Here is a 46,703-nt window from a genome sequence, read left to right on the forward strand (position 1 = left end):
TGTATTTAAAACGAGCGACACCACAGAATATTGTTATTGCTGGGATAGCCGGAGCAATGCCACCGTTATTAGGTTGGACGGCAATCACGGGTGAATTACACGCGAACGCTTGGTTACTAGTGATGATTATCTTCATATGGACACCGCCACATTTTTGGGCTTTGGCGATACATAGAAAAGACGATTACGCTCGTGCGGATATCCCTATGTTACCTGTCACTCATGGCGTTGAGTACACCAAAACGTCGATTCTGCTTTATACCGTGTTGCTCGCGCTTGTTTGTATGTTGCCCGTGTTAGTGGGAATGAGTGGCGTCATTTATCTCACCGTTTCATTAGCGTTAAGTGCTGGTTTCATTCAATCGGCATGGAAACTGAAATTCACGGATAACAGCGGGCAAGCGATGCAGACGTTTAAGTTTTCTATCTACCATCTGATGGTTTTGTTTGCAGCGCTGCTGCTCGATCATTACCTCGTCTAGCTTTTAGTCAATGATGAGCAAGCAATGAGTAAGTAATGAATTGGGTGTAAATAAAAATATACACCAAAGTTAAAGTGTAAATATATAGGTAATATTGCCTTTTGTTTAAATTAATGATTGAACTTTTCCTGCTTAGTCGATAAGTTACAAGCAACAGGAAATGATTCACCGAGTCCCTGTATTGTATTTGGTACCGATAAACTCGGAAGTTAGACAAATAGGAAGTAGTACGCAATGTTTCAGACTGATGATGTAAGAATTAACAAAGTAAAAGAACTATTACCACCCGTTGCTGTTTTAGAGAAATTTCCAGCAACTGAAACAGCCTCTTCGACTACGTTCCAATCTCGTGAAGCGATTTCAAATATCCTACAAGATAAAGATGACCGTTTATTAGTGATCGTTGGCCCTTGCTCAATTCATGACACAGAAGCGGCGATTGAATACGGTAAGCGATTAAAAGTACTGCGTGACGAATTAGGTGACCGCCTAGAAGTCGTGATGCGTGTTTACTTTGAAAAACCACGTACAACCGTTGGTTGGAAAGGCTTAATCAACGACCCATACTTGAATGACACATTCAAGATCAACGATGGGTTACGTACAGCGCGTAAACTGTTGCTAGACCTGACTGATATGGGCATGCCGACAGCGAGTGAGTTTCTCGATATGATCTCGCCACAATATGTGGGTGACCTAATTAGTTGGGGAGCCATCGGCGCTCGCACCACAGAATCTCAAGTCCACCGTGAGCTGTCTTCTGGTCTCTCTTGTCCAGTCGGTTTTAAAAATGGTACCGATGGTAATATCAAAATAGCGACGGATGCGATTCGTTCCGCAAGTGCCTCTCACCATTTCTTATCGGTGACTAAATTTGGGCACTCTGCAATCATTGAAACCAGTGGTAACCCAGATTGTCATATCATTCTACGTGGTGGTAAAGAGCCGAACTTTAGTGCTGACCATGTTGGTATTATTAAACAAGAGTTGTCTGCTTCTGGCCTACCAGAGAAAGTGATGATCGACTTTAGTCACGCGAATAGCTCTAAACAGTACCAGCGTCAAATGGTGGTTTCTGACGACGTAGCGAACCAAATTGCGGGTGGCGAAAACGCTATCTTCGGTGTGATGATTGAATCTCACCTTGTCGAAGGCCGTCAAGATTTAGTCGAAGGTCAACCGCTGGCTTATGGTCAATCGATCACAGACGCATGTATTGGTTGGGATGACACAGAAAAAGTATTACGCCAACTGGCTGATGCAGTCGAAGCTCGTCGTAACGCTTAGACTGAGTCAACAAAATGAGTAAATGGCTTTCATCTGAAAGCCATTTTTTTTTGTGTATCACAATTGATTAATTGATTAATTGATTAATTGATTAATTTGAGTTAATCGCAATGCCGACATCTAACGCATCTAACCAGTCAAGAAATCGCTTCACATCATCCCCTTGGAAAATCCCGCCGTGCTGCGGGCACATCATATCGATATCCAATTTACTGACTCTTTCAATCCAATCTCGTTTGGCACGGTTTGAAGGCATCCATCGCTTGTGAAAGTACTCCATTTTTGGAATGTGGTCGTTAAAGTCCTCAACAAAAAATGGCGCGTCAGGTTGATCCATTGCGGCACCAATATCACCAGACATGAGTATCTTTGCTTCCGGATCGTAGACTGAAAAATTACCGGATGAATGCATATAGTGAGCCGGTATGAATTGAATTTCCTGTCCGGAAAGAAGCACTTTCCCCCCATTATCGGCAATGCCTGAAAAGGTAATAGACTCCATACCAAAATGCCGAATAAAAGATTCCCACAGCCAAGGAGTATGCAAGGTGGCCGAGGGTAAAGCTTTATCCCATAAACCGAGAGAAGAAATAATATCGGGATCTTGATGGGAGGCAAACAAATGCACGATGTGTTCAATGGGCACTTCTTTGACTACGCAACCCAGCATGGCTGAAAATAGCTCAATACCGCCAGGATCAAGTAATATCGCCTGATCACGGTTAACGATCATGTACTGGTTCGTATCAACAATTTTATCTGGTTTATCTGGATCTCGAGCAAAAACAACCCATCGATGTTGTCCTTTTTCATACAGTACTTTTGATTGCATAGTTCACCCTGGCAAAAAGAGAAAAGAGTCTAAGGGATTGTAAAACATGCTTTTGAATTGCTTCAGCAAGTTCAGTCACGCTCTCGGCGATAGTATTGAGTTGAGCTTGGTATTTTTCATCAGCCTGAGAAGCCTCAACACTCAACATGGTGGAAATTATTTGTGCGATCCGCAATTCGTCATACAGTGTTTGCAGCATGTCATGAAGGCTTTTGGCTTCAGAATAAAAACGATGACTGATCTCTGAATATTCCGAGAGGTTGTTGTCTCTCGCGATATCCAATGTGCGGAGGTATTGTGCGTCGGGATTTTTTAAATACACCCATTCAAACCGATCAACGGCCGATGAGGCACGGGTGCCCGCAGTGGCCATTTTGCTTAGATTTTGCGCTTTGACATTGATGGTTTGAGAAGTTTCAAGGGTGACTTTAACCAAGTCATCTATGGAATCCGTAATTGGGCGAAACCCAGCGGCGCTTTCTCCAGCCCTTAATGCTAAGGCTCTGGCATTGCTGGCGACTAATAGCAATCGTTTTGCGATCAGCATGCCTCGATTCAGCTCAGCGGCAACTTCCGCTGCAATTACAAATACAGGTTTACTAGCCATAGATATTGTCAATATTCATTAACTTATAATGATTAACTATAGACCACATATTTAAAGTGCAAGAGCTCATCGCTAGATAATAGCGTCGATTAGGCCAACGTAATCTGAATCCGAAGGGTGCTTGCCAATGCAAGTACCCCTCTATTACTGTCATTTCCATCTTATCTAAAGCTTTTGAGTACGCTACGCTCTAAAGCACTCGAAGCCTTAATGTTTGGAAAGCGCGAATACGTTAATGACCCACAAACGCGACCACCACTTTATCGCTCTCTAATTGACGAGAGAACACATACGCGTTGTCTTGTTGAATTTCCATGTGTGTTCCTGCGCCTATCGCTGGGTGGCGTTGGCGAAATTGCCCAAGCGTCTGCCAATGCGTTAGCAATGATTGTCTTTTAGCATCCAACGTCCAAACCATGTCTGATCGGGTTCCTTGGTGGAAATCATCCGCATAGGGCCCAATGTTCCTGGCGACTTCATCCCCGTAGTAAACTTGGACTGCACCAGGGCTTAACAGTAATGCGTTGGCGGCATTGCGTTGGATATCAAACGACTTAAAGCGACTAAAAAACAGTTCGGTATCGTGAGACGACATATAACTCACAGGAAGAAAATCGTCCGATTGTTGCATTTTCTCTGTGTAGTCTTGGTAAGTCTCTGCCATTTGGCTGAAGCACACGGCGCCTTTATCTAGCTTCTTCTGCATATCAAAGTTGATGAGTGCGTCAAAGCCATCATCAAAATAGGGCGTTCGATAGGCTGAATGGCCCCACACTTCGCCCATCATCCAAAATGGCTGACCCTTAGTATTGTTTTCACTTCTCCAACGTTCCAAGTTTTCACTCGCTTGGTGCTTGAGCCGTTTCCATTCATCACTTTCAACATGTTTTACGGTATCTACCCGAAAACCATCGATGCCGAATCGTTTCACCCAGTCCGTCTGCCATTCAATTAAGTAGTCACTGACCGTGTATTGGTCTCGGTGCTCGACGCGAGTTCCAGGGTTTTTCATTAACCAAGAGGGTGGAGTGACAAACTCATCGGATTCAGTCAGAAAGTCGGGTAACCCGGCTAACGTCATCGTGATATCACTAGAGCCGGGCTTTGGGTAATTGGGAAGGCCTGCTCTGACCCAATCTCCGCCCCACCAATGGCTCCACTGATCGCTCTTATAATCAATGCCCTGATGAAAATCATGCCAATTTTGGTTCGGTTGTGGTGTCCACTGGCTAACGGGGGTTGGTATGATGTTGGGATCGATGACGTCGATGTCATCGAATTGCAGGTCGGCTAAAGTCGCGTAACCTGAGTGATTGATGACCGCATCAAGAAGCACTTTCATTCCGCGCTGGTGTGCACCATCGACTAAGGCTTTTAAGTCCTCATCTTGGCCAAAGTTCTCATCAATTTTTGTGAAATCTCGAGTCCAATAGCCATGGTAGGCATAGAAAGGGAAACTACCACTGTCGCCACCACCGACAAAACCGTGCACTTGTTCAACGATAGGAGAGAGCCAAATGGCATCGGTTCCTAGGCTCTGAATGTAATCTAGCTTATTGATGACACCTTTAAGGTCTCCTCCATGAAAAGTCCCAACTTCGTCGCGTCCATCTTTTCTTCGGCCGTAGCTTTGATCGTTGTCACGGTCACCATTGTTAAAGCGGTCAACCATAACAAAGTAAATATTGGCGTTTTTGTAGGTAAAGGGCTGTTGTTTGATTTCAAGATCTTGAATTTCAGGAGTATAGGGTTCGAGCAACATTAAACCGCCGCTTTTAGGTGAAACGGTTAAGGTCACTTGCTGATCTTGAACGGTGACCTGCTGCTGGCTAAACACCTCTCTCAGCAGGGTTCCTTCAGGGAAAGTGTCGGCCAACTGAATGGTATGGTGAGTAACGGTGTTTTGTTCACATTGAAGCTTGGGCAGAGGGCGCTTAAACGCGGGTTGGCTACTGGCTTTGGCTTGGCGATTGAAAAGTAGTGTGTGCTTGTCGGCATCGAAGTGAAACGCATAATCGCCAGTAAAACGAATTTTTAGGGGAAGAATAAGCGGCTCAGAGCAGGATAGTTGAATAGGATGGCTGAACTTCACTTTTTGTTGCTGATTAGCCTGGCAATCCCCTTCAATTCCGGAAATTTTTAGGGTGTAGCTATCTTTGGCAAGGGAAACCACTAAAGGCGTGTCACTGTTTAATGGGAAATCACGGCTCGTTGTCGTTGTTGTTATGGTTAAGTTCGGGCTGGCCATGCTTGTCGATGCTATAAGAGACAAAAGCAACCCTATAGAGATCTTTTTCACGTTCAATCCTTAAATATGTGATGAGATAGGTGATGGAAAATTAATCATAAGTCGCATGGGGTAGAGTGACATCATTCTTGTCTTCTACGCCCTAAAGTCTGCTTCGTTTCACAAAAATGCCTTTGGGGGGCGCAGAGATTTGGAGTCAAATAGGTGGATTTGAGTCGCGAACTTGTGTGCTATTTTATCGATAACTGTTCTCACGCACATTAGGTGATTTGGCCCACAAATGAGTCGTAGATTATTAAATCGAATATTGGTTGTGGTATGCCTGGTTATGGCTCCAAGCTATGCTAGCGCGGAGGCATCAACGTTTCTGCGTCCTTTTTTGTCTCAGGAAGCCCCTTTGTCGCTGAGTCAGTTAAGGGAGAATACTGATCTGTATGACTGTGGGTTAGAACAAGACGATCAAGAATTTTGCAGCGATGAGATTAGATACTATAAAACTCGCGTCGTTGTGACGTTGCTGGTTGGTTCCGATACGCGTGTAACGAAGGTAAAACTTAGCGCTGATTTCAGCCCGATTCATTATACGGATTTGCAATTGAATTTGCGTAAAGATGGCTTTCACATAGTGGAAGTGCGTAAATCAGGTCGCCATTTTTTGGTGGCAGAAGAAATACGCCTTGCTGATCGTCAAGCCGCGGATAAGGCGCTGATTGAGTTTATGAATCAAGGAGCGATTGACGATTCCATTGAAGTGCGTTGGCAGTTAGCACATAAAACGCACACAAAAAATAAAGAGGTTGAAGCGGTATTTCGAAGCCATAACGAGGGCATAGAGATCACTTTCTACGTTTCAAAAGATTCTGACGCGGCTGAAACTCAAGAATGAAAGCGTCTTAGTTGTCGTTAAGTCAGCCGTTTCCTCAGTGCTTATTGATAACATCTGCTGAGAAACGTTTACAACTTTAATGGATAAACGTGCCATACGGCTCAAAACGAGTACCTTTTAAAGAAATAGATTTCATAGAGATTGAGCTAACGCATATTCGCGCATACTCTGATCTCAGTTAATTATAGGAGAACTGTTCATGGTGGCTAACGTAAACACGCCCGCTAAAGTAACAATGGCACAGCAAGGCCCAGAGCTTTCAGAGCTAGTACAAGGCTATTGGCGTATGGCTGAATGGGGGATGACTCCACAAGAAAGACTGACATTTTTGAAGCAGCATATAGAACTTGGTGTGACTACCGTGGACCATGCTGATATCTACGGTGGCTATGAATGTGAGATACTGTTTGGTCAAGGTTTAGCTCTTGATCAATCGGTGAGAGATGAGATTCAAATCGTCACTAAGTGCGATATCAACTTATGCACTTCTCATCACCCAGATCGCAAAATTAACCACTACGACACCAGTGCGACTCATATTCATCAGTCAGTAAATAACTCACTGACACGTTTAGGTGTTGAAAATGTGGATGTGTTACTGATCCACCGCCCAGACGTATTAATGGACGCAGACGAAGTCGCTGAAGCGTTTACCGAGCTTCATAAAGTGGGCAAAGTAAAACACTTTGGTGTGTCTAACTTCTCACCGGCTCAGTTTGAACTGTTGCAGTCGAGATTGGGTAAATCACTCGTTACGAATCAAGTGGAAATTAACCCTCTGAATTTTGAAGTGGCACACGACGGTACACTTGATCACCTACAAATGAAGCGTATTCGACCAATGGCATGGTCTTGTCTTGCTGGTGGAAGCTTATTCAACGGTACGACAGAGCAAGAAAAAAGAGTGATCAAAGAGCTTGAGGCATTACGCCTTGAAATCGGTGCAGAGAGCATTGATCAGGTCATTTATGCCTGGGTTCGTCGTTTACCATCGAATCCAATCGCTATTATTGGTTCGGGTAAGATCGAACGCGTGAAAGCGGCAGTATCGTCACTTGAGCTTGAGTTAACACGTGAGCAGTGGTATCGAGTTTGGGTTGCATCAAAAGGGCACGGTGTGCCATAGGCTCGTTAACCCTGACCTTTAGACTTTAACGTTAACAATCAGCGTTAACCATTATGAGAACCAGCCATTGTGCTGGTTTTTTTTATCAGTGAGATTCCACTTATCTCTACCATTTACCATTCGCGCTGATAATCCCCCATTCGTCGCAAAGCACGGCACGCTAACCAGGATCGATTTAATCTTTCACCATCAACGAGTGAAAGGGAAAACCGACATGAACATCAAAACTATCAGTAAACTATCAGCCATCGCACTTCTCATTGGCAGCCACTCAATCTTTGCAACCAATGCAATGGCAGCACCGAGCGAGGCACTGATATCTGAGTACAATATGGCTGCAGAAGGCGATGAGGACAAAGTAGAGATTGTCTATGAGCAGCTTAACCAACAGATCCAATCACAGGGTGCAGACGCTCTTAGCATGGTTTATTTGGGAAGTACTCAAACCTTAATGGGACGAGATGCTTTCATGCCTTGGAACAAAATGAAATATACAGAGCAGGGCTTGTCGACCATATCTAAAGGACTCGCTTTGCTCGATAGCCTACCTGTCGATGCTCAAGAGTATCGTCAAGGTTTACCAGAAGCGTTATTGGCCAAGGCGATAGCGGCCTCAACATTCACTTCTCTTCCAGACATGTTTAACCATTTTGATCGTGGTTATGACCTTTACCTTGAATTAATGGGGGATGATGACTTTGCCCATCAGAATTATGAAGCGACGTCTTGGATTTATATTTATGCCATTAAAGCTTCATTAAGAGCCGGTGATGTCAATCAAGCTACCGAGTGGTTATCCGATATGCAGAAACAAAATGCGGAGCACCCGATGACATTGCAAGCAGAAGCGCTTGTCAATAAAGCGGCCTAGGAGGCTACCGTGTTGAAATTTAACCAGATAAGTAAGCGGTATCGTTTAGGTCAGCAAAGTGTTCCAGCACTCGTCGAAGCCAGTGGTTTGATTGCTAAAGCGGAAATGGTGGCACTGTGTGGGCCGTCGGGGTCAGGCAAGAGTACATTGCTTAACATTCTTGGCATGTTAGATATGGATTACCAAGGCGAAGTGACGTTAGCCGGTGTCCCTTATCCAAAAGATCCTATGGCTGCGGCCAAGATACGCAGAAGCCAGCTAGGGTTTGTGTTCCAAAAATTTAATCTCGTCCCTGTGATGACGGCATGGGAAAATGTGGCTTATCCATTGATGCTAAATGGATTCTCTATCGCTGAACAAAAACAGCAAGCCATAGAAATGTTAGGTAAAGTGGGATTAGAGGAATTCGCTCTTCATCGCCCTGATAATTTGTCTGGTGGGCAACAGCAGCGAGTGGCTATCGCTCGTGCGCTGGTGCACAAGCCTGAAATCGTCATTGCAGATGAGCCGACGGCAAGCTTAGATAGCCATACCGCAAGCTTAGTCATCGATATTATGAAATCACTGGGTCAAGAAATGAGCACTACATTTATTGTGGCCACTCACGATCCAAGAATGGCATCACATTGTGACCGAACTATCGAGTTACTTGATGGTTGCATTAATCAGGAGGTGATCAAATGGGCAAGCTAATTCCTCATTCACTGCGTATTGCTTATCTTAATTTGCAACGTAATGGCCGCCGAAGCTTGTTGTCGGTCTTGATTGTTGCCATTGCTGTTTTTGCTTTGACAAGCGCAGGTGGGTTTGGCCTTTATACCTATGACTCGTTACAGGAATCAACCGCCAGAGACACTGGGCACTTAACTCTGAGTCAACCTGGCTTTTTTGAACAAGATGAGGAAATGCCTCTTGCTAATGGGTTGGCGAACACCGAGAGCATTGTGAAGCAATTACTGGCCAACCAAAACGTTCGAGGGGTGCAACCTAGGATTGAATTTACCGGACTGGTTTCTAATGGCACGAAATCAACAATCTTTGTCGGGACTGGTGTGAATGACCGTGAGTTTGATATGAAAGGGCCATTTTTAGACGTCAGGAAAGGCAAAACGTTATCAAACACGCAATCACCACGCTATGACGCGACTGAACCAGAAGTGATGCTGGCTGTTGATCTTGCTAAAAATTTGAATGTCACGACGAATGACTGGGTGACACTGCTCGCCACAACCAGTGATGGTGCTCTCAATGCGTTTGATTTTAAAGTCCGAGGCATCTACTCAACGGGGGTTCCTGAACTTGATAAAAGGCAGCTTTATCTGCATATCGAATCGGTTCAGAGTCTACTGGCCAGTCACAAAATCAGCACATTGTCGGTCTTTTTATACGGAACAGAACAAACAGCGCAAACTCAAGGTTGGGTTGAAGATCAGCTCAATGGTATGAATCTAGAACAAGCGGTCGAAGTGACGCCGTGGGAAAAAAGAGCGTTCTATTATAAGCGAGTGAAAGATCTTTATGATCGTATTTTTGGCATCATGGGAGCGGTAATGGCGTTGGTCGTTTTTGTTGCTCTGTTTAATACCATGACGATGTCAGTGACAGAACGCACCCGTGAGATTGGCACTTTATCCGCGTTGGGTACTTACCCAAATGAGATCGTTTCCGGATTTGTGCGAGAAGCGGGTTTACTCGCTATTCTGGGCGCATTAATGGGGGGAGCAATGACGTTAGCAACCAGTCTGATATTACTCGTCGCCGAAGTGCAGATGCCACCACCACCGGGACAAACCGATGGCTATCCATTGAACATCTATTTCTCTGCTGAGTTACTGGCGTATTGCGCAGCGGGCGTTGTGATCATTTGTGTGGGTGCAGCTTGGATATCAGCGCGTAAAGGCGTGAATAAACCGATTACAGAGGCTCTGGTGTATGTTTAATCTCAATAGAAATGTCCCATCATCATGGGCGAGGTTCAGCTCTTTTCCGAAAGCCGTTTTGCTACTAGCGCTGTCGAGCGTATCAGTGATGGCGCAAGAAACGAATACGGTTCAAGGTGAAAGTAAGATGGATGTTGAGGCGATGATCAAAGCGGCTGATGGATACCGAATGGGTGAAAGCTCAGCAAAAGCGGTTTCTCTAGTGTCATTGTATGAAAATCAAGTCCTTGATCAAACGCGTGAATACCATGTTTATAGCCGGCCAAACCGAGAGTCATTAGTGGTCTTTAAGTCTCAAGTAGAAGCGGGACAAAAAATGCTCATGCTGGGGGATAATTACTGGTTATTGATGCCCAAAAGTCGTCGCCCAATACGCATTACGCCGATGCAAAAGCTATTAGGTGAAGCCTCGGTTGGAGACATCTCGACCTTAACATGGAGTGAAGACTATCAAGGCCAATGGGTCAGCAACGAATCGATTTCCCAAGACTCTGGCGAGACGATTAAAACTAACCGATTATCATTAACGGCCACAACCACAGGTGCAAGTTACCAGAAAATTGATCTGTGGTTAGATGAGGGCAATCACTTTCCAATCAAAGCCGATTTGTATTTACGTTCAGGAAAGTTAGCAAAGCAAGCTTGGTTTGAATCCGGTCAGAGAGACGGACACCTACGAGTGATCTCGATGACGCTGCTCGACAGAATTCAACCCGCTAAAAAAACGGTTATTGAGTATAAAACCATTGAAGCGATGGAACTCGATGAAAAGTATTACAACCCCGCTTATCTGACTCGTAACAAGTCGGTTGATCTATAACGGTGATGGACATGATGACACAGGGAACGTCGCGGTGGTCTTACAAGCTAATGGTGCCACTCAGTTGGTTATTGTGCAGTGTTGCGATAATGGTGAGCACCCATGCGGGGAGTTCGGATCTTAGCCTAGACTGGGACTGGCAGCTAAGTCTTAACCAAACGGCGCATCGAGAAACCGTATTGCTGGGGCAACCCAAACGTTCAGACACGGGAACACTTGATGCACTCATCGATGTTCAGGCGAGCTGGAAAGAACTTACGGGTTTATTTGCATTAAAAGGCAATGCGCTATGGAGTAACGACGATACGCGTTCTCTTGATACAGATGTCATCGTACAAGAATTGTTTTGGCAGGGGAGTACTGAAGCATGGGAACAATCGGTTGATTTAACGTTGGGTAAAGTGAGATTAGACTGGGGAGTGGGTTATGGTTACCGACCTTTAGATATATTCAAACCTTATCGTAGAAACCCTATCGGTATCCAAGTTGAGGAAGGGGCTGGAACTGCGATGGCCTCATATTTTGATATGAGTGGAGAATGGAGCCTAGTGTATACCGATTCTTCGTGGACGCAGCAGCAAGGCTCAGAATTAGAAAAACAGTCCCAACAGCAGGGTTTTGGCCTTCGTCGATACGCATTACTGGGTGACAGTGAATGGCAAGGTATCGCTTACTATGACGATGTTCGACACGGCTTGGTTGGCGGTTCATTTGTTACGGTTGTGGATCCGGCCTGGGCGCTTCACGTTTCTGCTGTCTATCAACGTCAGTACCTGGCTTATCAGCAAGGGGAGCCATTCCAAGCCGTGAGTCTGTCTACACAACATCATGGTTATCAGTCACTCATTGGCATGAACTGGGCAAGCAGTACTGGGCACAATATCATCATGGAGTATTGGTTTGATAGCCGAAGTTGGAGCCGCGATGAATGGCATCAAGCTTTTGAACGAGAGACGGATCTTGCTTCAAATCCACACACGTTGCCATTGGCGTCCTCCTACGCTCAGGGATTCAATCATGCCAATCTTGTGCAGCACAATATGATGTTTCATTGGTCGTTGAATTCAGCGAGTTGGAGCCATTGGGAATGGAGCAACAATTGGTTGTGGCTGAATGACTTTGAGCCGACATTTGATGTCATTGTCTCACCGCAAGATGGCGGGTTGATCGCGACTCAGTGGCTGAACTACCAAATGTATGATTCAGGCTATACGTCATTCAATGTTGAGCTGGCCGCTCGATTTTTAGGGGGCAGTAGCGATTCGGTGTATGCAAACTTACCTGATAAGCATATGATTCTATTAAACCTGAAAGGAAAATTCTGAACATGAAACGATGTGCCTCATTAGTAAAAAACACAGAGAAAAGAATAGAAAATAGTGCGTTCAAGAGTCTGTTTCTTACCAGCCTTTTTTGCCTAGCGATTGCCATTCTTACGTTCTTTATTTGGTCGGGTCCGTTCATTGAGCATCTATTGATCAGTTTTGGCTATGGCTATAGCGCGGTATTCAGTGCGCTTATCATTTCTTATTTTCGTCCAGATCTTGGTATCCAATGGGTCAATGCGTTTTCGCTGACTCTGTCGATGATTCTGGGTACTTGCAATGCGGCATTTTTGCTAGAAGGGTATAGCAATTTTGACAGCCTGCCTGAACTCAAACCAGTCATTCTTCTTGGTTTTATCTTTACGGTGATATGCTTTTTCTATTTTTATATCTACGAACAAAAACTACTGACCCAGAAAGAGCTTGAAACGACCAAACGCAAACAAGCTGAACAAGAAAAAGCACTGGTCATGAGTCAGTTAAAACAACTTCAAAGCCAAATTGAACCACATTTTTTATTCAACACATTAGCCAATATTAATGCCTTGATTGACTCTCAGCCGAAAGATGCACGACGGATGCTTGAAAAGCTCACGGATTTGTTGCGAGGCACGCTAAAAAGTAACCGCCAGTCGAACACATCACTGGTTGGTGAACTTGAACTCGTGGATGCCTATTTAAGCATTCAGAAGATTCGGTTAGGTGATCGACTGACTTATCATATCGATAACCAGCTAACTAACGATGTTGTTTTTCCACCGTTACTCATTCAACCTTTGGTCGAGAATGCGATCCAGCATGGTATAGAGCCGAAAGCTGCTGGTGGTTCAGTGACGGTTTTAGTGGTAAAAGAACAGAGTATGGTGAGTATATCGGTCATCGACAATGGTATTGGATTGATGTTGGAATCTAAGAACGCGGGACATGGTATAGGCCTAGAAAACATTCGACAACGTATGAAAGTCCTTTTTTCTGATGAGGCGAATTTTGCAATTGTTGAAAATAAGCAAGGTGGCGTCACCGCCAAGCTTCAGATTAAATTGACAGACTTGGAATTATTACAGAGGTAACAAGATGACGCGCAGTATGCCAGTAACCGCCATTATCGCGGATGATGAACCGTTACTGAGGCACCATTTTAGTAAAGCGTTGGCAGAGCATTGGCCGGAGTTAGATATCGTTGCATTGGCTGAAAATGGCGAACAAGCCTTAGAGCAGATCGAGAAACACCAACCTGATATTGTCTTTTTAGATATAAATATGCCGCTTCAAGATGGTATGAGCGTAGCTAAAACTCTTGCGACTCGGCAAAGTAAAACCAAAGTGGTCTTTATTACGGCTTACGATGAGTTTGCCGTACAGGCCTTTGAGACGAGTGCTGTGGATTATCTGCTTAAACCTGTGTCGGATATGCGACTAGCGCAATGTGTTGATAAGTTAAAAATACAGATGCAAGTTCAAGATTCGCCTGAAGTGTCAGATGTTTCATCGCTCATCGACCAAATCCAAAAGATGACACTTAAAGCCAAGCCAACCTATTTGACTTGGATAAAAGCCGCCAAAGGCGATGACATCCATTTAATATCGCTGAAAGATGTCTTGTATTTTAAAGCGGAAGATAAATACATTTCATTGTATAAGAAAGATGATAAAGGGTGTGTTGAGTACCTACTGCGCACATCCCTTAAGGAGCTTTTGCATCAACTCGACCCAGATATGTTTTGGCAAATCCATCGTTCGAGTGTCGTGAACGTATCCGCCATAGAAAAGGTAAAAAAAGACTTTTCTGGCAGAATGTTCGTGCATATTGGTGAGGCAAAACTCCCAGTGAGTCGAGCAATGCAACCGCAATTTACGAATTTGTGGTAACTCGTTTTTTTTGCCAACGAAACGGTTTACCAACGAACGTTATGCCAAAGCACTTTTGTTAACAACCCTCGGGTTAAATTAACTTAAATTTGATGAATTCCTTAGGTTTCATAGGAGCGGAAAAGTAGTACCCCTGTATGTATCGGATACCGAGTTCACTCAGTTGCTCTATCTGCTCTCGGGTTTCTACGCCTTCCGCGATGACTTTCATATTGAGTTCATCACCCAGATTGATCATCGATATCAATACTGGTGTGATCGCCGTCTCTGACCGTAATCCATTCACAAATACTTTGTCGATTTTTAGTGCGTTAAATGGGTGCTGGCGAATGAAATTCAACCCTGAATATCCGGTCCCAAAATCATCAACGGCGACTTTGAATCCCAAATCGCTGAGTATACTGAGTGAGAAAGTCGCGTGATCCAATTCTCGGTTGGTGTAATCATTATTTTCGGTGATCTCAAGAAGTAGAATCGGAACAATATCTGGATGTCGTTTCGAATACTCGATTAAATAGTCAATGAAATCGGAATCAATAATCAGCTGACGACTAATGTTGAGGCTGATGTACTGCCCTTTGAGTTCTTTTTGGTGCGTATAGATGAAAGAAGTCACGGACTTGATGATTAACTTGGTGATTTGATCGATCACACCCATACGTTCGGCCAATGGAATAAACATATCCGGTGGAATAATTCCTTGTGACCGATGATGCCAGCGTATTAGAGCTTCGCTTCCAGCGATTCGTTTCTCTACGATGTCCACAATCGGCTGAAGGTAGAGTTTTAGGTCGCCATCGTCAATGGCTTGCAACAAAGAATACTCTAGAGATTGCCTCGTTATTCTATAGTTACGTATAGCCAAATAAACCAGTGAAAGCATGGCTGCGATAAGCAGTGTCTGCCAGAAATGTTGACCGAAGTGGTAAAGGTAAGAAGCGTGATTGAGATGCAGAGTGATTGATAAAGGGTACAAGTGGGATGAAAAACTGAACAATCTAACGGCAGAATCAACGGACCCTTCACCACTTTGAATCGTCTGACTTAGTACCGTGATCGTATAACCAAATTCCTGTTCAGAGAGATCAGGGGAAACAAGACCTAAGAATTGATTAGGAGCTAATAACGCATTTGCGCCAGCACCACTGTCATTTTCGTCATGGGCAAAAATAAAGAAAGTTTGCAGTCGACTCTTAGAGATGGTCAAAGAAATGGTGATGTTGTTAGACGAGTCTTCTAATCGTTGTAGTATGGAAGAAGACAGGCGAATATTGGCTGCTCCTTCGTTACTGGTACAAAAAACCACCCCATCTTTATACAGGCCTATTTCTTTGAGCATGGTTGAATGGAAGACATGCCCTCGTATCGCCAGCACATCGTCACGCTCACAAGCAGAGGACACTTGATTTTTTAGTGACATTAGATTTTTTGCTGTTTCACCGATGTACTGTTCTAACAGATGAATCGATTGCTTTCCTTGTGTTTTTGCGTGGTTGTTGGTGGTATAGAAATTAACAATAGCGGAAACGGTGAACACACTGACGAATATGATACCAATAGGGATGGTAGCACGTATGTTCTTTCTAGCTAGGTGTAACAGCGAAGAGGGTGAGGCTTCAGTCTGCTTGTTATATTTCATGATAAGTAATGGCCAACATTTTGTTCTTATTTAACGGTATGTACTGATTTAACTATATGCACATTTGTTAAAAAGAGAATCCCATTTTACGTTATCTATAAAAATTAATACCTAACTCATTATTTTTAGAACTTTAGTTGATGGTTTTGTTTGTTATCTATACCGAATTTGATAATGATACCGAATTTGATAAAAAGCACCTTCGTTCATGTTCAGGCTAAAATGAAGGTGCTTTGTTTATCAATTAATTCATGCTCGACTCGAATAGAGAACTATTGCTTATCCTATGATCACTTGACCCAATACATAACCAAGACAACAGGCACTGATGACTCCGATTAAGCCGACTGACATAAATGAGTGGTTAAAGTACCATTTACCAATCTTAGTGGTACCAGAGCTGTCAAAATTGACGGTAGCGATATCAGAAGGATAATTTGGGATAAAGAAATAGCCATATACCGCTGGCATCAATCCTATCAGGAGTGCAGGATCTAAGCCGAGCCCTAACCCGACGGGTAACATCATTCGCGCGGTTGCCGCTTGAGAGTTAACCACCACAGACACTATGAACAGAGCTAATGCAAAGGTCCAAGGGTAGGCGGTCACCATATCTACGATGCCAGAACGAAATTGTGGCATCGCGTACTGGAAGTAAGTATCAGACATCCATGCAATACCAAAAATGGCAATCGCTGCCACCATCCCTGATTTAAATACCACGCCATTAGGCACATCTCTTGGATCCGTTTTTGTTGCGAGCAGAATGACACCACCAAAACAAAGCATCATCATTTGAATGATAACGGCCATGCTTATTGGTTTGCTTCCTGCCTCAATGGTTCTAATTTCAGGGATCATAGCAATGAGAACAATCAGCACAATCGAGCTGAGAAAGATTAAAACCGCGTTGCGAGATGATGAAGGCAGTTTCACATCCAGCGAGGTTGCGGTTGTGTTGAGAATACGTTCGCGCCACTCTGGATCTTTCATGCGAGCCTGATAATCAGGGTCATCTTGAAGCTCTTTACCGCGCTTAAGGCTATACAAGGACATCAAAAGCGTACCAAATAGAGTCGCAGGAACCGTCACCATAAGAATCGACAGCAGCGTTATCTCTTGCTGAATCTCAACCAACTGGGCCAGATAATACACAACAGCGGCTGAAATTGGTGAGGCAGTAATTGCAATTTGTGAGGCGACGGATGCAGCAGCCATCGGCCGTTCTGGTCGTATTCCATTTTTTAAGGCCACATCACCGATGATTGGCATAATAGAATATACCGCATGGCCAGTACCCAATAAGAAGGTCATTGAGTAGGTAACGAAAGGCGCGATCAGCGTGACACGTTTAGGGTTCTTTCTTAGCAGGCGCTCCGCGACTTGAAGCATATACTTTAAACCGCCTGCGGCTTCTAATATGGAAGCACAAGTAACAACGGCTAAAATAATCAGCATTACGGTGACTGGTGGGGAGCTCGGCGGCATCTTAAAAACAAAGACCTCGACGACAAGGCCAATACCCGATACGACCCCAAGCCCAATCCCGCCGAAGCGAGAGCCTACATAGAGCACCAGTAACAAGAACAAGAATTCTAAATACAGCATATCAGTTACCCATTATTAGTTGTGGTTATGAGTATTGTGAGGGCTATTCAGAGAGAAATATGGTGAGTAGTTCACACAACACCTATTGCTAAATATGGAAAGCTAAATGTTTGATTTAAATCGCGATATCTTTATGGCTAAGTAACAGCATTGCTGTTTTTCTGTAACGTAAGCGTTACGTAAGTGGACGTTTTGGTTAATGAATAAATAAGAGAGGTTGTTTACTTTGAATCAGTGCCTGATTGATCTTGCTGAGGTGAGGTGGAACGAAAAAATCTCAGCTCAATATGGTCAGCTTTTCGGTTTCGCTTTACTACTTATCTTCATGGCTTAGCTTCAATGTTTAAACAACAAAAAAGCATAAGTCTGGGTTTACACCTAGACGCTTATTTGATCCTCGACTAACGTTTATGAGGAAGCGTTTAAAATTAGAGGCGATGATGAACAACCCTTATAGATTTTTGTCGACATCCCTGTTATCACTTTTGCTGACTTCGACAGTTCAAGCCCACAGCCAAAGCGACAACGTTGGCCGGGCTTTGTACTTGACCGAAGAGTACCCGCCTGCAAACTTTATCCTTGATGGACAGTTAACGGGTTCTTCTGTTGACGTCTTGCATGCTGCCGCTAAAGCGGTCGGGGAGGAAATAGGCAGTAATCGCATTGTGTTGCAAGCATGGTCTGATGCTTATCGAACGGCGCTGACGACACCAAACACGGCTGTTTTCTCTACGACGCGAACCGAACATCGAGAAGACTTGTTTCTGTGGGTAGGCCCAATCTCTAAAGTTAAAGTCGTGGTAATGGCAAAACGGGGTAGGGGCATAGAGGTTGATAGCCCATTAGACATGGCGAAATATAGGATTGGCGTGGTTGAAGATGATATTGGTGAGCAATTGCTGCTTGACCTCGGGATTCCGAGAGCCGCTATGATCGAAGTTAAAGACGTGGGTATTCTGGCTGAGCTGTTAACAAAAAATCGGGTTGATCTTATCGCGTATTCAGAGAAAACAGCCTTATGGATGGCTTCTCAGTCAGGGATCAAAAGCAGCACCTTTCAAAGTGTTTACACACTCCAGGAAGGTTATACTTATTACGCATTTAATAAAGACAGCGATCCGGCCTTAATAGAAAAACTGCAGCAGGGGATCGATATCATCAAAGCAAATACCGATGAAAATGGCGTTAATCAGTATCAAGAGATCCTGAAAAAGTATCAATAGATAATCAGGTGGTCTAGCGCCTTGATATCACGGTTGAATGGTTAGGTTTTTTTTCACATAAAATGGGTTGTTGTATTTATTTTCCTTCCCAAATTCTGAGTTAACCAGTCTATTCCACAACGCTTTATCAAACATACCTTTAGGCAAAGAGGGGTAGAGCGTATCCGCTTCTTCGAAAGCCAAATTCATGAACTCTTTTAGCTTAATTTGATTGTATTTTTTCGCGATACGATTATGGTTTCTAATCCATTCTTTTTTGAAATCTACCAATGCGGGCTCTGCTTGCTCCAGAGGCATGCTCGATAGAAAAATACGCTGATAGGCGACTTTTCTATCTATCATCGAACGCATGGCTGTTTGAATGTATTTGTTGTGATGAGTAATCGAAATATGATCAACGTTGAACAGGTTTACGTGCCAGCCTTTTGGAGACATCTTATGAGTACGGAATTGCGCATTTCGAATCTGAAGTGCCTCATGCAAAACTAAATCTGATGTTCCTCTTAACGTTCTTTGCCATTTCCCAATTCTGATTTGAATTGAATGTGGTAGGCGGTAGATATTCGTGAATTTATCTTCAATCATTATAAGTCATACTCGAAGTGGTTTCGGTGTTTGATCCTGTAATTGCTGGATCATAGTTGGTTGAAGTCATGTCTAGAGCCGCGCTATTGTCTGCTGCTTCTTGGTACTCTACATTGATTTAAGTCGTTATTAGTAATTTTAACAATATAAATTAGCTATTTGAATAGAGTAATCTGAATTGAGCGACGTCAAAGTCGTGATTTAGATGTAAACGGAAGAACTGAAAACAGTCACTTGTTCAAATTGTGTATTAAATGACTGTATATCAGTTAATTGAGTAGCAGAATAGCACCGAGCTAGAAATGTATTTTATGCGCTTTGGAAACCGTGATGCCTAGACGTTTGGCCAATCGAGTTAAATTGGCTCGGTCTGTTTTGAGCAAACGACTTGCTTTGGCCCAATTGAAGTCCGAGGTTTCCAACGCAGAAGTGATGAGTTTACGCTGATACTCATCAGTGGCATCGCGCAGGCTCATTGTTTTATTTCCTGAGGTACTTGGCGCCTGTGATTGTCGTCTTTGTTGCTCGTGATTAAGTGCGCTGTCTAATTCAAGAGGGCTGTTTAACTCAAGAGATCGATTGATATCAAGAGCGTTCTCGATATTAATAGAGCGATCCAGTTCTCCAATATCCTCATGGGTAACGGAAATTACTTTGCGGTGTTGATTTCTTGCTCTGGCTTTCAGTGCGGCGCGGTTAATCACATGTTCTAGTTCTCGTACATTCCCGGGCCAATCATAAAGCGAGATATAGTGAAGCGCTTCTTGCCCCATTTTTAGTTGTACTATCCCCAGTTTTCTTCGCGCCTGTTCTAGAAAGAAACCGGAAAGTAATGCGATATCACCTTCGCGCTTCCTAAGCGGGGGAACCTCGATTGGGTAGACAGTGAGTCGGTGGTATAGATCGGCCCGGAATCGTCCTTGGGCCACTTCTTCCTTTAGATCTCGGTTTGTCGCTGCCAATACTCTAACATTGATATTGTGAACCCTATCTTGGCCGACAGGCTGAATCTCATTGTTTTGTAAAGCGCGTAAGATCTTACTTTGAGCAGCTAAAGGCAGTTCACCAATTTCATCCAAAAATAGAGTGCCCCCATCAGCCAGAGCAAATTTACCTAATCGAGTTTTATCTGCCCCCGTAAATGCGCCTTTTACATGACCAAACAGTTCACTTTCAACTAAACTTTCGGGTATCGCTGCGCAGTTTACATAGATTAACGGTTGAAGTTTCCTTGAAGATTGGTGGTGAAGAGTTCGTGCTACCAGCTCTTTACCAACGCCCGTTTCACCATGAATCAGAATGTTAAAATCAGACGGAGCGACAATATCGATGTCGTTTTTTAGGTTGAGCATGGCTTGGCTTGAACCAATGATTTCGCCACCTTCTCGTTTCCATGCTTCATCGTTCAACTCTTGTAAACGTCGTTGGCTTTGTTTTGCTTGTTGCTCCAGCTGAGAGAAGGTCATCGCCATTTTTAAGGTAGAAGCAGCTATCGCTGATAGGACCTCTAAACTTCGATCTGGGATTGTTTCGAACAAGTTTGGGGTTAAGCTATCTAAGGCCAGTATACCGAGTAACTTGTCACCAAAGAGCAAAGGAAGTCCCATACAGGAGTGCATGGGCAGATCACCATCGTGATCCAGTAACAAGCCATCAAATGGGTCAGGGAGTGGGCATGTGGTGTCGAACCTAATGGGTGTTTTAGATCGACATATTTCACCAAACCGTGGGTGTTCATTAATATCAAAACGACGGCCTAGTGTATCACGCGTCAGGCCTTGCATAGCAAGTGGGGTTAATGTGTCCGCATGAATTGAAAGCAGTACGACACTGTCACATTGAATGGTTTTGCGAATCGCATCCAATAACTTGTTAAAACGGTCTTCATTATTCAGGCCACTGGCAAGACCAATGGTCATTTCAACTAGGGTGGAAACAGAGATGTCTTGCATACAATACATTTTAAGTGAGACTTTTAGTTAGTATAGTGTCAAATAGACTCGGTGTATACCGTGTCAATTGGACATATATCTGAAGTGGTTATTTAATAAACCCAAGTAAATAAAGCGTTTAATCTGTTGGCATATTCTGTGCTTTAGTGAGTGTAGAAGAGTGAGTTTATGAGAGTAAGTTTTAGCTTACCGGGACAGAGACTCAGTCAATACCGATTAACCCAGATGGGAAGAAGATATAATATGCTCAACGAAAAACACATTGCGACAATAAAAAGTACGATTCCATTACTCGAGAATGCGGGGCCGGCACTTACTCAGCATTTTTATCAAAGAATGTTCACTCATCATCCTGAGCTAAAAGACATTTTTAATATGGCGCACCAGAAAACAGGACGTCAGAGTGTGGCTTTGTTTGAAGCGATAGCGGCTTATGCGAAAAATATTGAAAATCTCGCAGCGCTAACGTCAGCTGTCGAGAGAATCGCTCAAAAACACACGAGCTTTAACATTCAGGCAGAGCATTACCAAATCGTCGGTCACCATTTGATTGAAACGTTACGAGAGCTTGCTGGAGAGGCATTTAGCCCTGATGTTGAAGAAGCTTGGACCGCTGCTTACTTATTTTTGGCGCAAGTCTTTATTGATAGAGAAGGTGAGCTGTATCTACAAAGAAAACAAGCGGTTGGCGGTTGGGAGAACAGCCGTCCTTTTGTCGTCACGGCAAAGATAAAAGAATCAGAGCTGGTCACCAGTTTTGTATTAACTCCAGAAGATAACCAAGCCGTATTGGACTATCGACCTGGTCAATATATTGGTGTCGAAGTGAAGCCAACGCTTGGGCAGTATCGTGAGATTCGTCAGTATTCATTGTCTCAGCAATCGAATGGTAAGAGTTACCGTATCTCGGTAAAACGAGAGAGCCAAGGAACAGACAAACAGGGCTTAGTTTCTAATTATCTGCACCAAGATATTTCAGTCGGTGATGGTATTCATGTCTTTGCACCTGCGGGCGATTTTTTCTATCAAGAAAAGCAAAAGCCAGTGGTACTTATTTCTGCTGGCGTTGGGGCGACACCGATTCAAGCAATGTTACAAACATTAAATGGATCTGGTAAGCAAGACGTGACGTATTTGCACGCTTGTCATAATCAAGAACAACACTCATTTCTTGATGAGACCAGTACGCTGATTTCGGTAAATAATTGGCAGCAATTTGTGTGGTATTTTGAGGGGAAATCCGATCTTGATGGGCATGAGCGCTATGGGACAATGGAGCTTAATGCTGTGGTGTCAGATTTACCACTTGCTGACGGTGACTTTTATATATGTGGACCGATAGGGTTTATGGAAAGTGTTGTGCTTCAGCTAGAAAGCTTGAAGGTTTCACGAGACCGCATTCACTATGAGGTGTTTGGCCCACACAGTAATCTGTAACGACGCATAGAAACCTAGCATCGAGAGGAGCCTATGTTCCTCTCTTCGTTTTCTTGTATTCCTTCCTTTATTTCCTTCAATGCAGCGTATTGCTTTAACTTTCACCTTTGACTCTTAGCAATGAGGCGATACAACCACTGCCTAAAACCGGTTACCGGTGGTTTAGCACGTCTCTCTTTGCCTTTGTAATAGCTTTCCAAGTACTGAGTTCTTAATTCGTGGATATCTTGTTGGGTTATTGAACTGACTTGAGTCGTGGTGCTCAGCGCGTGGTCATTCGCTAAGCTAAAGTCCATGTTGAGACTCCCTTGAACGTACAACCAGGCGTGCGTGATGAGCTGCAGAGAAATGAGGTCCTGTTGCTGAAATGAATCGCTGTACTTATGGCCAACCGATCCTTCAATCGCATCTAGCATAGCAATGATGGCTTGGCGATTATCGGCAAGCGTTGAACAGTGTTCAATATGGCTTTTCGTGAGTAACCCTAGAAGCAACAATATTGGCTCTCGGTCCGGTTTATTGATAAGGACCTGGCTAAATAGAGGTGTTTGCGCATCAAGCCACTGTGTCCATATAGAATCGTATTTGACAACAATCGGTAGGGTGTTGAGTTCTGCTTCAATACAAACGTTTTTAAGGGTGTTCATTGCTTTGTAACTCTTCCCACTCGACTTCACACGAGCCTTTATCGCTATCAATGAAAATGGAATTGCCGGTAATCATCACGGATAAATCCATACCACGCTCGATTAATTTGGTTAGCTCTTCAATATGTTGAGCATTAAAACGAAGAATATCAGCATTCAGCATGCCAATTTTTCCTTGATTTTGTGTCCACCAAACATTTGATTTCGTGTTGAAGCTATAAACCTTGACCTTGGCTGCTAGGCGTGTGGATTTTTTAATACGTTCTGGATCAGGCTCACCAACATCGATCCAAAGCTCAATTTGGTCATCCAGTGATTTTTGCCATATATCGGGCTCTTCAATCGTCGACAGGCCTTTAGTTAGCTGAAGAGATTCCTTCGCATTTAAGCAGAATGCAAGAATACGTGCCATCATTCGCTGATCGTTTTCTGAAGGATGCTGCGCAACGGTTAGGGCTAGAGTATCGTAATGCTCACGGTTTATATCCGTAAGTGAGATGCGAAATTTGAAAATAGTGGGTTTTAATGCCATGGGTAATACAAGATCTCAGACAAAAAAATAGCCAGCATAATGCTGGCTATTTTTAGAAAAAAGGTACTAAATTAAAGTACTTTGATGTTTTCAGCTTGTGGGCCTTTTTGACCTGTAGTTACTACAAACTCAACTTTTTGACCTTCAACTAGAGTTTTGAAACCGTCGCCTGTGATCGCTGAGAAATGAGCGAATACGTCAGGACCGTTCTCTTGTTGAATGAAGCCGAAGCCTTTAGTTTCGTTGAACCATTTTACTGTACCAGTAACTGTGTTAGACATGATAAATATCCTAATTAAAAATATTGTGCCGAATTTGGCGCGGATAGCGTGGAAAAGTAGACTGCTATTGCGTACCACACGGAAGTTACAAGTAATCCAACGAGACGCATATTTAGACAAAGAACTGCTTTCTAGCTGTTGGTGATTCTAGACCAATCTAGAGCTAAGTCAACGTTTACTCGAGCGAATCCACAGAACTTTTTGGTATTTTCTGCCGTTTTATGCGCAAGGTGCCATTTTTGGCGATAGGCTATTGAGATTAATGTAATTGATATCACGACCGCTCTCTATGATCAAATTGTGTTAGGTCGAATTTTGTACGATAATCGGCGGGTTTTTATTAAATAGGTTTCATTATAAGGCAGTACTTATGAAAGAAAGAAAAATGAGAGAGGAAGAGGTTTTCCTAGAGCCGCTCAGTCATGACGTTGAACTTAGTTATGAGGTTGAAGTCGGTCGAGGCCGCATTCAAGATAATGCATTAAAGGCGATGGTCACGAGTAAGCTCTTTAAAGCTAGAGTTGAAAAGGCGAAAAAAGGAAAAGGAAGTTACAAACGCACGAATAAACATAAGGGCAAAGAGCCCTATTCAAAAGCCGCGTAGAACGCGAGATTTGAATAGGGTTTTTAGTCAGTAAGACCTTTATTGGTTACTGCTTTCAATCAATCATTCATTATTGGTAGCAACTAGCTTGGGCTAGCGTTCGATTTGTGGCGAATAAATCGAGTAGGCGGTAATTTGCCCTGCGACAATGGCTGCAAACATAAACAAGGCAGAAAGGCCAATACTTGGGATCGGCAATATGGACTGCTCAAAAACCGACTGACTCGCACTTATAAGGACTCGGCTACCGGGAACGAGAATAATGATCCCTTGCAGAATATAGATTGCCCCGGTGAGCTCCATCTTTTTCGCTACCCAAGTTCCGTATAAGGTAATCAACATCGTGGTGACCCAAGTTCCCACTACCCAGCCGCTGTCAAAGCCTAGATAGAACGGCCCCCACATTCCCAGTACAGCGACAGGAAGACCCAGTAAAATATCTCTTGCTCGAGCATTAAAAATAATACCGATGGAGATAGAAAGAATGAATACGCCCAAAATGTGCATCCAGTTTGGAACGTCATTCAGGTAAGTTGCAGTCTCACTATGCCCCCAAATTGCTTCGCCAATATTCAGCCCCATGACGATTCCAACAAACAGCTTGATTAAACTCAGCGCACTTTGCCCCAGAAGGCTAGTCCCTGAAACAAGGTCATTAAATGCTAAGCATTCCAAGGCATTGGCTATAGAAAGCCCTGGAACAAATAAAATAATGGCTGCAATGCATAAAGCCCAAACGGGTATGGGTAATCCTGTGCTCGCAATAAACGCCACTAATACACCAGTCACCAGTGCTGAAATAAACTCGACGGCAATGCTGCGACGCCCTTTACACACTAACTGACAAACCCAAACCATAAATCCTAGAAATACAGAGAAAGCAACAGCTTCCATTGTGCTGCCAACAAGCATCAAATACGCGGGCGGAATTCCCATGTTTGCCAGCGCTACGACCCATTTAGGGTATCCCACTGGTTCAGGCAAAGGTTCACTGCTGGGTTGGTTGATGCGTATGATCGTGTTCGCAAGCAAACTCAAGTTTATTGACGCTGGCTTCAACCGTTTCATGACCACCACGTTATTGTCATCAGGAAACTGGTAATTGATGGTCGTCGGAGTCGCTTGAATCATAACGTCGACGTCATGTTTTCTAGCGTAATACTGTGTGTATTTTTCAACTTTATAGGGCGCACAACCACTGCGGTGTAAGGTGTCTCCAATCTCGACGATTTTGGATATTCGATATTGTGAAAGCATGGCTTTGAAATCAACAAGCGAAAGGTGGGCCTAAGGTACCAAAGCGCTCTATTGTTGACGAGAAATATTGCGCTAATTTTCTCAGTCTTGTTAATTTGGCCTCCATCATTGAACAGAGTTGACTTAAATCATGCTTTGATAAAATTTAGAGTTATTTACTTAGGATAACCAATTGTTACATTTTAGATCAATTATTATGCAGCAAAGCCAGTGTGACTGGTATATAAAGGATGTATTCGATTACAAGATGTAAGCCAGTTGTTAACGAAAATAACCACTGTAAATGTGAACGTTTTTTGTTGTTTATTTGCACTTGCAATCGTGATTAAAAAAGCGACAATAGCGCAAAATGAGTTTGCAAAAATGAAAGGAAGCAAATCGTAGGTCACTAAACGAGGCGTGTATTATGAAGTTAATTATTATTGCAATGATATCTATCTTTGCGGGTGTTGCATCAGCGGAACATTTCCATTCTTTCGTTCTCGGTCTGACGATTTCGACGCTTGCTGTCGGCAGCTGTTACTGGTTCGCATTTCGCACAACGCGCTTTCCTGAACTTGTGTTACTGTTACTTTTCTTAGGCATGTTTGCTAAGTTGATGGTGACCGTCGTCGGTATTGTATTGAGCGTATCAGCCGAGTTGATCACTTCCCCTATGATATTTGCGATGTCTTATTTGTTTTTCTCTATGGTGGCGACCTATTTATGGTTCAACTATCGAATGAAAAAAACGCCGCATTGGACGACACTTATTTCTCGCTATGCCAACGCTAACTAAGCGAGCATAATCAAAATTCTTTCAATGACCGATAGCATGCTATCGGTCATTTTGTTTTAATAGGAAGAACTTTGGTGCTTTGTTCGCCACTGTGTAACTAAAATCAAATTTTCGTAAGGATTGGTAAAGCCCTCATTTATCTTCCTTGCTTTTATATATACTCCTAACAACACCTATTTCACTTGGCTAAAATATGATTAATATGGATTTACGATTCGCTGGTGCTTTACTCTCAACCGCTCTTCTCTCACCTTTCACAATAGCGGCACCAACCATCGTGCCTGATGCACCCGTCTTGGGTGCAAACGGGTATGTGTTGATGGATTACCATACTGGCAAAGTACTGGTTGAAAAAAATGCTCATACCAAGTTAAACCCTGCCAGTTTGACTAAATTAATGACCGCGTATGTTGCAGGGCAAGAGATAAAAGCGGGTAACATTGGTAAACACGATCAAGTGGTTATTAGTAAAAATGCCTGGGCAAAAAAGTTTCCTGATTCATCGAAAATGTTCATCGAGGTGGGCAAAACTGTCGACATGATGGATCTATACCGTGGTTTAATCGTGCAATCGGGCAATGATGCGAGTGTCGCGATTGCTGAGCATGTCGCTGGCTCTCAAGATTCTTTTGTAGCACTTATGAATTCATGGGCACAACGTTTAAAGTTAGAGAATACAGCGTTTACTAACCCTCATGGCTTAGACAGTAATGGTCTCTATTCTACCCCTTATGATATTGCGACTTTGGGTCGTGCGATCATTCGAGATCTACCGAATATTTATCCACTGTACAGTGAGCGCTCTTTTAAGTTCAACGGTATCACACAATACAACCGTAACGGCCTGCTGCGTGACCGAAGCATGAATGTCGATGGCATGAAAACAGGCTACACGAGTGGCGCAGGTTATAGCTTAGCCAGCTCTGCCACTAGCGGAGATATGCGCTTAATCTCTGTCGTCATGGGTTCAAAAAGTACCAAGAGTCGCGAAGCTGAAAGTAAACAATTGTTGAGTTATGGGTTCCGTTTCTTTGATACCGTTTCTCCAAACTCTGCAGGCGAAGAAATTGCGAGACCAAGAGTGTGGATGGGGTCAGAAGACAGCGTTTCGGTCGGTGTTGATCAAGATGTGTTTATTACACTGACTAAAGGTGAGATCAGTAAGCTGACCGCAAACATTGAATTAGACGGCGAGTTAACAGCGCCAATTCGCAAGAGTGATGTGCTGGGCAGTGTTTCTTACCTAGTTGATGGAGAGCAGGTTGCTCAATCTTCACTGGTCGCGTTGAATGATGTTGAAGAAGGCAGTTTCTTCAAAAAAGCACTGGACTGGTTTAAACGTTTAATTACTAGCTTCTTTGGCTAAGCATAAACGCAATAACCCAGAAACGTAATAACACCTTTGATTCGAGAGGCCATAGTCACTATGGCCTTTTTTGTGCGTGTGAGGTTTGCCCTAAGTGGATTCAGTGTTAGTTATCCGTGTGTATCAACTAGGCCTATTAACCATGCATAGGCATCGTGTAAGTTAAGGGCGAAACATTGGTCAAAACCTGACGGGTATCTGACATTGTGCACATGGATTACAGCAGAATTCATCCATATTTAGAATGTAAGGGAGCTTCAACGTGCAGTTTAATCAGATAGATAGAGATGCTTTATACAACACTTGGATGTCACAGAAAGCCAAGATGCGCTTGACGCAGATGGAAATGGCCAAAAAAATGGGAATGACACAAGCCGAGTTTTCAGCCATATTGAGGGGGAACGCTCCGATCTCTTTAGAGTTTATCCACCAGTTTTGCACTAAGCTACATATCGAACCTTACCGAGTAGTCCCGTCTTTACAACGTGCGAGCCAATCTGCACAGCAACTGGTGACGTTAAAAAGCACGATGTCTGTCGACGGCGAAATCCAACGTGTGTATGCACAAGGTAATCAAGTCATTGTTGAGTATGTTCATACGGTCGCTTAATGGTGACGTTAATGGGTCGATAGACCTGTTGGAAACCCAATGGGTCAACGGAAGACCGTGACAACCTGAGGCGAAAAATACGGTATGTTGGAGAAAGAAAACCTAGTTAAGCTGGCAAGAACGCCAATGCCATTTGGCAAGTATTCTGGAAGAGCGTTAATCGATCTACCGGAGGAGTATTTGTTGTGGTTCGATAAGAAGGGGTTCCCTAGCGGTGAGCTTGGTGATCTTCTTCAACTTTGTTTGGCATTGAAAATTGAAGGGCTCGACAGCGTTGTTCAGCCGTTAAAACGAATGTGAATGAAGTCGCCACAAAAGAAGGGAGGCAATGAAGAGGAGATAAGGCCATGAATGAGGCTATGTAAAGTCTGAATTTATGGTTTTAGGTGTTTTTAGAGTTTTTTAAACTATCTAAATTAATGAAAGGTTCTAAATAGAGTATCTATTGGTTTATTGACTGATTATACTTGCCCTAGTTTCATTACTCACGGTTATCTTTCTTGCTTAAACGTTACTATCAACTATTCATTCTTATCGCATTGTCGCTATGTTCGCATATCGTGACGGCACAGGAATGCATGGATTTTAGTGGCAACCAATCCGCTGTGTACGTCAATTTGTCAGAAAATTGCGAAGCAGGCGATCAGATGAATCAAGAATCTGATACAGGCAATGCCAACGCTAAAGCTAAGACGGATACCAACGATCCCATTTCATTAGGGGATGACGGTTTTACCTTTAACGATCATAACGAACCATACGCAACGTCGTTTGTTCGTCGTATCATTAGCGCGGATAACTGCGCTAGTAATGGTATTGAGCCAAGCTATTACCTTTTAGTGGCGTTTTTATCCCCTGTATTACTGGATATCGCACGCTCAGATGTTCAACTACCAGACCCTTCAACTCATTGGACAAGCTTCACTTTAGCAAGCTCTCGTCTTTCCGGTTGGAAAGAAACCAATGCTTTGTACACCCACCAGCACTCTCGCACTTAGTGACTCATTTCTCAGGTCGTTACTGACCATTACGCATTGAAATAATATCTGAACTACGACATTTTTAGGCTGAATCTATCGCTTATCTCAGTGAGGTATGCGCCGTTAGCGAGCATGTTGTGGCACCTTTCAATGCACAGTTTTAATCTATTGAGAGATAGAGTTGCAAATGAAAAAGAAAACGCCCCATAAAGTCATCAACCGCTATGCGATCTGGAAATATGTGGTTCTGATCGTCACCATTATCGTGATGACATTCAGCGCGCTACCATCGTGGTATGGCGAAAACGCTTCTTTACATATCAGTTCTCGTGATCAGGCCACGCCCGATGCTACCTTTGTAGCAAATCAACTAAGTCAGGTTGATATTACGCCACTGAGCATTCAGCAAGACGGCAATCGAACGATTGTTGTACTGGATAACGAAGCTCAACAGAGCCTAGCTAGAGATACGCTCAGTGATGTGCTCAATGACGATATCACTATCGCTCTGGCTATGGAGGCCGCAGCACCCGATTGGATGACCTCGATGGGTTTTGCTCCGATTAAACTCGGTCTTGATTTACGCGGTGGTGTTCAGTTCTTACTTGAAGTGGATATGGAGCCGGTTTACCAGGCTCATCGCCAAACCTTGATCGATGATATCACATCAAACATTCGAGCGAGCCGTGGTCGACACAGCGACCATAACGTCTTGTTGACGGTCCGTAATGCCGATGATGTTCAAACCGCACAAAAACTTCTTCGCGAAAACTACCCCAATTGGAATGTTTCTACTGACCAACGTACGTTAACCATTACACAATCTAGTGATGAACGCTCGACATTGCGAACCTTAACTGTCCAACAAAATCTGCAAATTATGCGTAGTCGGTTGGAACAGCTTGGCATTACTGAAGCCTCGGTTCAGCGTCAAGGTGAAAACCGTATTCGTATCGAATTGCCGGGCGTTCAAGATCCTGCATCAGCCAAAGATGTGATTGGTGCGACGGCTTCTTTAGCGTTCCATGCGGTATCGAACAGCGCTGGTGCTGAGTCAATGGTCCTGCTCGATAACGATGGAAATCGTGTCAATGTGAGTCGAAGAGCTGTTCTTGGTGGCGAGCATATTATTGATGCTAGAGCAGGCGTTGGCGAAATGGGTTCGGCTGAAGTTAATATTTCGCTTGATACGATGGGCGGCCGGAAAATGTCTCAATTTTCTCGCGCCAATATTGGTAATCCAATGGCCACGGTTTATAGCGAATATAGCCGAAATGCCAAAGGTGAAAGTGAGCAAGCCAGCAACGTGATCAGTGTTGCAACCATTCAATCTCAGCTCGGCAATCGCTTTAGAATCACTGGTGCGGGTAGCATGCAAGATGCGCAAGAGCTGGCGTTGTTGCTAAGAGCGGGGTCATTAACCGCTCCTGTTACGATTATTGAAGAGAGAACGATAGGGCCAACTTTAGGCGCTGAGAATGTGAGTAATGGTTTCGCTGCTGTCGCGTTAGGTCTTGGATTAACCTTGGCGTTCATTGCCTTGTGGTACCGAAGACTGGGCTGGGTCGCCAATGCGGCCTTGATAGTCAATATGGTGATGTTGCTCGGTCTAATCGCCTTGTTACCCGGGGCGGTATTAACCTTGCCAGGGATTGCTGGTTTGGTGCTGACCGTGGGTATGGCGGTGGATACCAATGTTCTTATCTTTGAACGAATAAGAGACAAAATGAAAGAAGGGCGTAACTTCGCACAATCGATTGATCGCGGCTTCGATAGCGCCTTTGCGTCTATTTTTGATGCGAATTTGACCACCATGATAGTTGCTCTCGCGCTTTACTCAATCGGAAACGGCCCGATACAAGGGTTTGCATTAACGTTAGGCCTTGGCCTTCTTACCAGTATGTTTACCGGGATCTTTGCATCTCGTGCTGTGATTAATTTGATTTGGGGGCGTGATAAACGCCACGATGTGAGGGTATAACCATGATGAAATCGAACGTATTACTGTCTCGAGTACGCTACACGATGTCGGGTATTTCTGTGTTCTTATTTGCCCTGTCTGTTTTGCTGATTGGATTTAAAGGATTCAATTGGGGGCTTGATTTTACAGGTGGTGTGGTTGCTGAAGTCGTTCTGGATAAAGAGCTCACAGGTGAAACATTAGGGCAGCATCTAAACCAAGAGCTCAATCAAGATGTGCAAATTGCACGTTCAAATGATGATGGCCGTTGGGTTATACGATATAGCGACGTTGAACAATTTACTCAACCGATCCAAGAAACACTAACACCGATAAGTCAAAATGTTCATGTATTGAATAGTAGTGTGGTTGGCCCGCAGGTGGGGCAAGACATGGTCGAGCAAGGTGGATTGGCTATTTTGGTCTGCTTTGTTTTGATTATGCTCTACCTGAGTTATCGCTTTGAATGGCGTCTAGCGCTCGGGGCATTAAGCGCTCTTGTCTATGACATCGTGCTGGTCTTGGGTTTATTTTCCTTATGTCAATTTGAATTTAATTTGACGGTATTGGCTGCGATACTTGCCGTTCTGGGTTACTCGCTCAATGATTCGATTATTATTGCTGATCGGGCTCGTGAGTTGCTTAAAGGTAACCCTAACGGTAAAACCGATCATCTGATCAACGATGCAATACGCGCAACGCTTTCAAGAACGTTAGTGACATCGGGAACGACATTGATGACGGTTTCTTGTTTATGGTTACTCGGTGGTTCTGCATTGGAAGGCTTCTCAATTGCACTGCTGGTTGGAATTGCTAGTGGCACTTGGTCATCTATTTCCATAGGTGTGACATTACCGCAGTTGGTGAACCTAAGCCCATTGCACTATCAACCAAAAGTCATGCTAGAGGAGGATCAACTGCCATGAAGCGATTTCTAAAAAGTGAATTTGTACTACTGATTGGTTTTTTAACCGTCGCTATTTTTAAACTTGGCGGCAACGATATTCTCGCAACCGATATTGCGTCTCCAACAGGTATTGCTGCCACGGTGACGTTGTTTATTGTTGTTATGGGGGCAATTTTTGCGGTTGTCAGGCATTCAGATGCATTAGCTATTAAATTAGGTGACCCTTATGGCACCTTGATTTTGACGTTAGCGGTGATTTCATTGGAAGTCGTTATGATCTCGTCGGTCATGATTACTGGAGAATCAAACCCAGTGCTGGCAAGAGATACGATGTTTGCCGTTGTAATGACGGTTTTCAATGGCCTAGTAGGGGTAACGTTGCTTATCGGTGGCTTAAAATACCATACTCAAAAATACAACGTAGATGGCCTTCAATCTTACTTAGTCGCGATCATCCCTCTTTCATTGCTCTGTTTGGTTTTACCAAGCTTTACCAGCTCGAATGAACTGGGTTCCATGTCAGTGTCACTCACGTGGACATTGGTGTTGGCATCGATTGGCTTATATTCGGTGTTTCTGTTCATTCAAACTCGAAGTCATACTCACTTCTTTATGGATGAAGATCATCAAGATGAGCACGAGTTTCATGGCATCTTGGGGAGTAACCTCTACCATTCGCTACTGTTAGTGGGCTATCTGTTGGTGGTGATTTTACTAGCGAAAAGCTTTGCGATTCCGATCAACAGCACAATTTATATGTGGGGTGCTCCTCCTGCACTTGGGGGCTTGATAGTCGCTCTTCTTATCCTTGCACCAGAAGCCGTTGGCGCGGCCAAAGCAGCGTTAAACAACCAGCTGCAAAGAGCGCTGAATTTGTTCTTTGGTTCCGTGTTGGCAACCATTGCCCTGACGGTTCCCGCCGTTCTAATGATTTCGCATGTGATCAATGAGCCGGTCCATTTAGGTTTAGAGCCGCCAGAAATGATCTTGCTTGGGATGACATTACTGATGGCAAGTGTCAGTTTCAGTCGTGGACGAACTAACTCTTTAAACGGAGCAACACATCTTATTCTATTTGTTGCCTACGTCATTTTGATGTTCGATTAACCCCTCTCTAACTTTAGACCCTGTGCAGGAAACTTTCTGTACAGGGTTAATTCTATTTGGTAGGACTCAATTAATATGCAAGAAATGTTACTCGCAGTTTGGCATCAAGATTTTGAAGCACTGCAACAAATAAGCTCACTCAAGTGGTTTTTATTTGTCCTTATTTTGATTCTTTTTATAGAATCAAGCTTCGTTTTTTTGCCATTTCCAGGAGACAGCTTAGTACTGTTTGTCGGCGGAATGATAGGTCTAAGTGTTTTTGGTTTTTATCCTGCTCTAGCCCTCCTGTGCCTAGCTGCTTCGCTTGGAAGCATGTGTGCTTACTTCCAAGGTCGATTTTTAGAAAAGACTAAGTTTGTCGTGTTCTTAGATCGAATGTTGCCCAAGGAGTCGCTACCTAGAGCCAAATCTTTGCTAGACAGGTACGGCTTTTTATCGCTGTTTATTTCAAGATTTATTCCTTTTGTTCGTGTGTTAACACCAATGCTGATGGGAGTGTCAAAACTCAGTGCATGGCGTACGTTAGCGATCAGTATTTCTAGTTCGCTTATCTGGTGCTTGGTTCTACTGGTGATTGGAAAAATGGTGATGACGAATCCACTTATGAGCGAATATCAGGAGCTGTTATCAAAATCAGTCATGGCGGGTAGTTTTAGCCTGATGATTATCGCAGTGATTGGAATACTCTATCGAGTGGTTAAATCACGCAAACACGTTGCTAATTAGCGCCTGCGCTGAAAACTAAAACCTGAGTTGAACATTAACCCCTGCGCTTAAAGTTGCATTTGTTCTGAAAGTAGGGAACAGAGCGTCATGTGGATAGAGTGGCTGGTGAGCAAACCCGTACGAGTCGAGCTCACCCGTTTGATTTTCATTAGGCCATTACGTTACTCTAGCTCCATCGTTTTTAGTAGCCGTGCTCAATAATGACCGATGAAACCGTGCTTGTTCCATTGCCTTCTCTTATTCATCGCCTGGGTGGAGAGCGAGTGAAGCAACTTAAACACGTTGCTTCACAATACGATTGCACGTTGAATCGCGTGCGCCGCTCTCGGCATTGGCAGGTGACAGGCACCGTAAGTTCGCTGACTCAGTTTTTGGACGTGTTGAAGTCTTTAGAAGAAGAGTCTTTACGACCTGTGATTAAAAAAATCGAATCCATCTTAGTCAGTTCAAGCCTACCCCTAGAGTCGATGGAAGCGAGGCTCGTTAAGATAATCGATACCCACCCTTCGATAACATTAAACGAATTAATGCAGAAAACCAGTTGCTCTCTGGCACAAGCGAGACGTGCAAGATTCGAATCCGACATACTTTAAATCAATCAATAGTCATTAAGTTATCAGTGATAATAATCACCCTTTTTTCTCTCCCTTATTTAATTTAAAAGATCAGAATCACAAATTTATTTTCTTATCTTTGCAAACTTAAATCAGATAACTATTATTCATCGAAACGTTTCGATGATTGTTTTCCTGGTTTGAAAATACCGTCATTTTCACGGAAAAGACATGAATGATGTCTTAATCAAATTCTAATTTTAGGGTCAAAAAATGAAAAAAAGTACGCTCATCAATGCGGATCTTTCTTACCTAGTGGCAACGCTAGGCCATACCGATGAAATCACGATTTGCGATGCAGGCTTGCCTATCCCTGATGAAGTGACTCGGATTGATTTGGCCCTTACTCACGGTGTTCCTAGCTTTCTTGAAACGGTGAGCGTGATTCTTTCTGAATCTCAAATTGAAGGAGTGATCCTCGCTGAAGAATTTGCCACAGTAAGCCCTAAGCATCATCAAGAGTTGTTAGATAAATTAAAAGCCGAAGAACAAGGCTCGGGTAAATCTATTTCGATTCATTATGTATCGCATGAAGAGTTTAAAGATCGAACACAGCACAGTCGCGCCGTTGTGCGTACTGGTGAATGCACACCTTATGCAAACGTGATCTTTCAAGCTGGCGTTACTTTTTAATCCATAAGAAGTTTAACGCTTCCGGTTTCTTATTGAGGGCATGACATGACTCAAGCTATTTTACAGTTAAACGCGATGGAAAAAGCATTTCCAGGTGTGAAAGCACTTGATAAAGCGAGCCTTAACGTCTATCCCGGCCGAGTAATGGCGCTGATGGGAGAAAACGGTGCAGGTAAATCCACCTTGATGAAAGTGTTGACAGGTATTTACTCGTTAGATGCGGGTGATATTTACTATCAAGGTCAGGCGACCACTTTTAAGGGCCCAAGAGATTCACAACAAGCGGGCATTAGTATTATTCATCAAGAGCTTAACTTGATCCCAGAGCTGACGATTGCTGAAAATATTTTTTTAGGGCGAGAATTTACCAGCCCGTTAGGTCGCATTCAGTGGCAAAAAATGTATCAAGAAGCCGATAAACTATTGGCTCGATTAAATGTAAAACACAGCTCTAGCAAACTTCTTGGTGATTTGAGCCTCGGTGAGCAGCAGATGGTAGAAATTGCCAAAGCGCTCTCTTTCGAGTCAAAAGTGATCATTATGGATGAACCTACCGATGCCCTCACTGATACTGAAACAGAGTCCTTGTTTAAGGTCATCAATGAACTGCGTGACCAAGGCTGTGGTGTTGTTTACATTTCACATCGCTTGAAAGAAATCTTTGAAATCTGTGATGACATCACGGTGTTGCGCGACGGTAAATTCATTGGTGAATGCTCCGTTATCGATACCGATGAGGACGGTTTGATTGAAATGATGGTGGGCAGAAAACTTGAGGATCAATACCCAAGAGTGAATGTCGAACATGGCGATATTTGTCTGGAAGTCTCTGGGCTGACCGGGTCAGGTGTTCACGATGTGAGCTTTACCCTTCAACGTGGTGAGATTTTGGGCGTTTCAGGTTTAATGGGAGCGGGACGGACTGAACTGATGAAAGTCATTTTTGGTGCTTTGCCCAGCGAACGTGGTGTTATCAATCTGGATAACAAAACCATTAACCCTGTTAGCCCACAAGACGCATTAGCCAATGGGATTGCCTATATTTCTGAAGATCGAAAAGGGGATGGTTTGGTTCTTGGCCTGTCTGTCAAAGAAAATATGTCACTCAGTGCGCTCGATAAATTAAGCCAAAATGGTCAAATCCAACATAAAGATGAAGCCAATGCAGTTGAAGACTTTATACGTCTGTTCAATATCAAAACGCCCACACGTGATCAAATCATTGGCAACTTGTCTGGTGGTAATCAACAGAAAGTAGCGATAGCGAAAGGACTGATGACGCGCCCAAAAGTCCTCATTTTAGATGAACCGACTCGCGGGGTTGACGTTGGTGCAAAGAAAGAAATCTATCAACTGATTAACAAATTTAAGTCGGAAGGCATGAGCATCATATTGGTCTCGTCTGAAATGCCTGAAGTCTTGGGAATGAGTGACCGCATCATGGTGATGCACGAAGGGCGTATCAGTGGCGAGTTTGATGTCAAAGATGCCGACCAGGAAAAACTACTCGCTTGTGCGGTAGGCAAAAAGATCAATGAGGAAGCAGCATGAGTGCCAACGCTACTAACACAACGAACGCAACGAAAAAAACACAAGACGGCAGTAAGACATTCTTTACTAAAGAGTGGTTGATTGAACAAAAATCATTAATTGCTCTGCTGTTTTTGATTGCTGTTGTTTCGTTCTTAAACCCGAACTTTTTTACGGTCGACAACATTCTCAATATTCTTCGCCAAACGTCGGTGAATGCGATCATCGCGGTTGGGATGACACTGGTCATTTTAACCGCCGGAATCGATCTTAGTGTTGGTTCGGTATTGGCTCTGTGTGGTGCATTCGCAGCCACGATGATAGGGATGGAAGTGCCCGTTATCATTGCTGTCCCTACATCATTGCTGGCTGGTGCAGCCCTTGGTGCAATAAGCGGAGTTATTATTGCCAAAGGTAAGGTTCAAGCGTTTATCGCAACACTTGTCACCATGACTCTGTTGCGTGGTGTCACTATGGTTTATACCGATGGCCGCCCAATTTCGACAGGGTTTACGGATACAGCAGATGCCTTTGCTTGGTTTGGTACGGGTTACACATTGGGTATTCCAGTTCCCGTGTGGCTGATGGTTTTTGTCTTCGCCGCGGTTTGGTATCTGCTTAATCACACCCGTTTTGGACGCTATATCTACGCAGTTGGCGGCAATGAATCGGCAGCACGCCTTTCGGGTATCAATGTCGATAGAGTGAAAATCGGTGTGTACGCCATTTGCGGTATGTTGGCGGCTGTTGCTGGCATCATCATTACCTCCCGTCTTTCTTCTGCCCAGCCTACAGCGGGTATGGGCTATGAACTTGATGCTATCGCAGCAGTCGTGCTTGGCGGAACAAGCTTGATGGGCGGTAAGGGGCGAATTATGGGAACCCTAATTGGTGCTCTGATCATCGGGTTCTTAAACAATGCACTTAATTTGTTAGATGTCTCTTCTTATTTCCAGATGATCGCCAAAGCCGTTGTGATATTGCTAGCGGTACTGGTTGATAACAAAAATAAGTAGCCATTTCTTAACAGCCTCGGTTTTTAACAGCCTCGGTGAGGACATGTCAGCTTAGAGGCTGTGTGATAAACAGAAAATAGATAACTGAATCAACAATGATTAAACCAATACGTATTCGGCCAAATGGTTTGAGCTAAAAATACGAAAATGAACCAATCGAAGTGGAACAACCAACGAGCTTGGTTCCCCCCTACTCAAAGTACATAAAGTACATAAAGTACACAAAGGACTATAACGATGAAAAAACTTGCTACTTTTATTTCTGCTGCACTTCTTTCTTCCACCGTATCGGTATCTGCGCAGGCACAAGATACCATGGCGATTGTGCTGTCTACGCTCAATAACCCTTTTTTCGTCACCATGAAAGATGGAGCGGAAGCGAAAGCCGAAGAATTAGGCTACAACTTGATCGTTTTAGATTCGCAAAACGATCCAAGTAAAGAACTCTCTAACGTAGAAGATTTGACCGTTCGTGGTGTGAAAGCCATTTTGATTAATCCAACCGATTCTGACGCGGTATCGAACGCGATCCGTATCGCGAACCGTTCAAATATTCCGGTTTTGACTCTTGACCGTGGTGCTAGCCGTGGAGAAGTGGTTAGCCATATTGCGTCAGACAACGTGGTTGGCGGTGAAATCGCGGGTCACTACATTATGGAAAAAGTAGGCGAGAAAGCGAAAGTGATCCAACTTGAAGGCATTGCCGGTACGTCGGCAGCACGTGAACGTGGCGAGGGTTTCATGAATGCAGTGAACGGCAGTGAGATGGAATTACTGGCGAGTCAGCCTGCTGATTTTGATCGCACTAAAGGCCTGAACGTTATGGAAAACCTGCTCGCGGCTAACCCAGATGTGCAAGCGGTATTCGCACAAAATGATGAAATGGCACTTGGCGCATTGCGTGCTGTGCAAGCGTCAGGCAAAGACATCATGATTGTAGGCTTCGATGGCACCGATGACGGTATTGCGGCGGTGAATCGTGGCATGCTGGCAGCAACAGTGGCACAGCAACCGGATCTTATTGGTGCACTGGGTGTAGAAACCGCGGTTAAAGTCCTACAAGGAGAAACGGTTCAAGAGTACATTCCAGTACCTCTTAAAGTGGTGGCAAAATAAGTGAATTTCGCTTAGCCACTCAAATGAGTTAGACGTCATAATCAATCGTTGCTCTTCTCTTTTTTAAGTAAATTAAGAGAAGAGCAAAATTGATGTTTGTATGTTCTCGTTAATGTACGTCATAGATCATACAAACATCCGTTTTCGAGTGGATCCCCCCACTCACATTTATCGTACTCAAATTAGGTTTTTTAGAACCGAGGATAATCGTATGAATCAGTTAGTGGTATTAGGTAGTGTCAACGCTGACCATGTTCTTCAAGTGCCTTCCTTTCCTCGCCCAGGCGAGACGTTACATGGTCGAAATTACCAAGTGATCCCTGGTGGTAAAGGGGCGAATCAAGCTGTTGCCGCTGCTCGATTAAATGCGGATATCGGTTTGATTGCTTGCGTGGGTGACGATGCTTTTGGCATCAATATCCGTGAAAGCTTTAAGTTTGATGGTATTAATACTGGTGGTGTAAAAATACAGCCTAATTGCCCGACGGGCATTGCTATGATTCACGTTTCGGATAGCGGGGAAAATAGTATTTGTATTTCAGCAGAAGCGAACGCGAAGTTAAGCGCCGATGCTATTGAGCCCGACCTTGAACACATTCGCCAGGCTAAGTATTTGTTAATGCAATTAGAAACGCCGTTAGATGGCATCGAAAAAGCGGCAATGGTTGCGAAAGATAGTCGAACGAGCGTGATCCTAAACCCAGCTCCAGCGCGAGATTTACCTGACTCATTACTGCAATGTGTTGATGTTATTACCCCGAACGAAACAGAAGCCGAAGTTCTTACTGGGGTTACTGTTACCGACAATGAAACAGCCCAACAAGCCGCAAACGTATTGCATAATAAAGGCATTGAGATTGTAATGATAACGCTAGGCGTTAAAGGTGTATGGTTAAGTAATAATGGACGTGGAGAGCTGATACCGGGTTTTAAGGTGAATGCCATTGATACAACGGCAGCGGGGGATACATTTAATGGTGCACTGATCACTGGCTTATTAGAAGATATGCAATTAGAATCAGCCATAAAGTTTGCTCACGCCGCAGCTGCGATCTCTGTGACTCGTTTCGGTGCGCAAACCTCGATTCCAAGCAGAGAAGAGGTTGACGCATTTTTGATTGAAAACGAGTAGAGAGCAAGGTACAACACAGCTTCTCAGACCAATAAAGGATACCCATATGGCGACCATGAAAGACATAGCAAAATTAGCCGGTGTTTCGACTTCTACGGTGAGCCATGTCATTAACCAATCTCGCTATGTGAGTGAAGAAATATCACAACGGGTTAACGATGCAGCAAGAGAGCTTAATTACGCACCTTCCGCTTTGGCTCGCAGCCTCAAAATGAACAGAACAAAAACCATCGGCATGCTGGTGACGACCTCCACTAACCCGTTTTTTGGTGAGGTGGTAAAAGGCGTTGAGCGCAGTTGTTATCAGCAGGGTTACAACTTGATTCTTTGTAACACAGAAGGGGACAGTGACCGAATGAAAGCGTCGATCAACACCTTGCTGCAAAAGCGTGTCGATGGCGTGATACTGATGTGTTCAACACTGGAAGGCCAACGTGTCGATGTTTTTGAGCGTTACCCAGACATTCCTGTTGTTGTGATGGACTGGGGCCCAATGCTGTTCTCTAGCGATAAAATTCAAGACAATTCATTGCGTGGCGGTTATATGGCAACCAAGTATCTGATTGATGCGGGCCATAAAAATATAGGCTGTATCACAGGCCCATTGAATCGTTATCAAGCTCAAATGCGTTATGAAGGCTACAAACGTGCGCTGAACGAAGCCGGTCTTGACATCAATCCTCGCTGGATTGTTGAAGCAGATTTTGAATGTGAAGGTGGCTATAGCGCATTCAATACTATGAATAATAAGGGCCCGCTACCGAGTGCTCTTTTTGTGAGTAACGATATGATGGCAATGGGCGTGATCAACGCCGCCAATGAACATAATATTAAGATCCCACAGGATATTTCAATCATCGGTTACGATGATATTCATATTGCTAGATTTATGACGCCGTCACTCACAACGGTCCACCAGCCTAAATACCGTTTAGGAAAAGCCGCCGTAGACACCTTGCTTACAAAGTTAGAAAAAAACAGCAATGACACGGTCGTCGTTCAACTCGAACCCACATTAGTAGAAAGAAAGAGTGTAAAAACGCTATCGTAAGCGTCTATTGTATTAGTCTGGCTGGATAACCACTTTTTCAATAATCACGGTCTCATTTGGCACATCATCGTAACCATTGCGGGTTTCTGTTACTAGTGAGGAAATGTCCTGAACGACATCCATTCCTGCTGAAACCTTGCCAAAAACAGCGTACCCCCAACCTTTGTTCGTTGTCGCAGTATGATCGAGACATGGGTTGTCGGCTACATTGATAAAGAACTCTGCCGTTGCAGAATGAGGCGCTTCAGTGCGCGCCATTGCGATGGTGCCGGTGAGATTCTTTAACCCTCGATTCGCTTCGTTTACAATCGGAAGCCGGGTTGATTTTTCATTCAGATCTACCGTAAGCCCTCCACCTTGAACCATGAAGCCTGAGATAACGCGGTGAAATATTGTCCCTTCATAAAATCCTTCTTGGCAGTATCGCAAAAAGTTTTTTGAACTGACTGGCGCTGTCGCTGTGTCTAATTCGATCTGAATGTCACCAACGTTGGTGTGTAAAATAATCATAAAAAAGGCTCAATTGGGCTTAATATCATGGAGTGGGTAGTATACGGAATGTTGAATGGGGGAAACACCGCTTAGTTTTCACCTTTCACTGTAAATCCGCATTTGTTAGTATCTCGTTTTCAATTTATGTAGCGTGATATCAATGATTCTGGTGTCACCAATGCCCGTCGGTTGTCGAGATAAACCATGAAAAATACCCGTGTCATCATTGGGCTAACGAACCCTAAAAGTCCATCAAATGTCGGTGCTGTCATGCGTGCAGCAGGGTGCTACCAAGCGGATGAAGTGCAATATACTGGGCAGCGCTATGAGAAAGCCTCGAAGTTTCATACGGACACGAATAACGTCGCTAGCCAAATCCCGCTTAAAGGTGTGGACTCTTTTTTAGCTAATCTGAGCGATGATACTCGTATAGTGTGTGTCGATTTTGCAGAAGGCGCCACCCCATTACCTGAATTTGAGCACCCAGATAAAGCCATCTATATCTTTGGGCCTGAAGATGGATCCATTTCTCAAGATGTGGCAGACCGAGCGGATCATGTGGTTTATGTCCCTACTATTGGTTGCATGAATTTGGCTGCATCGGTGAATGTTCTGCTCTACGATCGCCTCGCCAAGTCGCCTAATATAGATATCAGCGACACGTTAATTAAATCAAGTCGTGATAACCGCAACCACCTTATAGTTAGAAGTAAGCAAGGCTAGAAGTGAACAAGGCTAGAAGTGAAGCAAGGCTAGAAGTGAAGCAAGGCTAGAGGCGAGTAAGTGTTCTTATTGAGGATGATATATTGAACATCATGAGTTTGAATGAAGCGTATGGTATTACCATTGTGTTAGCCGTGTTTCTTACCATTTATATTTTCATTCACATTAGATACATTCGACGCGGTGAAGCCCATAAAGCTTTCTTATCTGGGCTGTGGGAAATGATGAAAAATACCGTTCATGGCCAAAACCTCAGAGCCATGGGGTATAAGCATGAAAAAGAGCAGCCTAATAAATCCCTAGAGCGCTAATGCCCGGTTTATACATCGAGATAAACCTCCCCTAACGACATGTATGCTTGTGTGGGGGGCGAATGATCAAGTTGTGACATAGATTGTTATTTTATCTCGTTGAGTTACAATGCGCGTTCGTATTTTTCTAGGTACATTCGTATTTGTATCGAAATCAATACCGAACTCTCATTTAGACATGTTTCGTTAATGACGAAACATATTACTGAACATGTGTTGCTTGGTATGCAACACCACTGTAAAGGACAAATAATGCCTATTATTACTCTTCCTGACGGCAGTCAGCGCCCATTTGACGCGCCTGTTTCAACACTCGATGTAGCCCAATCTATCGGCCCTGGTCTTGCTAAAGCTACCATTGCTGGGCGTGTAGACGGTAATCGTGTTGATGCGTGTGACCTTATCGAAAACGATGCAAGCCTAGAAATCATCACCGCTAAAGATGAAGTTGATGGCCTTGAGATCGTTCGTCACTCTTGTGCTCACCTTTTAGGCCATGCGATTAAGCAACTTTTCCCAGAAGCGAAAATGGCGATCGGTCCAACCATCGACAATGGCTTTTACTATGATATCGATTTAGAGCACTCGCTAACGCAAGATGATCTCGAAAAAATCGAAAAGCGCATGAAAGAGTTGGCGAAAACCAAATATCAGGTCGTTAAAAAGAACGTAAGCTGGCAGGAAGCGCGCGACGCATTTGAAGCTCGCGGTGAGAGCTACAAAATTGAAATCCTGGATGAAAATGTTGCTCGTGACGATCGACCAGGACTTTACCACCATGAAGAATACATCGATATGTGTCGTGGCCCTCACGTGCCGCATATGGGTTTCTGTCAGCACTTCACGCTATTGAACGTAGCGGGTGCATACTGGCGTGGTAACAGCGACAACAAAATGCTACAACGCATCTACGGTACCGCATTTCACGATAAGAAAGCACTGAAAGCGCACTTAACTCGCCTTGAAGAAGCAGCCAAGCGTGACCATCGTAAGATTGGTAAGCACCTAGACCTATTCCACATGCAGCAAGAAGCACCGGGTATGGTGTTCTGGCATCATAATGGTTGGTCTATTTTCCGTGATCTTGAAGTCTTCATTCGTGAAAAATTGACCGAATATGATTACCAGGAAGTAAAAGGTCCGTTGATGATGGATCGTGTTCTTTGGGAACGATCTGGTCACTGGGACAAATACGCAGAAGCGATGTTCACAACCAGTTCTGAGAACCGTGAGTACGCCATCAAGCCAATGAACTGTCCGGGTCACGTTCAAATCTTTAACCAAGGTTTGAAATCATACCGCGACTTGCCGCTGCGTATGGCAGAGTTTGGTTCTTGTCACCGTAATGAGCCTTCTGGTGCGCTGCACGGCATTATGCGTGTTCGTGGCTTCACTCAAGATGATGCGCACGTATTCTGTACAGAAGAACAAGTACAACAAGAAGTAAAAGCATGTATCGAGATGGTTTACGATACTTACACAACATTTGGTTTTGAAAACATTGTTGTGAAGCTGTCAACTCGCCCTGAGCAACGTGTCGGTTCCGATGAAATGTGGGATCGCGCTGAAGCGGATCTAAAGCTCGCGCTAGAGTCAATGAACATTGCTTTTGATATTCAAGAAGGCGAAGGTGCGTTCTACGGACCGAAAATTGAATTTACATTACATGATTGCTTAGATCGTGCGTGGCAATGTGGTACAGTGCAGCTTGATTTTGCATTACCTGAACGTTTAGGTGCAACTTACGTTGGTGAAGATAACGAACGTCATACGCCAGTGATGATTCACCGAGCGATTTTAGGTTCACTAGAGCGCTTCATTGGTATTCTAATTGAAGAGTACGCTGGCTTCTTCCCTACGTGGTTGGCGCCAGAACAAGCGGTTGTCATGGGTATTACTGACAAACAAGCTGAATATGTACAAGAAATCACAAAAAAACTGCAAAAAAGTGGATTTAGAGTCAAAGCGGACTTGAGAAATGAGAAGATTGGCTTTAAAATCCGCGAACATACTTTGAAACGTGTTCCGTACATGCTTGTCTGTGGCGACCAGGAAATGGAAGCCGGAGAAATTGCAGTACGTACTCGTAAGGGCAAGGACCTAGGCAAGTTTAAAGTGGATGACTTTATTTCATACATCCAAGCCGAAGTTACAAGCCGTAAGCTCAATCTGGAGGAATAGCTATTAAAGGCGGAAGACGTGGCCAACAACCGGCCAAACAAAACCAGCACCGTTTAAACGGTGACATTCGTGGCGTTCGTGAAGTTCGCTTAACTGGCGCTGACGGCGAAGCCGTTGGTGTAGTATCAATTGCTGAAGCACTTGAAGCTGCTAATGAAGCTGGTATGGATCTCGTAGAGATCAGCCCTAACGCCGAGCCGCCTGTCTGTCGAGTGATGGACTACGGCAAGTTCCTCTTCGAGAAGAGCAAAGCTGCGAAAGAGCAGAAGAAGAAGCAAAAGCAGGTCCAGATTAAGGAAATAAAATTCCGTCCTGGGACTGATGTCGGAGACTATCAGGTAAAACTACGCAACCTGACTGGTTTCCTAGAAGACGGCAACAAAGTGAAGGTAACAATTCGCTTCCGTGGCCGTGAAATGGCCCACCAAAGCATCGGTGTTGACGTTCTTAATCGTTTGAAAGCGGATACTGAAGAATTTGCAGTAGTCGAATCTTTCCCAACGAGAATAGAAGGTCGCCAGATGATTATGGTATTGGCGCCTAAAAAGAAGTAATTAAAGGCCTTACAAGTAGCAATAATGCACCTGCTGTTTCAGTGGGTGTGTTTTGTTCGCCCTAATTACTATGTTATTAACTACTCAACAATGCGGAGTTATTCATCATGACTAAGATGAAATCCAATAAAGGTGCTGCTAAGCGTTTCAAGAAAACTGCTGGTGGTATTAAGTTTAAGCACGCTGGTAAACGTCACATCCTGACTAAGCGTACTACTAAGAACAAGCGTCAACTACGTCCAAATGCAATTCTTCCTAAATGTGAAGTAGCTGCAGTTCTACGTATGTTGCCATACGCTTAATTCTTTTTAGTTTAATTATCGTTTATTTAGGAGAAGCATAATGCCTCGCGTAAAACGTGGTGTACAAGCTCGTGCACGTCATAAGAAAGTTCTTAAACAAGCTAAAGGTTACTACGGAGCACGTTCACGTGTTTACCGCGTAGCTTTCCAAGCAGTTACAAAAGCTGGTCAATACGCATACCGTGACCGTCGCAACAAGAAGCGTCAATTCCGTCAACTTTGGATTGCTCGTATCAACGCTGCGTCTCGTCAAAATGGTCTATCTTACAGCCGTTTTATCAACGGTCTTAAGAAAGCGTCTATCGAAATCGATCGTAAGATCCTTGCCGATATCGCTGTATTCGACAAAGCTGCATTTGCAGTACTCGTTGGAAAAGCAAAAGCTGCTCTTTAATTAGCAGTTTATGGTTACGAAAAAGGAGGGCTTAGGCTCTCCTTTTTTATTGCGTTCAATTTGAGTTTGACCAGATAAAAGAGCCATTATATCAATCGTAGTAAATAACGGTTCACCCTATCGGGTTAAAATACTCGATAACTGCGTTAGAATTTTTGATTG

The 46,703-nt window shown here is 43.9% G+C and carries 48 protein-coding genes (1 of these 48 cut by a window edge); 36 read left to right on the plus strand and 12 right to left on the minus strand.

Annotated elements, in window-relative coordinates:
- Both cyoE and aroG read left to right on the plus strand, forming a co-directional pair.
- A protein-coding gene (gene cyoE, locus A1QO_RS19765) for a heme o synthase (RefSeq protein ID WP_017039180.1) crosses the window boundary here: on the plus strand, positions 1-482 show its 3' portion. 445 nt of this gene lie to the left of the window's left edge; the window shows 482 of its 927 coding nt (coding positions 446-927); its start codon lies beyond the left edge, outside the window; it ends in the stop codon at positions 480-482.
- A gap of 234 nt (positions 483-716) precedes the next feature.
- Complete coding sequence (aroG, locus tag A1QO_RS19770; RefSeq protein WP_017034760.1) at positions 717-1,769, plus strand: 3-deoxy-7-phosphoheptulonate synthase AroG; 1,053 nt, start codon at positions 717-719, stop codon at positions 1,767-1,769.
- 91 nt (positions 1,770-1,860) lie between these two features.
- Here the strand turns inward: aroG and A1QO_RS19775 are convergent, their stop codons facing one another.
- From A1QO_RS19775 to A1QO_RS19785, 3 genes are all read right to left on the minus strand, one after another.
- Positions 1,861-2,601: an MBL fold metallo-hydrolase gene (locus A1QO_RS19775; RefSeq protein WP_017034759.1), complete on the minus strand. Its 741-nt coding sequence runs from the start codon at positions 2,599-2,601 to the stop codon at positions 1,861-1,863.
- On the minus strand, positions 2,579-3,208 hold the full coding sequence (locus A1QO_RS19780; protein ID WP_017039179.1) for a hypothetical protein: 630 nt from the start codon (positions 3,206-3,208) through the stop codon (positions 2,579-2,581). Before A1QO_RS19780 ends, A1QO_RS19775 begins: the two co-directional genes overlap by 23 nt.
- 232 nt (positions 3,209-3,440) lie before the next feature.
- Positions 3,441-5,507 carry an alpha-amylase gene (locus A1QO_RS19785; protein WP_017041946.1) on the minus strand — a complete coding sequence of 689 codons (2,067 nt, stop codon included), beginning with the start codon at positions 5,505-5,507 and terminating at the stop codon, positions 3,441-3,443.
- A 229-nt stretch (positions 5,508-5,736) separates the two neighbouring features.
- On the opposite strand from A1QO_RS19785, the gene A1QO_RS19790 reads away from it, so the two are divergent.
- The 9 genes from A1QO_RS19790 to A1QO_RS19830 all read left to right on the plus strand — a co-directional run bounded on the left by A1QO_RS19790 (position 5,737) and on the right by A1QO_RS19830 (position 14,293).
- On the plus strand, positions 5,737-6,342 hold the full coding sequence (locus A1QO_RS19790) for a hypothetical protein (RefSeq protein ID WP_017041947.1): 606 nt from the start codon (positions 5,737-5,739) through the stop codon (positions 6,340-6,342).
- Between the two features lie 199 nt (positions 6,343-6,541).
- Positions 6,542-7,468 carry an aldo/keto reductase gene (locus A1QO_RS19795; protein WP_017041948.1) on the plus strand — a complete coding sequence of 309 codons (927 nt, stop codon included), beginning with the start codon at positions 6,542-6,544 and terminating at the stop codon, positions 7,466-7,468.
- A 214-nt stretch (positions 7,469-7,682) separates the two neighbouring features.
- On the plus strand, positions 7,683-8,339 hold the full coding sequence (locus tag A1QO_RS19800) for a hypothetical protein (RefSeq protein ID WP_017034754.1): 657 nt from the start codon (positions 7,683-7,685) through the stop codon (positions 8,337-8,339).
- Between the two features lie 9 nt (positions 8,340-8,348).
- Positions 8,349-9,032, plus strand: a complete 684-nt coding sequence (locus tag A1QO_RS19805; RefSeq protein WP_017034753.1) for an ABC transporter ATP-binding protein — start codon at positions 8,349-8,351, stop codon at positions 9,030-9,032.
- A complete protein-coding gene (locus A1QO_RS19810; protein WP_017034752.1) occupies positions 9,020-10,279 on the plus strand; it encodes an ABC transporter permease in 1,260 nt (419 codons plus the stop codon). Before A1QO_RS19805 ends, A1QO_RS19810 begins: the two co-directional genes overlap by 13 nt.
- Before the next feature lie 88 nt (positions 10,280-10,367).
- Entirely contained in the window at positions 10,368-11,099 is a 732-nt protein-coding gene (locus A1QO_RS19815; protein WP_240492290.1) for an outer membrane lipoprotein-sorting protein, read from the plus strand.
- A gap of 50 nt (positions 11,100-11,149) precedes the next feature.
- Complete coding sequence (locus tag A1QO_RS19820; RefSeq protein WP_017034750.1) at positions 11,150-12,424, plus strand: hypothetical protein; 1,275 nt, start codon at positions 11,150-11,152, stop codon at positions 12,422-12,424.
- A 2-nt stretch (positions 12,425-12,426) separates the two neighbouring features.
- Positions 12,427-13,494: a sensor histidine kinase gene (locus A1QO_RS19825; RefSeq protein WP_017039175.1), complete on the plus strand. Its 1,068-nt coding sequence runs from the start codon at positions 12,427-12,429 to the stop codon at positions 13,492-13,494.
- A 4-nt stretch (positions 13,495-13,498) separates the two neighbouring features.
- On the plus strand, positions 13,499-14,293 hold the full coding sequence (locus A1QO_RS19830; protein ID WP_017039174.1) for a LytR/AlgR family response regulator transcription factor: 795 nt from the start codon (positions 13,499-13,501) through the stop codon (positions 14,291-14,293).
- Between the two features lie 73 nt (positions 14,294-14,366).
- On the opposite strand, the gene A1QO_RS19835 is transcribed toward A1QO_RS19830, so the two are convergent.
- On the minus strand, positions 14,367-15,932 hold the full coding sequence (locus tag A1QO_RS19835; RefSeq protein ID WP_017041949.1) for an EAL domain-containing protein: 1,566 nt from the start codon (positions 15,930-15,932) through the stop codon (positions 14,367-14,369).
- Between the two features lie 279 nt (positions 15,933-16,211).
- Positions 16,212-17,540 carry an anaerobic C4-dicarboxylate transporter gene (locus A1QO_RS19840; protein WP_017037598.1) on the minus strand — a complete coding sequence of 443 codons (1,329 nt, stop codon included), beginning with the start codon at positions 17,538-17,540 and terminating at the stop codon, positions 16,212-16,214.
- Between the two features lie 410 nt (positions 17,541-17,950).
- Here A1QO_RS19840 and A1QO_RS19845 point away from each other — a divergent pair, with 410 nt between their 5' ends.
- Complete coding sequence (locus A1QO_RS19845; RefSeq protein WP_241790495.1) at positions 17,951-18,763, plus strand: substrate-binding periplasmic protein; 813 nt, start codon at positions 17,951-17,953, stop codon at positions 18,761-18,763.
- A 27-nt stretch (positions 18,764-18,790) separates the two neighbouring features.
- Here A1QO_RS19845 and A1QO_RS19850 read toward each other — a convergent pair whose 3' ends face one another.
- Both A1QO_RS19850 and norR read right to left on the minus strand, forming a co-directional pair.
- On the minus strand, positions 18,791-19,348 hold the full coding sequence (locus A1QO_RS19850; RefSeq protein WP_017039171.1) for a hypothetical protein: 558 nt from the start codon (positions 19,346-19,348) through the stop codon (positions 18,791-18,793).
- Between the two features lie 296 nt (positions 19,349-19,644).
- Complete coding sequence (gene norR / locus A1QO_RS19855; protein ID WP_017039170.1) at positions 19,645-21,300, minus strand: nitric oxide reductase transcriptional regulator NorR; 1,656 nt, start codon at positions 21,298-21,300, stop codon at positions 19,645-19,647.
- A gap of 243 nt (positions 21,301-21,543) precedes the next feature.
- On the opposite strand from norR, the gene hmpA reads away from it, so the two are divergent.
- A complete protein-coding gene (gene hmpA, locus A1QO_RS19860; protein WP_017039169.1) occupies positions 21,544-22,737 on the plus strand; it encodes an NO-inducible flavohemoprotein in 1,194 nt (397 codons plus the stop codon).
- Between the two features lie 101 nt (positions 22,738-22,838).
- Here hmpA and A1QO_RS19865 read toward each other — a convergent pair whose 3' ends face one another.
- The 3 genes from A1QO_RS19865 to A1QO_RS19875 form a co-directional block, all read right to left on the minus strand.
- Positions 22,839-23,384 (minus strand): hypothetical protein, encoded by a 546-nt coding sequence (locus A1QO_RS19865; RefSeq protein ID WP_017039168.1) that lies wholly within the window; start codon positions 23,382-23,384, stop codon positions 22,839-22,841.
- Positions 23,371-23,916 carry a YaeQ family protein gene (locus A1QO_RS19870; protein WP_017034740.1) on the minus strand — a complete coding sequence of 182 codons (546 nt, stop codon included), beginning with the start codon at positions 23,914-23,916 and terminating at the stop codon, positions 23,371-23,373. Before A1QO_RS19870 ends, A1QO_RS19865 begins: the two co-directional genes overlap by 14 nt.
- A 71-nt stretch (positions 23,917-23,987) precedes the next feature.
- Positions 23,988-24,197 (minus strand): cold-shock protein, encoded by a 210-nt coding sequence (locus tag A1QO_RS19875; protein ID WP_017034739.1) that lies wholly within the window; start codon positions 24,195-24,197, stop codon positions 23,988-23,990.
- Positions 24,198-24,582: 385 nt separating this feature from the next.
- Here A1QO_RS19875 and A1QO_RS19880 point away from each other — a divergent pair, with 385 nt between their 5' ends.
- Positions 24,583-24,801 (plus strand): alternative ribosome-rescue factor A, encoded by a 219-nt coding sequence (locus A1QO_RS19880; protein ID WP_050990374.1) that lies wholly within the window; start codon positions 24,583-24,585, stop codon positions 24,799-24,801.
- Positions 24,802-24,894: 93 nt separating this feature from the next.
- On the opposite strand, the gene A1QO_RS19885 is transcribed toward A1QO_RS19880, so the two are convergent.
- Positions 24,895-26,058, minus strand: coding sequence for a threonine/serine exporter family protein (locus A1QO_RS19885; protein WP_017034737.1), 1,164 nt, complete (start codon positions 26,056-26,058; stop codon positions 24,895-24,897).
- A gap of 406 nt (positions 26,059-26,464) precedes the next feature.
- Between A1QO_RS19885 and A1QO_RS19890 the strand changes: the two genes are divergently transcribed.
- The 16 genes from A1QO_RS19890 to A1QO_RS19965 all read left to right on the plus strand — a co-directional run bounded on the left by A1QO_RS19890 (position 26,465) and on the right by A1QO_RS19965 (position 41,584).
- A complete protein-coding gene (locus A1QO_RS19890; protein WP_017034736.1) occupies positions 26,465-26,836 on the plus strand; it encodes a hypothetical protein in 372 nt (123 codons plus the stop codon).
- Positions 26,837-27,038: 202 nt separating this feature from the next.
- Entirely contained in the window at positions 27,039-28,202 is a 1,164-nt protein-coding gene (locus A1QO_RS19895) for a D-alanyl-D-alanine carboxypeptidase family protein (RefSeq protein WP_017041950.1), read from the plus strand.
- Between the two features lie 262 nt (positions 28,203-28,464).
- On the plus strand, positions 28,465-28,812 hold the full coding sequence (locus A1QO_RS19900) for a helix-turn-helix domain-containing protein (RefSeq protein WP_017037606.1): 348 nt from the start codon (positions 28,465-28,467) through the stop codon (positions 28,810-28,812).
- A gap of 84 nt (positions 28,813-28,896) precedes the next feature.
- Positions 28,897-29,112, plus strand: coding sequence for a DUF3820 family protein (locus A1QO_RS19905; RefSeq protein ID WP_017037607.1), 216 nt, complete (start codon positions 28,897-28,899; stop codon positions 29,110-29,112).
- A 200-nt stretch (positions 29,113-29,312) separates the two neighbouring features.
- A complete protein-coding gene (locus tag A1QO_RS19910; RefSeq protein WP_241790496.1) occupies positions 29,313-29,810 on the plus strand; it encodes a hypothetical protein in 498 nt (165 codons plus the stop codon).
- 169 nt (positions 29,811-29,979) lie between these two features.
- Entirely contained in the window at positions 29,980-31,773 is a 1,794-nt protein-coding gene (secD, locus tag A1QO_RS19915) for a protein translocase subunit SecD (RefSeq protein ID WP_017041952.1), read from the plus strand.
- A gap of 2 nt (positions 31,774-31,775) precedes the next feature.
- Positions 31,776-32,678 carry a protein translocase subunit SecF gene (gene secF / locus A1QO_RS19920; protein ID WP_017041953.1) on the plus strand — a complete coding sequence of 301 codons (903 nt, stop codon included), beginning with the start codon at positions 31,776-31,778 and terminating at the stop codon, positions 32,676-32,678.
- A complete protein-coding gene (locus A1QO_RS19925) occupies positions 32,675-33,766 on the plus strand; it encodes a calcium:proton antiporter (protein WP_017041954.1) in 1,092 nt (363 codons plus the stop codon). Before secF ends, A1QO_RS19925 begins: the two co-directional genes overlap by 4 nt.
- A gap of 75 nt (positions 33,767-33,841) precedes the next feature.
- Positions 33,842-34,492, plus strand: a complete 651-nt coding sequence (locus A1QO_RS19930; protein ID WP_017041955.1) for a DedA family protein — start codon at positions 33,842-33,844, stop codon at positions 34,490-34,492.
- Positions 34,493-34,692: 200 nt separating this feature from the next.
- Entirely contained in the window at positions 34,693-35,085 is a 393-nt protein-coding gene (locus A1QO_RS19935) for a ribosome recycling factor family protein (protein ID WP_017041956.1), read from the plus strand.
- A 234-nt stretch (positions 35,086-35,319) separates the two neighbouring features.
- Positions 35,320-35,739, plus strand: a complete 420-nt coding sequence (rbsD, locus tag A1QO_RS19940) for a D-ribose pyranase (protein WP_017034726.1) — start codon at positions 35,320-35,322, stop codon at positions 35,737-35,739.
- Positions 35,740-35,784: 45 nt separating this feature from the next.
- A complete protein-coding gene (gene rbsA / locus A1QO_RS19945; RefSeq protein WP_017034725.1) occupies positions 35,785-37,290 on the plus strand; it encodes a ribose ABC transporter ATP-binding protein RbsA in 1,506 nt (501 codons plus the stop codon).
- Entirely contained in the window at positions 37,287-38,285 is a 999-nt protein-coding gene (gene rbsC / locus A1QO_RS19950; protein ID WP_017034724.1) for a ribose ABC transporter permease, read from the plus strand. The genes rbsA and rbsC overlap by 4 nt, the downstream gene beginning before the upstream one ends.
- 237 nt (positions 38,286-38,522) lie before the next feature.
- Positions 38,523-39,401: a ribose ABC transporter substrate-binding protein RbsB gene (rbsB, locus tag A1QO_RS19955; protein ID WP_017034723.1), complete on the plus strand. Its 879-nt coding sequence runs from the start codon at positions 38,523-38,525 to the stop codon at positions 39,399-39,401.
- A gap of 211 nt (positions 39,402-39,612) precedes the next feature.
- Positions 39,613-40,533 (plus strand): ribokinase, encoded by a 921-nt coding sequence (gene rbsK / locus A1QO_RS19960; RefSeq protein WP_017034722.1) that lies wholly within the window; start codon positions 39,613-39,615, stop codon positions 40,531-40,533.
- Positions 40,534-40,579: 46 nt separating this feature from the next.
- Positions 40,580-41,584 carry a substrate-binding domain-containing protein gene (locus A1QO_RS19965; RefSeq protein WP_017034721.1) on the plus strand — a complete coding sequence of 335 codons (1,005 nt, stop codon included), beginning with the start codon at positions 40,580-40,582 and terminating at the stop codon, positions 41,582-41,584.
- 12 nt (positions 41,585-41,596) lie between these two features.
- On the opposite strand, the gene A1QO_RS19970 is transcribed toward A1QO_RS19965, so the two are convergent.
- Positions 41,597-42,094, minus strand: a complete 498-nt coding sequence (locus A1QO_RS19970; protein ID WP_017039160.1) for a peptidylprolyl isomerase — start codon at positions 42,092-42,094, stop codon at positions 41,597-41,599.
- 186 nt (positions 42,095-42,280) lie between these two features.
- Between A1QO_RS19970 and A1QO_RS19975 the strand changes: the two genes are divergently transcribed.
- The 6 genes from A1QO_RS19975 (at position 42,281) to rplT (ending at position 46,541) form a co-directional block, all read left to right on the plus strand.
- Positions 42,281-42,799, plus strand: a complete 519-nt coding sequence (locus A1QO_RS19975) for an RNA methyltransferase (protein ID WP_017034719.1) — start codon at positions 42,281-42,283, stop codon at positions 42,797-42,799.
- Between the two features lie 92 nt (positions 42,800-42,891).
- On the plus strand, positions 42,892-43,110 hold the full coding sequence (locus A1QO_RS19980) for a hypothetical protein (RefSeq protein WP_017034718.1): 219 nt from the start codon (positions 42,892-42,894) through the stop codon (positions 43,108-43,110).
- Between the two features lie 252 nt (positions 43,111-43,362).
- Positions 43,363-45,291 carry a threonine--tRNA ligase gene (thrS, locus tag A1QO_RS19985; protein ID WP_017039159.1) on the plus strand — a complete coding sequence of 643 codons (1,929 nt, stop codon included), beginning with the start codon at positions 43,363-43,365 and terminating at the stop codon, positions 45,289-45,291.
- A gap of 2 nt (positions 45,292-45,293) precedes the next feature.
- Positions 45,294-45,845 (plus strand): translation initiation factor IF-3, encoded by a 552-nt coding sequence (infC, locus tag A1QO_RS19990; RefSeq protein ID WP_083188639.1) that lies wholly within the window; start codon positions 45,294-45,296, stop codon positions 45,843-45,845.
- Positions 45,846-45,952: 107 nt separating this feature from the next.
- Positions 45,953-46,147 (plus strand): 50S ribosomal protein L35, encoded by a 195-nt coding sequence (gene rpmI, locus A1QO_RS19995; RefSeq protein ID WP_017034715.1) that lies wholly within the window; start codon positions 45,953-45,955, stop codon positions 46,145-46,147.
- A 40-nt stretch (positions 46,148-46,187) separates the two neighbouring features.
- Positions 46,188-46,541 (plus strand): 50S ribosomal protein L20, encoded by a 354-nt coding sequence (gene rplT / locus A1QO_RS20000; RefSeq protein WP_017034714.1) that lies wholly within the window; start codon positions 46,188-46,190, stop codon positions 46,539-46,541.
- Positions 46,542-46,703: the final 162 nt, after the last annotated feature.

Origin of the sequence: Vibrio genomosp. F10 str. ZF-129 (genome assembly GCF_000287055.2) — a bacterium.
Classification (GTDB): Bacteria; Pseudomonadota; Gammaproteobacteria; order Enterobacterales; family Vibrionaceae; genus Vibrio.

Bases quoted from the DNA above. Each gene is read 5' to 3' on its own strand.
- aroG (WP_017034760.1), top strand. From the start codon at position 717: ATGTTTCAGACTGATGATGTAAGAATTAACAAAGTAAAAGAACTATTA.
- A1QO_RS19775 (WP_017034759.1), bottom strand. From the start codon at position 2,601: ATGCAATCAAAAGTACTGTATGAAAAAGGACAACATCGATGGGTTGTT.
- A1QO_RS19780 (WP_017039179.1), bottom strand. From the start codon at position 3,208: ATGGCTAGTAAACCTGTATTTGTAATTGCAGCGGAAGTTGCCGCTGAG.
- A1QO_RS19790 (WP_017041947.1), top strand. From the start codon at position 5,737: ATGAGTCGTAGATTATTAAATCGAATATTGGTTGTGGTATGCCTGGTT.
- A1QO_RS19795 (WP_017041948.1), top strand. From the start codon at position 6,542: ATGGTGGCTAACGTAAACACGCCCGCTAAAGTAACAATGGCACAGCAA.
- A1QO_RS19800 (WP_017034754.1), top strand. From the start codon at position 7,683: ATGAACATCAAAACTATCAGTAAACTATCAGCCATCGCACTTCTCATT.
- A1QO_RS19810 (WP_017034752.1), top strand. From the start codon at position 9,020: ATGGGCAAGCTAATTCCTCATTCACTGCGTATTGCTTATCTTAATTTG.
- A1QO_RS19815 (WP_240492290.1), top strand. From the start codon at position 10,368: ATGGCGCAAGAAACGAATACGGTTCAAGGTGAAAGTAAGATGGATGTT.
- A1QO_RS19820 (WP_017034750.1), top strand. From the start codon at position 11,150: ATGGTGCCACTCAGTTGGTTATTGTGCAGTGTTGCGATAATGGTGAGC.
- A1QO_RS19825 (WP_017039175.1), top strand. From the start codon at position 12,427: ATGAAACGATGTGCCTCATTAGTAAAAAACACAGAGAAAAGAATAGAA.
- A1QO_RS19830 (WP_017039174.1), top strand. From the start codon at position 13,499: ATGACGCGCAGTATGCCAGTAACCGCCATTATCGCGGATGATGAACCG.
- A1QO_RS19835 (WP_017041949.1), bottom strand. From the start codon at position 15,932: ATGAAATATAACAAGCAGACTGAAGCCTCACCCTCTTCGCTGTTACAC.
- A1QO_RS19840 (WP_017037598.1), bottom strand. From the start codon at position 17,540: ATGCTGTATTTAGAATTCTTGTTCTTGTTACTGGTGCTCTATGTAGGC.
- A1QO_RS19845 (WP_241790495.1), top strand. From the start codon at position 17,951: ATGAGGAAGCGTTTAAAATTAGAGGCGATGATGAACAACCCTTATAGA.
- A1QO_RS19850 (WP_017039171.1), bottom strand. From the start codon at position 19,348: ATGATTGAAGATAAATTCACGAATATCTACCGCCTACCACATTCAATT.
- norR (WP_017039170.1), bottom strand. From the start codon at position 21,300: ATGCAAGACATCTCTGTTTCCACCCTAGTTGAAATGACCATTGGTCTT.
- hmpA (WP_017039169.1), top strand. From the start codon at position 21,544: ATGCTCAACGAAAAACACATTGCGACAATAAAAAGTACGATTCCATTA.
- A1QO_RS19865 (WP_017039168.1), bottom strand. From the start codon at position 23,384: ATGAACACCCTTAAAAACGTTTGTATTGAAGCAGAACTCAACACCCTA.
- A1QO_RS19870 (WP_017034740.1), bottom strand. From the start codon at position 23,916: ATGGCATTAAAACCCACTATTTTCAAATTTCGCATCTCACTTACGGAT.
- A1QO_RS19875 (WP_017034739.1), bottom strand. From the start codon at position 24,197: ATGTCTAACACAGTTACTGGTACAGTAAAATGGTTCAACGAAACTAAA.
- A1QO_RS19880 (WP_050990374.1), top strand. From the start codon at position 24,583: ATGAGAGAGGAAGAGGTTTTCCTAGAGCCGCTCAGTCATGACGTTGAA.
- A1QO_RS19885 (WP_017034737.1), bottom strand. From the start codon at position 26,058: ATGCTTTCACAATATCGAATATCCAAAATCGTCGAGATTGGAGACACC.
- A1QO_RS19890 (WP_017034736.1), top strand. From the start codon at position 26,465: ATGAAGTTAATTATTATTGCAATGATATCTATCTTTGCGGGTGTTGCA.
- A1QO_RS19895 (WP_017041950.1), top strand. From the start codon at position 27,039: ATGGATTTACGATTCGCTGGTGCTTTACTCTCAACCGCTCTTCTCTCA.
- A1QO_RS19905 (WP_017037607.1), top strand. From the start codon at position 28,897: ATGTTGGAGAAAGAAAACCTAGTTAAGCTGGCAAGAACGCCAATGCCA.
- secD (WP_017041952.1), top strand. From the start codon at position 29,980: ATGAAAAAGAAAACGCCCCATAAAGTCATCAACCGCTATGCGATCTGG.
- secF (WP_017041953.1), top strand. From the start codon at position 31,776: ATGATGAAATCGAACGTATTACTGTCTCGAGTACGCTACACGATGTCG.
- A1QO_RS19925 (WP_017041954.1), top strand. From the start codon at position 32,675: ATGAAGCGATTTCTAAAAAGTGAATTTGTACTACTGATTGGTTTTTTA.
- A1QO_RS19930 (WP_017041955.1), top strand. From the start codon at position 33,842: ATGCAAGAAATGTTACTCGCAGTTTGGCATCAAGATTTTGAAGCACTG.
- A1QO_RS19935 (WP_017041956.1), top strand. From the start codon at position 34,693: ATGACCGATGAAACCGTGCTTGTTCCATTGCCTTCTCTTATTCATCGC.
- rbsD (WP_017034726.1), top strand. From the start codon at position 35,320: ATGAAAAAAAGTACGCTCATCAATGCGGATCTTTCTTACCTAGTGGCA.
- rbsA (WP_017034725.1), top strand. From the start codon at position 35,785: ATGACTCAAGCTATTTTACAGTTAAACGCGATGGAAAAAGCATTTCCA.
- rbsC (WP_017034724.1), top strand. From the start codon at position 37,287: ATGAGTGCCAACGCTACTAACACAACGAACGCAACGAAAAAAACACAA.
- rbsB (WP_017034723.1), top strand. From the start codon at position 38,523: ATGAAAAAACTTGCTACTTTTATTTCTGCTGCACTTCTTTCTTCCACC.
- rbsK (WP_017034722.1), top strand. From the start codon at position 39,613: ATGAATCAGTTAGTGGTATTAGGTAGTGTCAACGCTGACCATGTTCTT.
- A1QO_RS19965 (WP_017034721.1), top strand. From the start codon at position 40,580: ATGGCGACCATGAAAGACATAGCAAAATTAGCCGGTGTTTCGACTTCT.
- A1QO_RS19970 (WP_017039160.1), bottom strand. From the start codon at position 42,094: ATGATTATTTTACACACCAACGTTGGTGACATTCAGATCGAATTAGAC.
- A1QO_RS19975 (WP_017034719.1), top strand. From the start codon at position 42,281: ATGAAAAATACCCGTGTCATCATTGGGCTAACGAACCCTAAAAGTCCA.
- A1QO_RS19980 (WP_017034718.1), top strand. From the start codon at position 42,892: ATGAGTTTGAATGAAGCGTATGGTATTACCATTGTGTTAGCCGTGTTT.
- thrS (WP_017039159.1), top strand. From the start codon at position 43,363: ATGCCTATTATTACTCTTCCTGACGGCAGTCAGCGCCCATTTGACGCG.
- rpmI (WP_017034715.1), top strand. From the start codon at position 45,953: ATGACTAAGATGAAATCCAATAAAGGTGCTGCTAAGCGTTTCAAGAAA.
- rplT (WP_017034714.1), top strand. From the start codon at position 46,188: ATGCCTCGCGTAAAACGTGGTGTACAAGCTCGTGCACGTCATAAGAAA.